The following is a 54,394-nucleotide window of genomic DNA, read 5'->3' as shown; positions in this document are numbered from 1 at the left end:
CTGGCCGAAGCGTCCGATGTGGACACCGCGGTCGCGGCCGCGGGCAAGGCTTTCGAGGCCTGGGGCAACTCCTCGCTGTCGCAGCGGATGAAGGTGATGTTCGCCTTCCGCGAGCTGCTGGTGCGGCACGAAGACGAGCTCGCCCGGATCATCTCCGCCGAGCACGGCAAGGTGATCGAAGACGCCCGCGGCGAGATCGTCCGCGGCCGCGAGGTCGTCGAGTACGCCTGCGGCATCGCCGACGCGCTCAAGGGCAGCTTCTCCGACCAGGTCTCCCGCGATGTCGACGTGCACGACTTCCACCAGCCCCTGGGCGTGGTCGCCGGGATCACGCCGTTCAACTTCCCGATCATGGTGCCGCTGTGGATGCACCCGATCGCCATCGCCACCGGCAACACGTTCGTCCTCAAGCCCAGCGAACGCGACCCGTCGGTCTCGAACTTCGTCGCCCGGCTGTACGCCGAGGCGGGGCTGCCGAGCGGCGTGTTCAACGTGGTGCACGGCGACAAGACGGCGGTCGACGCGATCCTCGACCACCCCGGCATCGCGGCGGTGTCCTTCGTCGGCTCCACTCCCATCGCGAAGTACGTCCACGAACGCGCCACCGCGGCCGGCAAACGCGTCCAGGCGTTGGGAGGCGCGAAGAACCACGCGGTGGTCCTGCCCGACGCCGACCTGGAGTACGCCGCCGACCACCTCACCGCCGCGGCCTTCGGCTCGGCCGGCCAGCGCTGCATGGCCATCTCGGTCGGCGTCGCCGTCGGCCCGGCCGGCGACAGGCTGGTGCAGATCCTCGAACGCAAGGCCCGAGAGGTGAGGGTCGGCCCGGGCACCGACCCGGCCAGCGACATGGGCCCGGTGGTCACCGAAGCCGCCCGCGAGCGAGTGGTCCACTCGGTCACCCGAGGCGCGGAGCAGGGCGCGAAGGTCGTCGTCGACGGCCGCGACCTGAAGGTCGAGGGCCACGAAGAAGGCTTCTTCGTCGGACCGTCCCTGCTGGACGAGGTGACGCCGGAGATGGACGCGTACCGCGAGGAGATCTTCGGCCCGGTCCTGTCCATCGTCCGCACCGAAACCCTCGACGAGGCAATCGCGGTCATCAACGCCAACCCCTACGGCAACGGCACGGCGGTCTTCACCGCCAGCGGCGAAGCGGCCCGCAAGTTCCAGCGCGAGGTCAAGGTGGGCATGATCGGCGTCAACGTCCCCATCCCGGTCCCCATGTCGTACTACTCGTTCGGAGGCTGGAAGGACTCCCTGATCGGCGACACCCCCATCCACGGCCCGGCGGGCGTCCGCTTCTACACCCGCGCAAAGGTGGTCACCACCCGCTGGCCCCACACCGAAGCCGCCTTCAACTTCCCGACATCCAGCTGAGCCCCACGCCCGCGCGCGGGGGTTCGCCCCCTCCGGGGCGGGCCGCGACTGAAGGACAGGCGCCCGCTGGCAGCCGCAGCTGCGGACGCCGCCGTTCGAGCCGCCGGCCAGCCGGTCGGTCGGCCGGCCAGCCGGTCGGTCGGCCAGCCAGCCGGTCGGTCGGTCGGTCGGCCAGCCAGCCGGTCGGCCGGACAGCCAGCCGGTCGGCCGGACAGCCAGCCGGTCGGCCGGACAGCCAGCCGGTCGGCCGGACAGCCAGCCGGTCGGTCGGCCAGCCAGCCGGTCGGTCGGCCAGCCAGCCGGTCGGCCGGACAGCCAGCCGGTCGGCCGGACAGCCGGTCGGTAGGTCAGGCAGCCGAGCGGGCAGGCAGGGCGGGCGAAGTGGTCGGCCGGTCCACCTCCGGACCGCCCTGGCCGGGACAGGGGCACAGCCCGCTCCCGGCGCGCGCTTTCGCCCTCGAACGAAGGCACCCCCCTTCCCGCCCCGAGCCGAGGAACCCACCTCCCCAGCCGAGCCGAGGCAGCCCCCGCTCAGCCGGCCGCGGCCACTGCCATCCCGACCCCGACCCATCGCGGCCCCCACCCCGAGCGGCGCCACCGGCCCAAGCCGCCGAGGCGCGCTCCACCCGCAACCGGAACCCTCTTCTCCGTTTTCCGGTACCGTGGCAGCAGCCCGCCAAAGGAGGCCACCGTGGGGTACCGGACTTCGCTCCCGAAGAACGCCGTTCAGCGCGTCAACTCTTGCGTCGGCTCGCTTCGGACGTCACCGCGCTGGGGGCGGCTGGTCCGCCGCCACCTCACCCAGATCACCTACACCGGCCGGCGGTCGGGTCGCACCGTCAGCACCCCCGTCGGGTACCGGCGGGCCGGCGATGTCGTCACCATCCGCGTGATGATGCCCGATGCGAAGTCGTGGTGGCGCAACTTCACCGGGGACGGCGCTCCGCTCACCCTCGAACTCGACGACACCGAGCGCACCGGGCACGCCGTGGCCCGCCGGGACGCCAAAGGGCGGGTCACCGTGACCGTGCACCTCGCGGGCCGCGAAGCCTAGCCCGGCTGCGCGGCCATCCCGTGCCACAGCAGGTCGGCGAGCTCCGCCGCGTCGTGCTGCCAGTCGCCGTTCGGGTCGAGCCACAGCAGGCCGCCCAGGCCTCGCATCACCAGCACCGGGGTCAGGCCCGGGCGGACCGTTCCGGCCGCCACGTTGGCTTCGAGCATCGCCGCCACCGCGCCGAGCATGTCCTCGAACGCGTCGCCCGGGAGCTCGCCGCGGGCCGCCGTTGCGGTTCGCAGGGCGTCGGCCAGGCCCTTCTTGGTCATCATGTAGTGGGCGACGTGATCGGTCACCCACACCCGGAGCGCTTCGTCCGGGGCGTGCTTGTCCAGCAGCACCGGCACCACTTCCACGATGTGCCGGACCTCCCGCCGGTAGACCGCCAGGATCAGCGCCTCCGGCGTCGGGAAGTGGCGGTAGACCGTGCCGACGCCGACCTCGGCCTGCTTGGCGATCGCGTTGAACGAGACCTCACCCGTTTCGGCCAGCGATGCCGCCGCCGCGATGAGGATGCGTTCGTGGTTGCGCCGCGTGTCCGCGCGGCGGGGGCTGACCGATCCGGTCGTCATCGTCCCTCCCGGAGGTCGTGCCGTCCCGCTGAATCTAGCCGAGTGCTGGAGCAACTCCAGGCTGCCCGTTTCGTTGCCAAGCGGATTGTAATCCGCTAGCCTCGCGACCGAGTGAAGCGGATGACTATCCGCTCCCGCCTTCACCGCCCCACCACACCGTCGGGCAGCATGCCCGGCTCCGCGGAAAGAGACCAGTGGACATCTCACTCGAAGTCAACGGCACCACCGAACACCTGGACGTCGATCCCGGCGTCACGCTCCTGGACGCGCTGCGCGAACGCCTCGCCGTCACCGGCCCGAAGAAGGGCTGCGACCGCGGGCAGTGCGGCGCCTGCACCGTGCACGTCGGCGGCAAGCCCGTGCTGTCGTGCCTCACCCTGGCCGCCACCGTCCGGCAGCCGGTGACGACCGTCGAAGGACTGTCCACAGAGGACGGGATGCACCCGGTGCAGCAGGCGTTCGTCGATCAGGACGCCCTGCAGTGCGGGTTCTGCACCGCCGGGCAGATCATGTCGGCGGTCGCCGCCGTCGAGCAGGACGTCGCCGATGTGCGGGAGTTCATGTCCGGCAACCTCTGCCGGTGCGCGGCCTACCCGAACATCGTCAAGGCGGTCGAGCAGGCGAGGCGGGCCGATGCGTCCCTTTGAGCTGACCGCACCCACCACCGTCGAGGCGGCGGTCGCCACGCCCGGCACGTACCTCGCCGGCGGGACGACCCTGGTCGACCTGATGAAGCTCGACGTCCTGACGCCGGAGCACGTCCTCGACATCAACGACGTGCCGTTGCGCGGCATCGACACCACCGACGGCCTGCGCTTCGGCGCACTGGAGCGGATGGGCACCATCGCCGCGCACCCCGGCGTGTACCCGGCGATCTCGCGCGCCCTGCTGCTGAGCGCGTCCCAGCAGCTGCGGAACATGGCCAGCATCGGCGGCAACCTGCTGCAGCGCACGCGGTGCTCGTACTTCCGCGACGTCGCCATGCCGTGCAACAAGCGCGTCCCCGGCAGCGGCTGCTCCGCGCTCACCGGCGCCAACCGGATGCACGCGATCCTCGGCACGAGCGAGTCGTGCGTGGCCACGCACGCCAGTGACGTCGCCGTGGCCCTGATCGCGCTCGACGCCCGCGTGCGGCTGGCCGACGCGTCCGGCACCCGCGAGGTCGCGCTCGCCGACTTCTACGAGCTGCCCGGCGACACCCCGGCCGTGGAGAACGACCTGCGCCCCGGCGAACTGATCACCGAGGTGGTCGTGCCGCGGCTGGACTGGGCGGCCAACTCCACCTACGTCAAGGTGCGCGACCGGCAGTCCTACGAATTCGCGCTGTGCTCCGCCGCCGTCGCGCTCGACGTCCGGGACGGGATCGTCGCCGACGCCCGGGTCGCGGCCGGCGGGGTCGGGACGGTGCCCTGGCGGCTGCCGTCCGTCGAGGCGGCCCTGCGCGGCGCCCCGGCGACCGAGGCCGCCTTCGCGTCGGCCGCCGCGGTGGCCGCCGACGGCGCGCAACCGTTGTCCGAGAACGGGTTCAAGGTGCCGCTGCTGCAGCGGACCATCGTCCGGGCCCTGCTCGAACTGACCGAGGGGAGCTCCCGATGATCACCCGGCTCGACGCGCCGCTGAAGGTCACCGGCGGCGCCAAGTACGGCGCCGACCACACCTTCCCCGGCATGGTCTACGGCTACGTCGTGCTCAGCACGATCGCCCACGGCGAAATCGAGGCCGTGGACGCCACCGCGGCGAAGAGCGCGCCCGGCGTGCTCGAGGTGTACACCCCGTTCGATCCGCTGCCGCTGAACACCCCGAGCCTGCCGGTGTTCGGCGAGACGTGGGTTCCGTTGCAGGACAAGGAAGTTTCCTACTACGGTCAGCCGATCGGCTTCGTCGTCGCGGAGACGTTCGAGCAGGCCAGGGACGCCGCGTCCCTCGTCGAGGTCGCCTACCGCGAGCGACCCGCCCGCACCTCGCTCACCGAGTTCCTCGACGCGGCCGAAATGGCGCCGCCGACGTTCAACGGCGCTCCCCCGGAAATCGAGGTGCTCGAAGACGGCGTCGACTCCATCGAGGCCGCCCTGGCCGCGAGCCCGGTGGTCGTCGAGGCGACCTACACCACCGCGACGCAGAACCACGCCGCCATGGAGCCGCACTCCGCGGTCGCGGTGTGGGACGACGACGAGCTGACTGTCTACAGCGGCAACCAGGCCTCCGACATGCAGGCGACGGAGCTGGCCGTCGCGCTCGGCGTCCCGCGGGAAGCCGTGCACGCGGTCAACCCGTTCGTCGGCGGCGCGTTCGGCGGCAAGGGACGCACGTCCACGCCGGCGTTCCTCGCCGCGGCGGCGGCCCGCGCCCTGGGCCGCCCGGTGAAGGCCGCGCTCACCCGCGAGCAGGTCTTCACCGCCACCGCCGGCCGGGCCTCGACGATCCAGAAGCTCGCGATCGGCGCCGAGCCGGACGGCACCCTGGTCGCCCTGCGGCACGACTCGTGGTGCCACACCGACACCGCGCGCTCGTTCGTCGAACCGACGTCGCACGGCACCTCGCGCGAGTGGTACGCCACGAGGAACCTGTCGATCACGCAGCGGATGGTGCCGCTGAACGTCCCGCCGACCACGTTCATGCGGGCCCCCGGCGAGGCACCCGGCTCGTTCGCGCTGGAGAGCGCGATCGACGAGCTCGCCGAGAAGCTCGGCATGGACCCGATCGAGCTGCGCGTGCGCAACAACTCGACCGCCCCGCCCGGCCACGACCTGCAGTGGTCGAGCAAGCACCTCGACGAGTGCTTCCGGGTCGGCGCGGACCGCTTCGGCTGGGCGCACCGCCCGGCGGGCTCGCGCACCGACGGCGACTGGCTGGTCGGCACGGGTGTCGCCACCGCGGTGTTCCCCGCGCTGCGGTTCCCGGCCACCGTCGGCATCACGCTGCGGGCGGACGACACCGCCGACGTCGCCACGAGCGGCGCGGACCCGGGCACCGGCCTGCTGACCGTGCTCTCCCTGGTGGGCGCCGAATCGCTGGACATCCCGGCGGACCGGATCACCCCGCGCCTGGGCGACTCGACCCTCCCGCCGGGCGGCATGTCCGGCGGCTCGACGGCCACGGCGAGCGCGGGCACGGCGATCATGCTCGCCGCCGCCAAGGCGATCGACGAGCTGACCGCGCTCGCCGCCGACCCCGGTGCGCCGTTCGAAGGACGCCAGGTCACCTACGCCGACGGCCGCGTCTTCGCCGACGGCGAGTCGATGACGTTCGGTGAGCTGCTGCGCGCCGTGGGCCGCGAAACGCTCGAGGTGACCGGGACGTCGGCACCGGGCGAGGAGATGACCAAGCACTCCTTCGCCTCGTGGGGCGCCCAGTTCTGCGAGGTCCGGGTGCACAAGTGGACGCGCGAGGCGCGCGTGTCCCGGATGCTCGGGGTGTTCGACGCCGGCCGGATCATCAACGACAAGGCGGCCCGCAGCCAGATCATGGGCGGCATGATCTGGGGTGTCTCGGCCGCGCTGCACGAGGGCCTGGAGATCGAGGCGAACGGCCGGCTCGCCAACGGCGACTTCGCGAGCTACCTGCTCCCGGTCAACGCCGACATCCCCGAGGTCGAGGTCCAGTTCGTCGAGTACCCCGACACCCTGCACAACGCGGTGGGCGCGCGGGGCCTCGGCGAAATCGGCACGGTCGGCATGGCGGCGGCGGTGGCCAACGCCGTGTACAACGCCACCGGCATCCGGGTCCGGCACATCCCGATCACCATCGAGGACCTCCTCGAGGGCCTCGAAGGCTGACGCCCGCGGGCAGGGCGTTGCCGGACGCCCTGCCCGCGCGGCAGCAGGAATTCACGGTGTCGCCACGCGCTTGGCCAATACGGGCCCGGCGCCGTTATCCATCCGCGACAACCTCGGGGACGGAACGCCCATGACGGCGGCCCGTCCGCGGTCCTAGGCTGACGGGCACTTCCCCCGACAGTCCACGAAGGGACCCCCCGCATGACCGACCCCGTCGTCCCCACCACGTCCGGCGCGGTCCGCGGTCAGGTCACCCCCGCCGGCGCGGTGCTCTTCCGCGGCATCCCGTACGCCGCCGCGCCCGACGGCGAGCTGCGCTTCGCCGAGCCCGTCCCGGCGCCACCGTGGGAGGGCGTCCGCGACACGCGGAGACCGGGGCCGACGGCGCCGCAGCGCCGTCACGACGTGCCCCGCCTCGACCTGACCCCGCTCACCGGCACCGGCTGGCGCCCGGGGCCGGAGTACCTGACGGTGGACGTCTGGACGCCGCAGCCGGGCCCCGCTTCCCTGCCGGTGCTGGTGTTCGTGCACGGCGGCTCGTTCATCGGCGGCGCCGCGTCCGCCGCGGTCCACGACGGCACGGCGTTCGCCCGCGCCGGTGCCGTGCTGGTGACCGTGCAGTACCGCCTCGGCATCGACGGCTTCCTCCCGCTGGACGGCGGCGCGACCAACCTCGGCCTGCGCGACCAGCTCGCCGCCCTGCACTGGGTGCAGGAGAACATCGCCGCGTTCGGCGGCGACCCGGCCAACGTCACCCTCTTCGGCGCGGCGTCGGGCGCCGTCAGCGTCGCCTGCCTGCTCGGCTCGCCGCTCTCGGCGGGGCTCTTCCACCGTGCGATCGTCCAAAGCGGACACCCGGACATGGTCCGCGACGGCGTCCAAGCCCGGCGGCTGGCCAAGGTGGTCGCCGACGAGCTGAAGGCCGAACCGACCGCGGAGGCGTTCCGCAAGGTGTCGACCGAGCAGCTGCTCGACGCCCAGGACGCGGTCCTCCGCCCGGGCGGCGCCCCCGACCTGCGCGACGCGCTGGGCTACGACCGCGGCTACGGCTTGAGCCCGTTCCTCCCGGTCTTCGGTGACGACGTCCTCCCCCGCCACCCGGCCAAGGCGATCAAGGCGGGCGCGGGCCGCGACGTCGACCTGATCGCGGGCAGCTGCAGCGAGGAGATGCGGCTCTACCTGGTGCCGACGGGCGCGCTGGAAGCGGTCAACGACGACCAGGCGGTGGCCTCCCTGGCGGTGTCGCACCCGGACCCGGTGGGCGTGCTGCACGCGTACGGCCTCGGTTCGGGGAGCCCGGCGGGCGAGGTCCTGGTCGCGGCCCTGACGGACCTGGTCTTCCGGGACGGCGTGCGCGACCTCGCCGAACACCACACCGGCCGGACGTTCCGGTACGAGTTCGAGTGGGGCTCGCCCCTGCTCGATGGCAGTCTGGGCGCGTGCCACGGGCTGGAGCTGCCGTTCGTGTTCGGCGCGCTGGACGCGCTCTCCGGGCCGCGCGGCCTGCTCGGCGAGAACCCGCCGCACGAGCTGGCCACCGAGCTGAACGGCGCCTGGTACCGCTTCGCGACGACCGGTTCGCCCGGCTGGGCGGAGTACACGGGCGAGGACACGATGTTCCACGTGTACTGACTCGCGCGGCGCGGGCCGGGTGACCGGCGATGTCCCGCCGCGCTGGGCACCGGCCCGGTTTCCCTGCGCGACGGGCAGATCACGAACCGGTCGAGGGCTTTGCTCCAGCGGGCTGGCTCCGGGCCGGGACGGTTGACTATTCCCCTTCCCCGCTGCCAGGCTCAGGCCGCCCGGACGGCCGGATGAACGGGGACCACCGATGCCCGAGGCGGGCTCTGCCGCACCGCCACGCGCCTTCGTCCGCACGCTGCTGCGCAGGGGCACTCCCGCGGAACCCGCCGAGCCCGTTGCCGACAGCACCGACCTCACCGCCGTCGGCGAGGCGACGCTCGCCCGCGCGTCGCGCTACTGGGTGGCCATCCCGCTGGCCTACCGGGTCGCCGCGTTCGTCAAGGTGTTCATCGGGTTCACCGCCTCGAACGGCGCGCTCGGGCTGGGGCCGGTGCTGGGCGCGACCGTCTTCGCCGTGGTGGCCAACACCGCCGCGATCGTCTGGGTGCTGCGCTCGGGCGGGCTGCGGGCCCGCCTCACCGGCCGCGCCCTCGGTCTGGACCTTTCCCTCGGCGTGGCCCTCAACCTCGTGGTCGCCGTGGCGGCTCCGGCCGGGATCCAGCCCTTCGCCGTCGACGTGTCCTGGACCTGGCTCGTCGGCTCGGTCGCCATGTGGGCCGGCACGTCCGGGCTGCCCGCGGCCCTGTGGCTGTTCGCGGCGGCGGTCCCGCTCCGGGCCGCGCTGACCCTGGCCGGCGGGCTGCCCCTGGACCACCCGCTCGCCCTCACGCGGTCGATCGGCTGCATGGTGGCGCTGGCCGTGGCGATCGTGCTCGCCGTGGCGATCCTCATCATGCTCGGCGTCGGCACGCGGTTCGCGGTGGACATCGGGCTGCGGCGCGGCCGCGAAGCCGAGCGCCGCCGGACCCGCCGCATCATGCACGACAGCGTCCTGCAGACCCTCGAAGCGCTGGCCATCTCGGCACCGGGCGACGACGCCCACGCCGTCACGCGGCTGGCGGAGCTGCGTTCGGTCGCCAAGGCCGAAGCGGCCGAACTGCGCCGCCGGATCACCGAGCCGGTGCCGAGCGGGCCGACACGCGGGTTCGCCGTCGAGCTCGCCGACGTCGCCACCGAGCTGGCGCGCGACGGCCTGCGCACGCAGCTCGTCGCCGCGGACTTCGCCGACGACCACAAGGTCTCGCAGGACCGGCGCACGGCGTTGTGCGAAGCGGTCCGGGAAGCGTTGCGCAACACCGTGAAGCACTCGGGGACGAAGCAGGTCGTGCTGCGCGTGGAGCAACGCGACGGCGGGATCGCGGTGGTGGCCCGCGACCAGGGCCAGGGCTTCGACGTCCGTGACCGGCCACCGGGCTTCGGCATCAGCCAGTCCATCATGGCCCGGCTGGCCGAGGTCGGCGGGCACGGCACGGTGGACTCGCAGCCGGGCCGCGGCACCCGGGTGACCATGTGGGTGCCGGGCTGAGGGCTCGGTGGTGGAATTTTAGACCTTGACCGCGAGCGGCACGCGCACCGCCACGAAGTCCGGCCGCTGCCGCAGCGCGAACCCCAGGGAGAGGTAGAGGCGGATCGCCGAGGTGTTGCCCGCGGCCGCGTGCATCATCGGGATCTCGCCGCGCTCGCGGATGCCCGCCGCCACGGCGAGCACCAGCCGGGTCGCGAGGCCCTGCCCGCGGTGCGCCGGATCCGTGCAGACCGCGCTGATCTCCGTGTAGCCCGGCGGGTGCAGGCGCTCGCCGGCCATGGCGACGAGCGCGCCGCCGCGGCGGATGCCGAGGTAGGTGCCGAGCTCGACGGTCCGCTTCCGGAACGGCCCCGGCCGCGTCCGCTCGACGAGGTCCAGCATCTCCGGCACGTCCGCGGGGCCGAGCCGCACGGCTTCGGGCTCGGGCGCGGCCGCGACCCCCTCGTCGACCAGCTGCACGCCGGGGATCTCGTCGAGCACCTCCCAGCCGGACGGCGGCCGCTCGGCGGTCGCGGCGAGCACGACGGTCGCCCCCGGCCCGGCGAGCGCGGCGACGTCCCGCCAGTCCTGCTCGCCCGGGTCGTCGGGCAGGGCCAGGAACGGCGCGACGTCCTCCGGGTAGCGCCGGACGCGCCCCTGCCGTTCCGCGAAGTGGGCGTGCGGTCCGGTCAACGACGCCCAGGTCGGGTTGTCCAGCGGAGAAGCCATGCCTCCAGCATGCTGATCCGGGCCGGGTGGCCGCCGCCACTCCCACATCCTGGGTAGGGTGCGCACGTGGGTTCCCAGGTCCCGGTGTGGATTCCGATCGTCGTCGCCCTGCTCGGCCTCGCCGGGGTGATCCTGACCCAGGTCCTCTCGGGACGCCGGGAGGCCCGGCGGATGGCCGAAGAGGCCGCTCGCGAAGAGCGCCGGTGGCAGCGCGAACGCGAGGCCCGGACCCACGAGACCCGCGCCGAGGCTTACGCCCGGCTGATGGGCGCCCTCGAGGCGTTCGACGGCGTGCTGTTCCAGGCCCGCGCGATCCGCGAATCGAGCGGCGACCTCGACGAACACCAGCTCGCCGAGCTGCGGGAGGTGCGCAGCGAGGCCCAGCACGCGCTCGGTCCCGTCGTGCTGCACGCGCCGGAGGCGGTCCGCCGGCTGGTCAGCGACGCCACGCTGCCCCGGATGCGGCTGGCCGCGATGCTGCTCGACCCGGACGACAACTGCACCAGGATGCGGCCCGCCTGGGACGCCGGCCAGCGCGGTTACCGCGTCATGCGCGCCCGGATGCGTGCCGACCTCGGGTTCGACGCGGAGCCGGTGGACGAGCTGTACGGCGTTCAGCCGACCGCGGTCAGCTCCTCGTCGGAAAGCACCTCGGACCCGGCCGAAACGACCAGCCGGCCGCCCGCGACCTGATAGCGGTAGTCGCCGTTGACCGCGACGAAGCCGTCGCCTTCGGCCTGGGCCGGCAACACGATGTGGGTGTCGTCCGAGGCCGCCTGCCCGCGGGCCTGGCCGTCGTAGAAGATCCGGCCGTCGGGGGTCCGGCAGATCGTGACGACGGACTTCCCGGTCTGCGCCACGAGCAGCGCCGTGCCCGCGCCGCCGGGCAGGTAGCGTGCCGCGTCCGCCGGGCACGGTTTGTCCGCCGGTGCCGAGGTGGTGGTCGTGGCCGGCGTGCCGGGCGGGGCGACGCCGTTCACGGTCGTGACGACGGTCTTGGTCGTCGGCAGGGTGGGCGTCGTGTACTCCGGGAACGGCCCCGACGCGAACGGCGAGGGCCGCGAGCGCCCGGTGAACAGCAGGACGCCGCCCACCGCGACACCGGCGACCACCATCAGCGTCAGCAGCACCCACAGCGCCCGCGCGCGGGCCCGGCCCGGTGCCAGGCCGGCGCAGGTGCCACAGCGCCCGGCGGCGGGGTCGTTGACCGCGCCGCACTGCGCACACGTCCAGGGAAAACCCGCCATCGGGCCTCCTTCGGCCGGCGCCACGCCACGCCGGTGTCCCCCATCGTCACCGACGGCGGCACCGGCTGCAACGGCTCGTGGCTAGCCCTGCACGACGTTGACCATCCAGGGAATGCCGAACCGGTCGACGCAGGCGCCGAATTCGTCGCCCCACATCTGCTTTTCGAACGGAACCGTCACGGTGCCGCCCTCGCTGAGCTTGTCCCAGTAGCCACGCAGGTCGTCGGCGTCGTCCCCGCTGAGGCTCACGGAGATGTTCGTGCCCGGGTTGTGTTCCATTCCGGCCGGGGTGTCCGACGCCATGAGCGTGAAGCCGTTTTCCGCTTCCAGCTGGGCGTGCATGACCTTGTCCGCGTCCGCTCCTTCGGGTGAGCCGAATTCCCCGAACGTGTTCAGGGTGAGCGTGCCGCCGAAGACACCCTTGTAGAACTCCATGGCCTGCCGCGCGTCGTCGCGGAAGCTCAGGTACGGGTTGAGACGAGAAGCCACGGCCATCTCCTTCGATCGGACGAGAGCAGCATCCTCGCAGAACGCCCGGCCTGCGCCAATCGGCGGATTTTCAGGGGCGGATCAGACCACGAACCGCCGCTGCGCGAGGCGGTTCCAGCGGCAGCGCACCGTGCAACGCCGCCCGGGCGCGCAGCTCCAGCGCCCGGTCCAGCTGCCGGGCCCCGGGCGCCGCGGTGTGGAACGTGCCGCGGTCGAACAGGTACACCAGCGCCAGCTTCCCTTCGCGCCGCCCGCCCGGCTCGGCGAATTCGACGGTGGCGAACCGCAGGGAGCCGCCGTAGCCCGCCCTGGCCAGCCGGTCCGCGACGTCGACCAGGTCGCCGGTCAGCACGCGCAGGTCGCGGTTGCGCCGCCAGCACCGGACCGTCGAACGGCCGTGGAGGTCCTGCGTCACCAGCGGGTGCACCGGCAGCCGCGCCGACGTCGCGGCGATCAGCTCCGCCTCGGTGCGGGCCAGCGCGTCCCCGTCGACCTTGAAGTCGACCGTGCCGCCGCCGGTGGGCGCCAGGCCGAGCGCGGCCCGCATCCGCGGGGCGGCCGCGGCGAGGGAGTAGAGGGACTGCAGGTGCGGGCGGGAGGTCCAGCACCGGACGAGCTTGCTGTCCAGCAGGGTCACGACGAACGTTCCTATCCTCATCGGAGGCCGCCGGGCCGGGCGCACTGGCAGTGTCCACTGTGGACGTCAGGCGCGGGGACGCGGGGCCGGAGAGGACAGCATGCGCCCGCGCCGCCCGTTCCGGACCGGATCTTCCGCCGTGGCGCGGCGAACGGCACCGGTCCGCCGCCGAACGGTCACTCCGGGCAGGTTCCGCCGATCAGCGGTATTCCTCTCGCCTCACGCGGTGGCGATCACGACCTTGCCGAAGTTCTCCCGGCTCTCGAACCGCCGGAAGGCCGCTTCGGCGTCCTCGAACGAGTGAACGCTGTCGATGACCGGCTCGACGGGCCACACGTCGAGCCACCGGAGCAGGTCTTCGGTGTCCTCGCGGCTGCCGACCCAGACCTTCCGCACGCTCGCCCCGCTGCGGAACAGGTCCATGAAGCCGATCGGCGGCCCGCTCCGGCCGACGAACCCGACGAGCGCTATCTCGGCGCCGTGCGTCCCGGCCGCGACCAGCGACTGCGCGAACGTGCCGGGACCGCCGACCTCGACGATCCGGTCCGCGCCCCGCCCGCCGGTGGCGTCGAGCACCGCCTTGCCCCAGTCCGGCGTCGCGACGTAGTCGATCACCGTGTCCGCGCCGAGCCCGGTCAATTTCGCCGCCTTGCCCGCACTCGACGTCGTCGCGACGACCCGCGCCCCGCGCGCCTTCGCCAGCTGCACGGCGAACAGCGAGACGCCGCCGGAGCCGAGGGTCAGCACGACGTCGCCCGGGCGCACGCCGCCGAGCGACGTCCAGGCCGTGACGGCGGCGCACGGCAACGTCGCACCCTGCTCGAAGGTCAGCGAATCCGGCAGCGCGACGAGCGCGTGCTCCGGGACGGCGCGGTATTCGGCGAGCCAGCCGTCCCGGCCGTTGCCGTAGCCCACCACGGTCTCCGGCATCCGGCCGGCGATCCAGTCCGCGTGGAAGGCGTTGAGCACCCGATCCCCCTCGGCGAAGCGCGTGACCCCCTCGCCGGCCGCCACGACCTCCCCGGCGGCGTCCGACACCGGGATCAGCGCCTCGGTCCCGGTGCCGAAGTGGTCGCCGTTCAGGATGAGCAGGTCCCGGTAGTTCAGCGACACGGCCCGCACCCGGACGAGCACCTCGCCGCGCCGCGGCTCGGGGATCGGCTCTTCGCGCTGCACCAGGCGGCCGGCTCGGGGACGGTAGACACGCACCACGGCTCCTCATGTTAACCAAATGACTAACATCGACCATGGCACAGCGGCTCGCGTCCGGGCAACCGGGATACTCGGGGCATGGCCAGCCGCACCGCGACCCCCTTGGAGCACCCGGCTCTCGAAGACGTCTCCTTCGCCGCAGCCCTGGAAGCCCTGCGCGACCCGCACCGGCTGGCCATGGTCGCCGCGCTCGCCCGGGAACCCGGCCAGTCGTGCGGCGCGATCATGCCACCGGTCAGCAAGCCCGCCGCGTCCCGGCACTTCAAGATCCTCCGCGCCGCCGGCCTGCTCCGGCAGTGGGACAGCGGCACGCAACGGCTGAACACCCTGCGCCGCGAAGAGTTCGACACCCGCTTCCCCGGCCTGCTCGACCTGGCTCTCGCCGAAGCAGCACGCGGCTGATTCTGCGCATTCCTCATCAACCGGACTTTTAGCGTTGCTAATAGTTCTGGGTCAGAGCTACCTTCGGGAGCATGACCGAACTCGCCGACCGGCTGCTGAGCGCCGTCCAGGGGGTCCGCCGGGTGGTGCGCCGCCGGGTACGGGCCGAAGTGCCGGGCAGCCCGCTGCCCGGCGCCCAGGTCGAGCTGCTGCGGGTCGTGGCCGACCAGCCCGGCATCGGGGTCGCCGCCGCCGCCCGTGAGCTGCACCTGGCGAACAACTCCGTCAGCACGCTGGTCAACCAGCTCGCCGACGCGGGCTTTGTGCGCCGCGAAGCCGATCCCGCCGACCGGCGCGCGGTCCGGCTGGAAATCACCGCCGCGGCCGCCGACCGGATGGCGGCCTGGCGCCGCGCCCGCACCGGGCTCGTCGCCGACGCCCTCGCCCGGCTGTCCGAAGAGGACACGGCGGCGATCGAGCAGGCGTTGCCGGCCCTCGAAAAACTCATGGGCATCCTGAAGGAGCAGGCATGACCGAACCCGCGGCGGTGCGCTGCACCGGCCTGAGCCACTCGTTCGGCGCCACCCGCGCGGTGGACGGCGTCGACCTCGAAATCCGCCCGGGCGAGGTGTTCGGCCTGCTCGGCCCGAACGGCGCCGGCAAGACGACCACGCTCCGGATGATCACCACGCTGCTGCCGTCCGCGCCGGACCGCATCACGGTCTTCGGCGTCGACGTCGCGCGCCGCCGGATGGCCGTGCGGCGGCTCATCGGGTACGTCCCGCAGCAGCTGTCCGCCGACGGCGCGCTCACCGGCCGCGAGAACGTCGCACTGTTCGCGAGGCTTTTCGACGTGCCCCGCCGCGCGCGGGCCGAGCAGGTGCGGCTCGCTCTGGAGCTGGTCGGGCTGGCCGGCGACGCCGACCGCACGGCCAAGACGTACTCCGGTGGCATGATCCGCCGCCTGGAACTCGCCCAGGCCCTGGTCAGCTCGCCCCGGCTGCTCGTGCTCGACGAGCCGACGATCGGGCTCGACCCGGTCGCGCGGTCGTCGGTGTGGGACCGCATCGGCTCGATCCGCGAGTCGACCGGCATGACCGTGCTCGTCACCACGCACTACATGGACGAAGCCGAGCAGTACTGCGACCGCGTCGCCTTGATGCACACCGGCCGGATCCGCGCGCTGGGCACCCCGGCCGAGCTGGAGGCCGCCCTCGGCCCGGAGTCCACTTTGGACGACGTGTTCCGGGCGACGACGGGGAACCGGCTCGACCACGAAGAAGGAGGGATCCGCGGTGTCCGTGCCACTCGCCGTACCGCCCGCCGCCTCGGCTGAGGAGGGCCCGCTGCGCCGGCTGCGCGTGCTCGGCGCCCGCGTCGGCGCGATGTGCCTGGTGGAGCTGCAGAAACTGCGCCGCGACCAGACCGAGCTGCTCACCAGGGCGATCCAGCCCGCGCTGTGGCTGCTGATCTTCGGGGAGACCTTCACCCGGCTGCGCGCGATCCCGACCGGCTCGACGCCGTACCTCGACTTCCTGGCGCCGGGCATCCTGGCCCAGTCGGCGCTGTTCATCGCGATCTTCTACGGCATCCAGATCATCTGGGAGCGCGACGCGGGCGTGCTCGCCAAGCTCCTGGTGACCCCGACCCCGCGCGCGGCGCTCGTCGCGGGCAAGGCGTTCGCCGCCGGGGTCCGCGCGCTCGTGCAGGCGCTGATGGTGCTGATCCTGGCCGCGGTCCTCGGCGTCGGCCTGACCGCGAACCCGCTGAAGCTCCTCGCCATGGCCGCCGTCCTCGTGCTCGGTTCGGCGTTCTTCTGCTGCCTGTCCATCGTGATCGCCGGGATCGTGCTGTCGCGGGAACGGCTGATGGGTATCGGCCAGGCGATCACCATGCCGCTGTTCTTCGGCTCGAACGCGCTGTACCCGGTGGACCTGATGCCGTCGTGGCTGAAGGTGCTCAGCCACGTCAACCCGCTGAGCTACCAGGTCGACGCGCTGCGCGGCCTGCTCATCGGTACTCCCGCCCACCTCGGGCTCGACTTCGCCGTGCTGGCGGCGGCGACGGCGGTGGCCGTTTCGGTCGCCTCGGCCCTGCTCGGCAGGTTGGCCCGATGAGGCCCATGTCTCACCGAACGGAAGCTTTATCGCCCGATGCCTAATGTCGAATTCGTGAAACGTCGCACGGGCGTGGTCCCCTTTGTCGGTTTGTGTGCACTCGCCGGAATCCTGGTCGCCGGGACGGTGGCCCCGGCAGCCATCGGCGCCGGTCTGCTGTCCAATCAGGTCAGCGATTCGGTCGACGCCATTTCCGCCCGGCTCGCCGCGTCCGACCTGCCGCTGACCACGACGGTGACCGACCGCGACGGCACCCCCATCGCGACGCTCTACGCGCAGTACCGCCTCCCGGTCACCGCGGCCGGGATCGCGACCACGATGAAGGCCGCGATCATCGCCATCGAGGACCGCCGGTTCTACACCGAAGGCGGTGTCGACCTGCAGAGCATGCTCCGCGCGGCCGTCAACGACAGCACCGGCGGCGCCTTGCAGGGCGCCTCGACGATCACGCAGCAGGACGTCAAGAACTACCTGATCAACGTCGTCGACCGCAACGACCCGGCGGCCCAGCAGGCCGACCGCGAGGACTCGCTCGCCCGCAAGCTGCGCGAGGCGAAAATGGCCGTCCAGCTCAACGACACCATGAGCAAGGACGACATTCTGGCGAATTACCTCAACGTGGTCGAATTCAGCGGAACCGTGTACGGAGTCGGCGCGGCGGCCAAGGCGTATTTCGGGACGACCGCGGACAAACTGACCGTGCCGCAGGCGGCGCTGCTCGCCGGAATGGTGAACAACCCCAGCATCTACAACCCGTACACCCACCCGGACAACGCGCTGCAGCGCCGCAACCTCGTCATCGACGACATGGTCACCAACGGCTCCATCCCGGCGTCGTACGCGGCGACGGCCAAGGCGACCCCGCTCGGGCTGCTGCCGAACGGCCCGGTGACCCCGTCCGGCACGTGCCTGGGCGCGGCGCCGGACGCCGGGTTCTTCTGCGCCTACGCGGAAAGCTACCTGGTGCACGCCGGCTTCACCGCCGACCGGCTGGCCACCGGCGGCTACACGATCAAGACCACCCTCGACCCGCGCGTCTCCCAGGTGACCAAGGACGCCGTCGACGCGAACGTGCCGACCACCCAGGACGGCGTGGCCAACACCTTCGCCGTCGTCCAGCCGGGCCAGGACGGGCACCAGGTGCTCGCCATGGTCGCGAACCGCAACTACGGCACCGATCCGGCGCGGGGCGAGACGTCGACCGACATCGTCGCCGACGCGAGCAACGAGTTCGGCGCGGGCTCGTCGTTCAAGATCTTCACCTCGGCCGCGGCGCTCGTCACCGGCAAGGCGGGTCTCGACACGCCACTGCCCAACCCGGACAGCCAGTGCTTCCCGGTGCCGGACTCGCGTTCGTCCTGCTACACCGTCCACAACGACGGCCACTACGCGGACCCGATCACCCTCGCCGACGGGCTGGCGACGTCGCCGAACGTCGCGTTCGTCGGGCTGGAAAGCCAGGTCGGGATGCCCGCCGTGCTCGACATGGCCGCCAAGCTCGGGCTGCGCACCACGCTCGCGACCAACGACGCCGGCCGCACGCCCGACCCGAAGTCGGCCAACCCGCAGTTCAGCCAGCCGCAGTCGCAGTACTTCCGGAACCTGCTGTCGTTCACCCTCGGCAACAGCCCGGTGAGCCCGCTGGAGATGGCGAACGTGTCGGCGACGCTGATGAGCGGCGGCGTGTGGTGCCCGCCGAACCCGATCCTGTCGGTCACCGACCGGAACGGCAACGCCGTGCCGGTGGCGCAGCAGGCGTGCGAGCGGGTCATCCCCCAGGGCGTCGCGGACACCCTGGAAGCGGGGCTGAGCAAGGACACCACGAGCGGCACGTCCGCCGAGGCGGCCCGCGCGGCCGGCTGGACCCGGCCCGACATCGGCAAGACGGGGACGACGCAGCTGAGCGAATCGGTCGCGTTCGTCGGGGGTGTCGACGGCTACGCGGTGTCGTCCATGGTCTTCGCCGACGGGCCGCACCCGCGGGAGATCTGCCCGGGCACCCCGGTGCACCTCGGCGACTGCGGCCACGGCGCGTTCGGCGGCACGGTCGCCGCGCCGCCGTACTTCCACGCCATGAGCAAGCTGCTGGCCGGGGTGCCCGACCAGCAGATCCCCGCCGCCGACCCGGCGTACCTGCAGGCGCGCAGCTAGCGCGGTTCGAGGAAGACGAGCGGGATCTCCCGCTCGGTCTTCGTCTGGTACTGCGCGTAGTTCTTGAACTCGGCGGTGATCTTCGGCCACAGCCGCGCCCGCTCGTCGGCGTCGGCGATCCGGGCGCGCATCGGCTGCTTCGGGCCGCCCTTCAGCGAGACCTCGACGTCCGGGTGGTCGCGCAGGTTGAGGAACCACGCGGGGTGCGTGTCGTCGCCGCCGCGCGACGCCACGACGACCCACGTGTCGCCGTCCTGGTGCGGTGAGGTCAGCAGGACCGTCCGCGGCTGCCCGCTCTTGCGGCCGACGGTGGTGAGTTCCAGAACGGGCATGGCGACCTGCCAGCCCACCCGTCCACCGCTGAGCTTGATCAGGCCGCGGTGGACGGCGTTCATCGTCTTGAGGGCGAAGTCGCTCGGCATGATCCCAATCTAGTCCCGGGACTTCCGGTGTCGCGGTACGGCCCGGATGTCCGGTTTGCCGGTTGCCGGTCGCGCGGGATCGGCGAAACCGCCCCGTCAGACGCCGACGGTGTGCGAGGCTGCCCGGCGAACGAAGAACCGGAAGAGAGAAGACCGATGCTGATCTGGGGCTGGCGTACGCGCATCTACGTGCTGGCGATGACGACGTTCTTGTGCGGCCGGTGCGGGAACCCGGCTTCGCACGCGGTGCGCAAGGCGGTCACGAAGTTCACGCTGTTCTTCATCCCGCTGTTCCCGATCAGCGTCAAGTACACGGCGCAGTGCACGTTCTGCGGGATCGAGAACCGCATCTCGAAGGAGGACGCGCTCCGGCTGCAGGCGCAGGAGGAGCAGGGGCAGGCTCGGCAGCAGGCCGCGCCGGGGTACCCGCCGCACCCTTCGCAGGGTGGTGCTCCGCAGGGGCCGGCGCTGCCGCAGCAGGGGTTTCCGCCGCACCCTTCGCAGCCGCAGGGGTTCCCGCAGCCGGGTTCGACGCAGCAGGGGCAGTTTCCGCAGCAGGGCCACTGAGCGCAGGCCATCGCCGGTGGTTCGGCTCGGTTGGGCCCGGCTTGGCTCCGGTCGGCCCGCTTGCGCTCGGCTCGGCTCGGCTCGGCTCGGGCCACCCAAGCCGACCCGGCCAGGGTCAGCCGCCAGCCCTCCCGGGGCCGCGCGGCCCGGCCAACCGCCCGGCCCGGCTTCGCCGGCTCCGTCGGCGCAGCCCGGCCTGACCCGGCTCACCGGGCCCGGCTCGCTCGGCTACGCCAGCTCCGGCGCACGGGCCTCTCGGCTCGGGCCGAGCCGGGCTCAGCCGCCGGCCGTCCCCGGGCCGCCCGGCCCGGGAAGGAACTTCCCGCGGCCGCAAGGGCTCAAGCCGCTGCCCCAAACAAGGCTTCTCTGTTGAGTTGTCAAACATCCGCCGGTCGCCGGGGTCAGGCGGCCGATCTTTGCTCGGGGTTCAGCAGGGCCTGACCCGCCGGGGTCAGGACCGCCGGGACCAGCTCGCCCGGGCGGCCTGGGCGGGCCGCGCGGACCAGACCCTGGTGGGCCAGTGCGTGGGCCGCGAACTGGTCGCCGCACGAGAGGCCGTCGATGAACAGGTCCGGCTCGCTGCTGCAGGTCACCCGGCCGCGGCCCGCGCCGACTGCTCGGAGCATCGCGCGCATCCGGTGGTTGACCGCGGGGTGCGCTGCCGGTGAGCCGGTCTTCTCGTTCCCGTTCATGTCGGTCCCTCCCGCTCGTGGTTCGGCCTCTGCCCCTGCGTCGAATCGATGAGCGGGATTTCGACAGCGGGTCCGGCCGGAGCGTCCCCCTCATCGTCACCGCAGGCGATCCAGCACGGGTCGAGGCCTCGTCAACGGGCGTTCGGAGGCCGGGCGCGGACGGATGGGCTCAGAACGGCGGGTCGCCCACCGCCACCGGTTCCGGGGCCCAGGAACTCCCTTCGCCACCCGTCGCGCGGCTCACCTTGGTCACCTTCGCCGTCGCGTACCGCAGTGACGGCCCGATCTCCTCGACCTCCAGCTCCACCACCGTGCGCTTCTCACCCTCCTTCGTGTCGTACGACCGCTGTCTCAGCCGGCCGCGGACGACCACTCTGGTGCCGCGCCCGAGCGACTCGGCGACGTTTTCCGCGTACTCCCGCCACAAACTGCAGCGCAGGAACAGCGCGTCGCCATCGCGCCAGGCGCCCGACTCGCGGTCGAACACGCGTGGGGTGCTCGCGACCGTGAAGTTCGCGACCGCCGAGCCGGCCGGGGTGAAGCGCAGATCGGGGTCGCTCGTGAGGTTGCCGACCACCGTGACCGTCGTTTCGCCTGCCATCGGTCTCTCCTCGTCCTCCGGGTGCGGGGTGCACCGCTCTCGCCGACGAGGAGAACACGGGGGTCCGACAATTCCGGGCCGGGCGACGAGATGCCGACACCCGGCCGGGCTGGTTTCCTGCCGCCATGCCGACGGCGTTTCAGAAGGAGCTCGTCACGCTCGCCCACCGGCTGGCGGACCTGGGCGACCTGGTCGCGAGCGCGCTCGACGAGGCCACGCGCTCGGTGCTGGAAAGTGACCACACGCTGGGCGGACGTGCGCTCGAGCAAGCGGCGGCGGTGGCCGCGCTCGGGGCCGCGTGCGAGGACCAGGCGTGCGCGCTGCTGGCCCTGCACGCGCCGCGGGAGGCGGAGGTGAAGGCGGTTGTCGCGGCCGTGCACACCGCCGCGGATCTCACTCGGATGGGTGGTCTTGCGCGGGAGGTCGCCGAGGCGCGGGGACCGGTGCCGCCGGAGGTGCGGCCCGCGGTGGAGCGGCTGGGCGGGCACGCGGCGGGCGCCGCGCGAAGCCTGCGGGAAGTGCTGGTCGGCGGGGACGGCGCGGCGCTCGGTGAGGCGGTGGCGCTCGCGCGGGCGGCCGAGCGGGAGGTCCGCGAGTGGGCCGCCGGAGACAAGTGGTCGCGCGCGGTCGGTCTCGCGTTGCTCGCCGCGGTCTACGGCCGGTTCGCCGCGACGGCGGTCCGGGCGGGGCACCGGGCGGCCGGGTTCGTGCCGGTCGGGGCATAGCGGCTCGACCGGGGCGGAACGCCTCCACGCCACCGCCCACCAGCCCGCGCGACTACCGTGGCCGGCATGAGCAACACCGAGGCTGCCCCCGCCGAACTCGCCTGTGGTGACCGGCCCGCGGCCACTGATCCCGACCGGCCCGCCGTCGAGGTCCTCGCTCCGCGCGAAGTCCCGCTCGGCGGCCCGCGCGCGATGCGGGTGCGGCGGACCCTCCCCCAGCGGTCGCGATCGCTGATCGGTGCCTGGTGCTTCGCCGACCACTACGGCCCGGACGAGGTCGCCGGGGCCGGGGCGATGGACGTCGCTCCGCACCCGCACACCGGGCTGCAGACCGTCAGCTGGCTGTTCTCCGGCGAGATCGAACACCGCGACAGCCTCGGCACGCACGCGATGGTCCGGCCCGGCGAGCTGAACCTGATGACCGGCGGGCACGGCATCTGCCACTCCGAGGTCTCGACCGCGGCCGCCAAAACGCTGCACGGCGTCCAGCTGTGGGTCGCGCTGCCCGAACGGCACCGGCACACGGCGCGGGCGTTCGACCACTACGTCCCTTCGGTGAACCGCATCGAAGGCGCGGAGATCCGCGTGTTCCTCGGTTCGCTGGCCGGCCGGACGTCCCCGATCCCGACGTTCACCCCGCTGCTGGGTGCCGAGGTCGTGCTGGGCCCGGACGCCCACATGTCCCTCGGCGTGGCTCCCGGTTTCGAGCACGGCGTCCTCGTCGACACCGGCGACGTCGTCGTGGCCGGCACCTCCGTCCGGGCGGCGGAGCTGGGTTACGTCGGCACCGGGGTGCGCTCCCTGACCCTGAGCAACCGCGGCGCGGACCCGGCGCGGTTCCTGCTGCTGGGCGGTACCCCGTTCGGCGAAGAAATCCTGATGTGGTGGAACTTCGTCGGCCGCACCCACGAGGAGATCGCCGCGTTCCGCGAAGCGTGGCAAGCCGGATCGGACCAGTTCGGCAGCGTGACGGGCTACGCGGGCGAGCGCCTGCCGGCCCCCGCGCTGCCCGCGGTCCGCATCAAGCCCCGCCGCAACCCCGGCTCAGGCCAGGAACCCGCCCACGGCTGAGACGAACGCGGCCGCGTCGTCCAGCCACGGGTAGTGCACCGCTCCGGGCAGCACGACGGCCCGGCCGTCCGGGAACAGCGCGGCGAAGCGGTCCGCCACGGCGGGACCGGCGATCCAGTCCAGCTCGCCGGCCAGCACCAGCACCGGGGCGGTGACGGCGCCGAGCGCGGCACGGGTCGTCTCGGGTTCGAAGGCGCCGTCGGAGTTGTAGATCCGCGCGGCCGTGCCGTTGCGCTGGACGGCTTCGCCGGCCTGGTGCCGCCGGGCCGCCTCGTCCCAGCGGGCGTAGTACAGCGGGGCGAACGCGGCCCAGTCGGCGCTCGTCGCCGTCTTCGCGGCGATCGACTCGTAGGCGGCGGCCGCGGCGGCGAACCAGGGCGCGCCGGCCCGCCGGGCCATGATGCGACGCCGTTCGCCGGGCGGCACGTCGAAGCCGACGGCCCGCGGGCTCGGCGCGATCAGCGCGAGCCGGCTCAGCCGCCGCGGGTACCGGGCCGCGTACCGGACGGCCAGGCTCGCCCCGGCCGAATGGCCGAGCAGGGCGAAGCGGTCGAGGCCGAGGTGTTCGCGCAGGGCCTCGACGTCCTCGATCTGACGGTCGCACCGGTAGCTGGCGGGATCGGCGGGCTCCTCGGAGCCGCCGGTGCCCCGCAGGTCGAGCACGGCGATGCGGCACCGGGCGGTCAGGCCGCCGAGCTCCCCGAGGTAGCCGCCGGCCCGCATCGGGCCGCCGGGCAGGCACACCACCGGCGGCCCGGCCCCGGAACCGGAGAGGTGGACGGCGAGCGCAGTCCCGTCCGGCGCGGAGAAGATCGGCACGCCCCGACCTTGGCACCGCCGGGCCGGTGGAACAAGTTCCACCGGCTGACACGCCGAGGACGCCGGACGGCCCTCCGCTGCACGGTGGCGGCCGGTCCGAGGGATCCGATGTGGACCTGTCCACTCACGAAGGCAAGGTCGTGACCAGCCGCTCCAAGACGGCGAACACGCGGCCGACGTCGGCCTCGGTCGTCCGCCAGTTGCTGAAGGCGGCCCGCAGCGCCGGACGGCCGTCGTACACCGTCGGCGTCAGGAAGGTGGTCCCGTCCTCGGCGATCGCGCGCACGAGCGTGTCGATCCGGTCCTGGGTGACGTCGCCGGCCGGGCTGAAGCAGACGACGTTGAGCCGCATCGGTGCCAGGAGGTGCCAGTGCGGCGAGCCGTCGAGGCGCGCGCCCAGGTCGCGGGCCAGCGCCACGCAGCGCTCGACGATCTCGCGGTGGCCGGCGCGGCCGTACGCCACGAGCGAGAACCAGGCCGGGAGCGCGCGCAGCCGCCGGGAGTTCTCCGGCGTGAGGTGCAGGAAGTCCGGCGTCTCGCCGATCTCGCCGAGGTAGGCAGCGTGGTTGCCGAACACGCGCAGCTGCAGGTCGCGGCGGCGGGTGAACTGGACGGCGGAGTCGTAGGGGACGTTGAGCCACTTGTGCAGGTCGACGACCACCGAATCGGCCTGGTCGAGGCCGGCGGTGAGGGCCGCGTGCTCCGGGGCCAGCGCGGCGAACCCGCCGAACGCGGCGTCGACGTGCAGCCAGAAGCCGTACCGCCGCTTGAGCTCGGCGATCGCCCGCAGGTCGTCGAAGTCGACGGTGTTGACCGTCCCCGCGTTCGCGACGACGACGGCCGGGCCGTCGAGCGCCTCGAGCGCTTCGGCGAGCTTCGCGACGTCGACGGCTTCGCGGCCCGGGAGCACCGGCACCCTCCGGAGCGAAGACCGGCCCATCCCGAGGAACGACAACGCCTTCAAGACGCTCGAATGCGGCGAACCCGACAGCACGGTGACCGGACCGAGCGCGGCGGCACCGTCGGCGGAGACGGTCACCCCGGCCCGTTCGCCGAGCCACTCGCGGGCGATGGCCAGCCCGGTCACGGTGGACATCGTGGCGCCGGTGACGAACGCGCCGGAGAACTCCGGGCCCAGCCCGAACAGCTCGGCCAGCCAGCCGACCGTCTCGCGTTCCAGGTCCTGCGCCGAGGAATCCATTCCGCTGGCGGGATTCTGGTCGTAGGCGGCGGTGAGCCAGTCGCCGGCCAGCGCGGCCGGGGTCGCGCCGCCGGTCACGAAGCCGAGGTAGCGCGGTCCCGCGCCGGCGGCGAAACCCGGTTCCCAGCGCCGCGTGAACTCGTCCAGGGCACCACGCGCCCCGACGCCCTCGCGCGGCAGGGGCGCCGGGGCCACCGCCGCGGGCGGGACGGCGGCCGCCCGCTCGTCCAGGCCGGCGAGCGCCTCGGCCGCGAGTTTGCTTGCGGTGTCGAGGAGATCGGGCAGGGAGTTCAGGTCTTCGGCGAGCCTCGGGTCCATTCCACCGACGCTAAGCGCGGTGAAGCCCGGCTGTCGCGGGCCAATCCTCCGAAACTGGCCCGCTCCCGCGTGCGCGGACGGGCAGCACGCGTGCTTGCGGGGGCATCACGCGTGTTCGGAGGGGCATCACGTGCGCCGGAGGCGGCGGACGCGGGTCTCGGCCGGGTCGAACGCCACCCGGCGCAGCGGTCCGGTCAGCAGCAGCACCACCGCCATCGACGACATCGCCGCCAGCACCAGCGCCGCCACGAACTGGGCCGCGCCCGAGGTCGCCGTCGCCAGGACCGCGTAGCCGGCCAGTACCAGGGCCGACGGGGCCGCAAGGCCCGTCAGCACCGGGAGCAGCGGCACCCGGTCACCGTCGGGGCGGCGGGCGGACACCACCGCCGCCCCGGCGCAGGTGACCGCCGCGACCAGCAGGCAGCCGCCGACGGTGTCGCTCAACCGGTGCCAGCCCAGTGCCACCGTCGCCGCCGCGACCCACGCGACACCGAACCCGCCCGTCACCAGTGCGGGGCGCCGGAACCTGCGGGGCAGGACGATCGCCAGCGCCACGACCACGGCCATCGCGGCGCTGACGTGCCCGCTCGGGAAGCTGTTGTGGCTCGCCACGCCGAAGCGGTCGCCGGTGCCCGGGCGCTCCAGGACGTACAGCTTGAGCAGCTGCGCCACCACCAGCGGCGCGGCCGGCAGCACCAACGCCGGCACGCCGAGGGCCGCCCGGCGGCGCGCCACCGCGATCACCACGATGAGCACGGCCACGCCGCCCAGCACGACCACCAGGTCGGTTTCCCGCAGCGGGGCCGCCCAGTCCACCGCGGTCCCCGCGGACTGGGCGCTGCGCACGACGCCGTTCTCGACGCCGCGGCCGGCTTCCGTGCGGACGAAGAGCAGGTACGCCACGACGAACGCGAGGGCGAACCCGGCCGCGCCGGCGAGGAGGACGGCCGTGCGGGACGTGGCCCGGGTCACGAGCGCGGGGCCGGCCGGGCGGGCCGCGGACGGTGCGTCGGTGAGGATCACTGCCATGCCCCCGAGTCTGGAAGCCGCTTTTCGGGATCCCGTCAGCGCGATGTCATGGTTTCGCTACAAGATCCCTCCGGGTCGCCACGACGTGCGCTTTTCCGAATAATGGCGCCGTGGCCGAGGTACTGGTGGTAGAGGACGACGCGGCGGTGCGGGAGGGCCTGCAGCTGGCCCTGCGCCGGCAGGGACACGTGGTGCGCACCGCGGAATCGGGCGAGCTCGGCATCGAGGCGCTCGTGCACCACCGGCCCGACATCGTCGTGCTCGACCTGATGCTGCCCGGCATGGACGGCTTCGAGACCTGCCGCCGGATGCGGGCGTCCGGGCCGGTGCCGATCATCATGCTCACCGCGCGCAGCGACGACTTCGACGTCGTGGCCGGGCTCGAAGCGGGCGCGGACGACTACGTCGCCAAGCCGGTCGAGCCGCGGGTGCTGGACGCGCGGATCCGGGCGGTCCTGCGCCGGTCGGCCGCCGACCACCCGGCCGGACCGGCGGCGGCCGAGGAGCGGCACGGCGATCTCGTCATCGACCGGTCCGCGCTCGAGGTGACCAAGCACGGCGCGCCGGTTTCGCTGACCCCGACCGAGCTCAAACTGCTGCTGGAGCTCTCGCGCACGCCCGGGCAGGTGTACAGCCGCCAGCAGATCCTGTCCGCCGTGTGGGACCACGACTACCTCGGGGACTCCCGGCTCGTCGACGCCTGCGTGCAGCGGCTGCGCGCGAAGATCGAGGACGTGCCGGCGCAGCCGGAGTACGTGCAGACGGTCCGGGGGTTCGGCTACCGGTTCGGCCGGTCGTGACGGCACCGCGGATCCGGTCCTGGCTCGCCGGGCTGCGGCCCCGGCTGGTGGCCGCCTTCGCCGTGATCATGATCCTCGGCGCCACCACCGCGGCGGGCGTGAGCTACGTCTTCGCGCGCCGGGCCATCCTGGAAGGCGTCCAGGACCAGACCATGGTGAAGCTGCGGGACCAGATCGTCGCGTACCTGCCGACCATCTCGCTGCCGCCGACCCAGGCCACGCTCGACGGGCTCGCGACGGCGCTCAAGTCCAGCAACGCGCTCGTCGTCTACCACGAGCTGCACGCCACGTCGGGCCTTTCGATCGACGACGTACCCGGCGACCTGCGCCGCGCCGTGGCCACGACCACCACCATCCAGTTCCAGCGCGTGGACGTCCAGGGCTTCCCGCTGTTCTTCGTGGGCGTCCCGGTGCAGACCGGCCGCGGCCGGCGGAGCGGCATCGAGGTCTACTCGATGACGCGGCTGACCGGCCAGCAGGAGGCGATCGACGAGCTGGCCCGCAACGCCTTCCTGTTCTCCGCGCTCGTCCTGCCGTTCGCGGTCGGCGTCGCGCTGCTGGCGGCGCGGCAGGTGCTGCGGCCGGTCCGCGCGCTGAACACCGCGGCGAGCCAGCTCGGCCGCGGACGGCTGGACGTGCGGCTGCGCGCGAAGGGTTCCGACGAGCTCGCGCAGCTGGTCATCACGTTCAACCACACCGCCGCGGAGCTGGAGCGCACGGTCGGCACGCTGCGGGCGATGGAGGCCGACGCGCGGCGGTTCGTCGCCGACGTCTCCCACGAGCTGCGGACCCCGCTAGCGGCGATGAACGCCGTCACCGACGTCCTCGACGAGGACGCCGAGCAGCTGCCGCCGGACACCGCGGTGGCGGCGCGGCTGGTGTCGGCGGAGACCCGGCGGCTGACCCGGCTGGTGCAGGACCTGATCGAGATCTCCCGGTTCGACGCCGGGCGGGCGGAGCTGCGCCGGGAGGGGCTGGACGTCGCCGCGGCGATCACCGAGACGTTCGCCGCCCGGGGCTGGGAGCGCGGGACCGACCTGGCCGCCGACCTGCCGCCGGGGATCAGGGCGGGGCTCGACCGGCGGCGGCTCGACATCGTCGTGGCGAACCTGGTCGGCAACGCGCTGCGGCACGGCGCGCCGCCGGTCGAGGTGGTGCTGCGGCAGGAGGACGGTGACGTCGTGCTCACCGTCACCGACCACGGGCCGGGAATCCCCGCCGACGTGCTGCCGCGGGTCTTCGACCGCTTCACCAAGGCCGACACCGCCCGTGCCCGGTCCGAGGGCAGCGGCCTCGGGCTGTCGATCGCGCGGGAGAACGCGCGGCTGCACGGCGGCGACATCGTCGCGGCCAACACCGGCACCGGCGCCCGGTTCGAGCTGCGGCTGCCCCGGGAGGCGCCGTGAAGAAGCTCGTCGTCCTCGCGGTGCTGCTGCTGGTGAGCGCGTGCGGGATCCAGCCGACACCGGTCGTCTCGGCCGGCCCGGCGCCGACCCTGCGGGACCCGGCGAGCGAGGGCCGCGGCACCGACCTGATCCTCTACTTCGTCCTCGCCGACCGGGTGACCCCGGTGGCGCGGCCGGGCACCGGGGTGGTGGGCGTGGAATCCGCGCTGACCATGCTGCTGGAAGGACCGTCCGCCGACGAGCTGGCCGGCGGGTACACGACGGCGCTGCCCCGCCGCTCCGGCGCGATCACCTCGACCCCCGGCCCGCCGGCGACGATCACCGTCCCGTTCCCGCTGCGCCCGGTCACCGGCGCCGGGATCAACCAGCTGGTCTGCACCGCGTTCGCGGCGCTGGCCGCGCAGGGCGGGTACACCACCGACGGCACCGTCGCCATCGCCGGCCCGGACGTCCTGCTGCCGTACCAGACCTGCCAGGCCTGAGCCGAAGCCGACCTGACGGCAAGCCTGCCGGACTTCAAGTTCCCTTGAAGTCCGGCGCGCGGCTGTGGTTGGGTGTCGGCCATGGTGAACGCCGCGGCCCGGCCGCTGCCCGACCTGACGGTCGGCGAACTTTCCCGGCGCAGCGGGGTTCCCGCGTCGGCCTTGCGCTTCTACGAGGACGAAGGGCTCATCCGCAGCCGCCGCACCGCGGGCAACCAGCGGCGCTACCGGCGGGACACGCTGCGGCGGGTGACGTTCATCCGGATGTCCCAGCGGGTCGGGATGCCGCTGTCGAAGATCCGCGAGGTGCTCGGCCTGCTGTCCGACGACCGCACCCCCACCCGCACCGACTGGGCGCGGATCTCCCGCTGCTGGCAGGACGACCTGAACGCGCGGATCCGGCAGCTGGAACAGCTGCGCGACCAGCTGGACGACTGCGTCGGCTGCGGCTGCATGTCACTGGCCAAGTGCCGGCTCGCCAACCCCGGCGACCGGCTCGGCGCCGACGGCCCGGGGCCGCAGCGCCTCGCCGACCACCGCGGCGAGTCCTACGAAGACTGACGCTCCAGCAGGCCGCGGACGTACATCGCCTGCCCGGCGTGCTGGGTGTCGTCGTCGAGGACGCTGATCAGGCGCACGCCCAGTGAAACCGGCGGGTCCCAGGCCTCGTCGACGATCCGGTCGAGGTCCTGCTCCCCGAGCCCCTCGACGAACCGGACGGTCTGCTCGTGGACGGCGTCGTAGTAGCCGGTGAGCAGGTCCGGTTCGTCGACGCGGACCGCCTCGACGTCGGCCGGGCGGTGGCCGTAGCCGGTGTCGCCCGCCGGGAACGGGAGGCCGAACCGGGAGAGCCAGTCCTGGCCGGTCCACACCTGCTCCGTCCCGGCGACGTCGGCGACGTGGTCGTCCTGGACGCGGGTGAGGTGCCAGACCAGCCAGGCGATCGAGTTGGCCTCGTCGTCCGGCCGGGTCCCGAGCTGCTTCGCGGTCAGCCCGCCGACCGCCGCGTGCACCGTGCCCTGGACCCGGCTGAACCCCTCGACGAGCAGATCGGCCACGTTCATCCGGCTGCCTCCCGTTTGCCGACACTTTTCCCGGCCGGACTACCCGATCATGCCCGCCGGCAAACGGCGGCCGCTACCGCGGCAGCAGCTGGTCGAAGAACGAGCGGTAGCGGCGCAGCGCGATCCGCAGCTCCTCGGTGGCCGGTTCACCCTGCTGCCACTGGGCTTCCAGCTCGCTCTTGTGCTCGGCGAAGGTGGTGGCCAGCGCGCTGATCACGGCGGCGACGAGCTCGTCGGCCTGCTGGACCGCCTGCTTCGGGTCGTCGACGAAGCCGGTCTGGACGTTCTGCCAGCGGTCGCGGAACCCGGTGACCTTCTCCTCGTCGATCAGCTCCGGCGTCTCGACGTCGCCGCCCGAGGAGGCGGGGGTCTCCACGCGGCCACCGGATTCGGCGGGCGCTTCCACGTCGCCGCCCGATTCCGCGGGAGCCGTGGTGTCGTCGGTGTCGTGGTACCCGGTGTCCCGGCGCTCGGTGTCCTGGTGTGCGGTGTCCTGGTGTGCGGTGTCCTGGTGCCCGGCCGAGGCCAGGTCGGCGGTGCTCAGGTTCTGGTCGTCGGCCGTGCCCGGCTCGCGGAAGTCGGCCCGGTCCTGGCCGGGGACTTCGGTGGTGCCGTCACCGGTGTAGGCCTCGCGGTCGTCCTCACGCCCGGTCAGGTCCCGGTCGTCCTCGGCGTCGTGCCGCGTCAGGTGCTCGGTCATGGTCAACGTCCTCCGTTCGACTCGGTCCGCGGGGTCGCGGACGCCTGGCGCTCGGTCTCGTGACGGTCGGCGCGGTCGTGGTCGTGCCCGTTCCGGCGGCCGTGGTGGTCGTGGTCGTCGTGGTGGTGCCGGTCGTCCTGGTGCCGGTCGTCGTCGGCGCCGTCGGTCAGCAGGTCCTCGAACACGGTGCGGTAGCGCACCATCGCGTCGCGCAGGTCCTCAGTGGACGCTCCGTCGCGCTTCTGCTGCGTGGTGTGCGCGGCCCGGTAGTGCTCGAGGGTCTTGGCGTGCCGCACGGAAAGGTCGGCCACCTGCTGTTCGTAGCCCTCGGTCGGGTACCCGCGTTCGGCCATCAGCGCGTTCAGCAGCTGCTCGGCTTCACCGACCGCGTCGGCCGGCTGGTCGACGAACTTTTCCTGCACCCGGGCCCATTCCCGGGCGTAGCGCTCGCGCGCCGACGCCGAAAGCGGCCGGATGTCGAGCTCCTTGTGCCGGCGCTCCCGCTCGGCGAGTTCGCGTTGCGCGGCACGGGGACTGTCCTTCTCCGCGACCGTGCGGTCGTACTCCGGACCGAACCGCTGCTGCAGCCGTTTTCGTTGCATTTCCTGTGTCACCAGCCAAATCACGGCGCCGAGCACCGCGACGGCCACGACGACGATCAAGACGATCAGCCAAGTGGGCATCGCTCAAACTCCTTCAAGGATGTCAAGCCCCCGCTGCGACCGGTGTTCCCGGATTACCGGCGCGGAAAACGGGCAGAGGCCGCCCTACCCTGCGGATTCGGCCGTCCGGCGGCGTCGGTACGGCCGGATGCCCTGACCCGTCGCGGGGAGGGTGACGTCGGTGACAGAGTGCGACTAGCAGCGTTATCAGTATCGTAGTATCGTCGGTAACAGAGCGAGTGGAACGAACCGGAAGAAGGAACCGATGAACACCCCTGCCGAACCCCGTGTCGCGATCGTCACCGGCGGCTCACGCGGCATCGGCCGCCAGGTCGCCGAGCGCCTCGCCGCCGACGGCATGGCCGTCGTCGTCAACTACGCCGGCAACGAAAAGGAAGCCACGGCCGCGGTCGACACCATCACCGCGCGTGGTGGCCGGGCGATCGCGGTCCGCGCCGACGTGGCCGACCCGGCCGCGGTCGCGGAGCTGTTCGACACCGCGGAGCGCACGTACGGCGGTGTGGACGTCGTCGCCCACCTGGCCGGCGTGATGAACCCGCCGACCCCGATCGCCGAGATCGACTTCGACGTCCTCGACCGCGTGCACCGCACCAACATCCGCGGCACGTTCGCGGTGGCCCAGCAGGCCGCGCGGCGGGTGCGCGACGGCGGCGCGGTGATCACCACCTCGACGTCGGTGCTCGGGCTGAACCTGCCCGGCTACGGCGTCTACAACGCCACGAAGGGCGCGGTCGAGGCGATCACCATGATCCTGGCCCGCGAGCTGCGCGGCCGCGACATCACCGTGAACACCGTCGCGCCCGGCCCGACCGCGACCGCGCTGTTCCTCGACGGCAAGGACGACGAAACGATCGCCCGGATGGCCAAGCAGCCGCCGCTCGAGCGGCTCGGCGAGCCGGAGGACATCGCCGAGGTCGTCTCGTTCCTGGCCGGCCCGGCGCGCTGGGTCAACGGCCAGGTGCTGCGCGCCAACGGCGGCATCGTCTAGCGGGTGAACCGGCTGGTGATCACGTGGTCCTTCGCCGGCCCGCGCACCACCCACTCCTGCCGCCACCGCCCGGCACCGGTCACGCGGTACTCGCCGCGGTAGAAGTCGGCGCGGCAGGGGTGGTCCGCCGTCCAGCGGCCTTCGCGCAGGTCGAGGTCGTGGAAGAAGCCGCCGTGGTCGAAGTGGACCGCCGCGCGCCCGGGTCCGTCGAGGCGGTAGTGCAGGGTCCGGGTGACCGGCCCGGTGTAGCCGCCGAGCCGCAGCTCGCCCTCCTCGTGGTAGACGAGGACGCCGTCGGCCTCGGTGAAGGTGGCGGTGCCGGTCACCTCGCCCGCCGGGTCGCCGTCCGCGGTGCGGATTTCCCGGTCCAGCCGCCAGCCGCCGCCGAAATACGCGACGAGATCGGGAACGGGCCAGTAGCGCACCCGCCCCATTCTGCCACCCGCGGCGGGGCGGGCCGGAACTGTCGGACCCCCGCTCTATAGTCGGGCGGGTGGCAGAGACCGACCTCGCACCCGCGTCCGACGCCCTGGAGACCCTCCGGCGCGTGTTCGGCTACGACAGCTTCCGCGGCGACCAGGCGGCGATCGTCGAGCACGTGATCGCCGGCGGCGACGCGCTCGTCCTGATGCCCACCGGCGGCGGGAAGTCGTTGTGCTACCAGATTCCCGCGCTCGTGCGGCCCGGCGTCGGCGTGGTCGTCTCGCCGCTGATCGCCCTGATGCAGGACCAGGTGGACGCCTTGCGCAATGCCGGTGTCCGCGCCGGTTTCCTCAACTCCACCCAGGACTACGCGGCGCGGCAGGAGGTGGAGTCGGCGTTCCTGAACGGCGAGCTCGACCTGCTGTACCTGGCGCCGGAACGGCTTTCGGTCGAATCCACCGTGCGGCTGCTCGACCGCGGCAAGATCTCGCTGTTCGCGATCGACGAAGCGCACTGCGTCGCCCAGTGGGGCCACGACTTCCGGCCCGACTACCTCCAGCTCTCCGCGCTGCACGAGCGGTGGCCGGAGGTGCCGCGGATCGCGCTGACGGCGACCGCGACCGAGGCCACGCACCGAGAGATCTCCGCGCGGCTGCAGCTCGAGGAGGCCAAGCACTTCGTCGCGAGCTTCGACCGGCCGAACATCCAGTACCGGATCGTCGGCAAGAACTCGCCGCAGCGGCAGCTGCTCGAACTGCTGCAGACCGAGCACAAAGGGGACGCCGGGATCGTCTACTGCCTGTCCCGGAACTCGGTGGAGAAGACCGCGGAGTTCCTGGTGCAGAACGGGATCCCGGCGGTGCCCTACCACGCGGGGCTCGACGCGCGCACCCGCGCGAAGCACCAGTCGCGGTTCCTGCGGGAGGACGGGCTGATCGTCGTCGCGACGATCGCGTTCGGGATGGGCATCGACAAACCGGACGTCCGGTTCGTCGCGCACCTCGACCTGCCGAAGTCGGTCGAGGGCTACTACCAGGAAACCGGGCGGGCGGGCCGCGACGGCCTGCCGTCGACGGCTTGGCTCGCGTACGGGCTGCAGGACGTCGTCCAGCAGCGGAAGATGATCGACACGTCCGAAGGGGACGATGCCCACCGGCGGCGGCTCGGCGCGCACCTGAACGCGATGCTGGCGCTGTGCGAGACGGTCGAGTGCCGCCGCGTGCAGATCCTGAACTACTTCGGGCAGGCGGCCGGTCCGTGCGGCAACTGCGACACGTGCCTGAACCCGCCGGAGAAGTGGGACGGCACGATCCCGGCGCAGAAGCTGCTGTCGACGGTCGTGCGGCTGCGCAACGAACGGCGCCAGAAGTTCGGCGCCGGTCAGATCATCGACATCCTGCTCGGCAAGTCCACCCCCAAGGTCACGCAGTTCCAGCACGACACGCTCAAGACGTTCGGCATCGGCACCGAGCTGCGCGAGCCGGAGTGGCGGGCGGTCGTGCGGCAGCTGCTCGCGCAGGGCCTGCTCGCCGTCGAGGGCGACTACGGCTCGCTCGTGCTCACCGAAGCCAGCGCGGAGGTGCTGGGCGGCGATCGCCAGGTGCTGCTGCGCCGCGAACCCGAGCGGCCGGCCGCCGCGGCGAAGGTCCGCAGCACCCGGAAGGCCGCCGCGGCGGTGGAGATGCCCGCGGAGGCCGCGCCGCTGTTCGAACGCCTGCGGGCCTGGCGGGCCGGCGTCGCGAAGGAACAGGGCGTGCCCGCCTACGTCGTCTTCCACGACGCGACCCTGCGCCAGATCGCCACGCAACGGCCGGCGTCGCTGGCGGATCTGGGCACGGTCAGCGGCGTGGGCGAGAACAAGCTCGCCAAGTACGGCGAGGGGCTCCTGGAGGTGCTGACCGCGGAGTGACCTACCGGCCGGTGGCGGGTCCCGGGTGGCCCGGCTCCCCCGTCACCGAGTTGACCTTGCGGACCGCGCCGGCGATCTGCTGGTGGTACTTGCCCTTGGTCTTGTCGTCGACGAACTTCGCCGCCTTGCCGACGGCCTGGTTCACCTTCTCGGGGTTCTTCCTGGCGTAGGCGCGGGCCGCACCGGCGGCGCCGGCCAGCACGGTCAGCTTCTTCAAGAAAGCCACGGTGGTCCTCCCTCATCGGTTCCGGTCGTCCTGACAACGCGGACGAACCACTCGGAGGTTCCCCGTGTGACGAGACCCAAACCGGCCGCCCCCGAAATTGGCGCGCGGGACGCCGCCGGGCGGCTCTAGGCTCGCGATCATGCGCGACCTGGCCGCCCTGCCGAAGGCCCACCTGCACGTCCACCTGGAGAGCACGATCCGCCCGGCCACGCTGCGTGAGCTCGGCGAAGCGAACGGCGTCGACGTCCCGGGCGAACCCCCGGTGTTCGACGGCTTCCGCGCCTTCGCCGACTACAACGCGCTCATCCGGTCGTGTCTCCGGCGTCCCGAAGACTTCGAGCGCATCGCGCGCGAGTACTGCGAGGACGAAGCCGCCCAGGGCACGCGCTACGCCGAAGTCACCTTCACCGCGGCTTCGCACGGGGAACGCCTGGGAGACCTCGAAATGCCGCTGGCGTCCGTCCTCAAAGGACTTTCAGCGAGCACGGAGCTGGAGTGGCGGCTGCTGCTCGACCACTCGCGGCGCCGGTCGGTCGAGCGGGCCGAGCGCACCCTCGACCTCGCGCTGAAGTACGACGACGTCTTCGCGATCGGCATGGCAGGCGAGGAGAACCACTCGCTGCGTCCGTTCGCGACGCTCTTCGAGAAGGCCCGCGCGGCCGGGATCCACCTGCTGCACCACACCGGCGAAGACGCCGGGCCCGACAGCATCCGCGAAGCCCTCGAAGTGGGCCGCACGGAACGGCTCGGGCACGGCATCCGCGTCCTGGACGACCCCTCGCTGGTCGCCGAGGTGCGTGAGCGGGGTCTCGCCCTGGAGGTGTGCCCGTCGTCGAACGTGACGCTGGGGCTGGTGCCGTCGCTGCCCGAGCACCCGCTCCCCCGCCTGCTCGACGCGGGCCTGACGGTCACGCTCAACACCGACGTCCCGTCGGTCACCGGGGCCGCGCTGGCCGAGGAGTACGCCCGGGTGCAGGAAGCCTTCGGCTACGACGACGCGGCGATGGCGGACTTCGCCCGCGCGAGCGTCACGGCGTCCTTCGCACCCGAAGCGACCAAAAAGGCCATCCTGCGCGACATCGACGCCTGGCTCACACCGGCAGCAGGCGGGTGACCAGCATCCCGAGCTGGTGCACCGTGCGGCACTCGTGCATTTCGACGACGTCGGCGTACTCGAGCGCCGCCGAGTCCCCCGTGGACCACAGCGACCGGCGCTCGGGGTTGAGCCAGTGGACGTGCCGGGCGCGGGCCTTGATCGCGCGGACGGCGTCGAGATTGGGGTCGCCGCCGTTGGTGCGGGCGTCGCCGAGGATCAGCACCGACGTCCGCGGGCCGACCGCCTCCGGCCAGTTCTCGGTGAACTGGCGCAGGGAGCCGCCGTAGTCGCTGTGGCCGTCCCAGCGCACCAGCGCGGCTTCGGACAGCATGCGCGCGCCCAGGTGCTCGGGGTCGGCGGCGCCGGTGGTGACCAGGTGGGTGACCTCGTCGGCGCTGTCGACGAAGGCGAACACGCGGATCTTGCTGAACTGGTCGCGCAGCGCCTGCACCAGCAGCATGGTGAAGTTCGCGAACCCGGCCACCGACCCGGAAAGATCGCACAGCAGCACGATTTCCGGCCGCCCGGGCCGCCGGTGGCGGTAGGCCGGGCGCAGCGGGACACCGCCGGTCGAAAGCGATCGCCGCAGCGTACGGCGCAGGTCGATCTGGCCGCGCGTCCGGCGGCGGCGCCGCGCGGACAGGCGCGTCGCCAGCTTGCGGGACAACGGCTGGATGGTGCGGCGCAGTTCGGCGAGCTGAGCGCGGCTGGCGATGAGGAAGTCGACGCGGTCGGCCGCGGGCGCGATGGCGTGCTTGGCGACGCGTTCGCGGCCCCGGACCTCGGCCACGCGGCGACGCGCCTCCGTGCGGACCTGCCCGCGGAACCCCTCGACGCGGCGGCGGATCTCGTCGCGGTCGAGCCGGTCGGTGAACTCGCCGCGGGCGCCGCCGCCGCGGACCGCGGCCAGCACCCGCGCGATCAGCGTCTGCGGCTGGAGCCGCTCCAGGGTCTGGTGGGCGGAGAAGCCGCCGCCGGGTCCGGACGCCGAGCCGTACTGGCCCAGCATGTCGACCGCAAGCCCGGCCAGCTGCGACAACGCCTGCTGGTCGCCGTCGGCGAGCGCGGCCGCCAGCTCTTCCCGCAGTTCCTCCAGCGTTGTCGGCTGGTCTTCGCGGGCCCGTTCGGGCGCGCCGATCCCCGCCGGGAAGTAGAGGTCGAACGCGGCGTCGAAGACCGCGCGCTGCCCGCCGCGGCGGACCAGTGCCGCGGCCAGGCCCTCGCGGACCAGCGCCCGGTCGTCGAGGCCGAGCACCTCCAGCGCGGCGGCGGCGTCGACCGTCTCGCTCGGCCCCGCCGGGATGCCCTGGGCGCGCAGGGCCTTGACGAACGCCGCGAGCCGCTCCGGCACGCCGCCGGTCACGACGCGTCCAGGACCTGTTCGAGCTTCAGGCCCGCGCCCGCCTTGGCGATGTCGTCCTGGTGCTTGAGCACGACCCCGAGGCTCTCCCGCACGACCAGCTCGTCCAGGGTGGCCGCCCCGAGCGCGAGCAGGGTGCGCGCCCAGTCGATGGTCTCCGCGACCGACGGCAGCTTGCGCAGGTCCATCGCGCGCAGCGCGGCGATCACCCGGACGACGGAATCGGCGAGGGCGGCGTCGATCCCGGGCACCTTGAGCCGGACGATGTCGCGTTCGAGGTCGGAGTCCGGGAAGTCGATGTGCAGGAACAGGCACCGGCGGCGCAGCGCCTCGGACAGCTCGCGCGTCGCGTTGGACGTCAGCACGGCGAACGGCGCGCGGGTGGCGGTGATCGTGCCGAGCTCGGGCACGGTGACCTGGAAGTCGCCGAGCACCTCCAGCAGCAGGCCCTCGACTTCCATGTCGGCCTTGTCGGTCTCGTCGATCAGCAGCACGGTCGGCTCGTCCGAGGAGATCGCGGTGAGCAGCGGGCGGCGGAGCAGGAACTCCTCGCCGAAGATGTCGGTGCGCGCCTGCTCCCACGTCTCGTCGCGGCCGGCGGTGATCCGCAGCAGCTGCTTCGCGTGGTTCCACTCGTAGAGCGCGCGGGCCTCGTCGATGCCCTCGTAGCACTGCAGGCGGACCAGCCGCGAGCCGCTGACCTGGGCGACGGCCTTGGCGAGCTCGGTCTTGCCGACCCCGGCCGGGCCTTCGACCAGCAGCGGCTTGCCGAGCCGGTCGGCCAGGAACACGGTGGTCGCCACCGCCGTCGACGCCAGGTAGCCGGCCTCGGCCAGTTTCGCCGACACGTCGTCGACGGAGGTGAAGAATCCGGTGCCCACCCTGACCTCCTAAGCGGTCGCTCACCCGGAGCGTACCCGAAGATCGGGTTAGCATCGGCCGCGTGACCTACGTTGCCGCTTCCGGCCGATACGACTCCGTCCCCTACCGGCGCTGCGGGCGCTCGGGGCTCAAGCTGCCCGCGATCTCGCTCGGGCTGTGGCACAACTTCGGCCACGACCGGCCCCTGGAGACCCAGCGCGCCATCACCCGCCGCGCCTTCGACCTGGGCATCACCCACTTCGACCTGGCCAACAACTACGGTCCGCCGTACGGCTCGGCGGAGGAGAACTTCGGGCGGCTGCTGGCCACCGACTTCAAGCCCTACCGCGACGAGCTGGTGATCTCCACCAAGGCCGGCTACGACATGTGGCCCGGCCCGTACGGCGAGTGGGGCTCCCGCAAGTACCTGCTGTCCTCCCTCGACCAGTCGCTCGGGCGGCTGGGCCTGGACTACGTCGACATCTTCTATTCGCACCGCTTCGACCCCGAGACGCCCCTGGAGGAGACGGTCGGGGCGCTGGACGCCGCCGTCCGCGCCGGGAAGGCGCTGTACGTCGGGATCTCGTCCTACAGCTCGGAGCGCACCGCCGAGGCCGCGCGGCTGCTGCGGGAGCTCGGCACGCCGCTGCTGATCCACCAGCCGTCGTACTCGATGCTCAACCGCTGGATCGAGGAGGACGGCCTGCTCGACACCCTCGAGGAGGCGGGCGCCGGCTGCATCGCGTTCTCGCCGCTCGCGCAGGGTCTGCTGACGGACCGGTACCTGAAGGGCGTCCCGTCGGACTCGCGGGCGGCACAGGGCAAGTCGCTCGACCCGGACACCCTCGACGAGAACCGGCTGGGCCGGGTCCGCGCGCTGAACGACATCGCCGGCCGCCGCGGGCAGACGCTGGCCCAGCTGGCGCTGGCCTGGGCGTTGCGCGACCACCGGGTGACGTCGGTGCTGATCGGGGCGAGCAGCGTCGGGCAGCTGGAGGACAACGTGGGCGCGCTGGGCAACCTCGAGTTCTCCTCCGAGGAGCTGACCGAGATCGACGGCCACGCGACCGACGCGGACATCAACCTCTGGAAGCGTTCGTCCGACTCCTGAGCCGGCTGGGCGCCCGTGACACCACGGAGGTGACGTCCACACCTGTAGACACATTTGACCAGATTTCTTATTTGGTCATACGATGACAGCGTGCCTCCTGCCGAAGACCGCGCCGAGCGGGCCGAGCGCATCCTCGACGCCGCCGCCGGCCTGCTCCTGCGCGCCGGCTACCGGCGCACGACCATCGAAGACGTCGCCGAGCGGGCCGGCGTCGGCAAGGGCACCGTCTACCTGCACTGGAAGAACCGCGAAGAGCTGTTCCTCGCCGTGCTGCTGCGCGAATCCGTCCGGGCGCTCGAAGACCTCGTGGCGGCGATCGCGGCGGACCCGCTCGCGGTGCGGCTTTCGCGGCTGACCGAACTCCAGTACGCCAACGTGCTGGGCCGTCCGCTGCTGCGGGCCGGTTACGCCGACGACGCCGAGACGCTCGGCAAGCTGCTCCCGAAGCTGCACGGCAAGCTGGACCCGCGGCACGCGGAAGCCTTCGTCGAATACCTCGAACTGCTGGCCGCGAACGACCTGCTGCGCACCGACCGGCCGGTCCGCGAACTCGTCGTCGCCTTCCAGGCCGTCCTGCACGGCTTCCTCGGCCGCACTCCCCCGCCCGAACCCGCCCTGATCGCCGACGTCGTCGCGCACGCCTTCGAACCGCTCGCCGTGTCGACGAGGCAGCTGCGCGCGGTGGCGCCGCGGGCGCTGACGCTGTTCTCCGAAGCCGTCGCCCTCGACCGGAAACAACTCGAACGCGCCTACTGATCGACGGAAGGTCCCCATGCGCACCGGAATCCTGATCGACGAACTCGGCGTCGGCTTCGACGCCATGACGGCTCAAGCCCGCGAAGCGGCGAAGCTCGGGTACGGCACGCTCTGGGTGGCCCAGCGCGGCGGCTGGGACGCGCTCACGGCGCTGCCCGCGCTCGCCGCGGCCGCACCCGGCCTCGGGCTGGGCACGTGCGTCGTCCCGACGTACTCGCGGCACCCGATCACCATGGCCGCGCAGGCGCTGACGGTCCAGGCGGCGGCCGGCGTGCCCGTCCACCTCGGCCTCGGGTTGAGCCACCGGTTCATCGTCGAAGGCGAGTTCGGGTACTCCTACGACCGCCCGGTCCGCCACCTGCGCGAGTACCTCCAGGCGCTGCACCCCTTGCTGCGCGGGGAAAAGGCGGACGTCCACGGCGAGTCGCTGACCGCCGCGGCCGGGTTGAACACCCCTGGCGCGCAGCGGCCCGCGGTGCTGCTCGGCTCGGTGAGCCCGCGGACGACGCGGCTGGCGGGCGAGCTGGCCGACGGCGTGATCACGTCGTTCGCCGGCCCGCGGGCGATCGGCGAGTTCGTGGTGCCGACGCTCGGGACCCCGTCCCGCGTGGTCGCCGGCCAGCTGGTCTGCGTCACGTCCGAAGTGGACGAACGCCGCGCGTGGGTGGAGGAGACCTACGGCGGAGCGGCGAACATCCCGGCGTACCGGGCGATCCTCGACCGCGAAGGCCACGAGCGAGTCTCGGACACCGCACTCGTCGGCGACGAGGAAACCGTGCGGCGCCAGGTGAAATCCCTCGAAGACGCGGGCGCGACGGAGCTGCTGCTGATGCCGTTCGGCACGGCGGAGGACCAGGCCCGTACCCGCGAGCTGCTGGCCCCGTGCGCCGCCGGACGGCAATCAGTCGCGGACGCCTGAGCCCACCCGGCCGCGGGGCGCCCCCCGTTTTCCACACTACCGGTGAGCACCGACAATTCCGCCGCCTCGGGTTGCCGCGGACACGATCGGAGTACGCCTCACCGGGGCAGCTGCTCGACGGCACGAGCCGGCTCGGCGCCGAGCTCGTCGAGCTGGCGTTGGACGCCGGCCTCGGAATCGGCTCGGCCTTGCTCCCGGTACAGCCGCAGCGCCTCCCGCCACACCTCACCGGCCGCCGCCACCTGGCCGAGCGCGCGGTGCGCGCGGCCCAGGTTGTCGAGGACATCGGCGATCGCGTAGACGTACCTCAGGTCGTGGAACAGATCGAGGGCTTGGCGGTAGCGGGTGACCGCGTCGGCGTGGAGACCGTCGCGATGGTCCAGGTTTGCGAGCAGCGTCAGCGAAATCGCTTCGCCGTACGGGTCGTCGTTCTGCCGCCACAGCGCGAGCGCGGCCTGGCAGTGGCTTCGGGCCGTCCCGGTCTCGCCCAGGCCCGCGGTTTGACAGGCCAGCGAGTTGAGCGCTTCGGCTTCGAAGAGGGGTTCACCGAGCTCGCGGAAGATGGCCAGGGCCTTGCGGTCGTGCTCGCCCGCCCGCTCGTCGTCCCCGCGGTTGGCCCACGCGTAGGCGAGCGTCCGGTGGGTCAGGCCCTGCTGCTTGCGCGCGTGGTGCGTTTCGGCGAGACCGAGCGCGTGGTCCAGGCAGGAGATGGCGTCCCGGTGGTGCTCCAGCGCGGAATGGGCGCGGCCGAGGAACCGGTGGGCGCGGATGCGAACGGTGACGTCCGCGAGGTGGGCCGTGGCTTCGGCCGCGGCCTGCCACACGGCCAGCCGATCGTGCCGGAGGCCCAACCGGTAGTGGAACGTGTCCAGGCACCAGGCCAGCTGCCAGACGGTGTCGTGACAGCGGCGGACACCGGCGGCGCGTTGAGCGGCCAGCAGGCAGGCGTGCTCGGTCTCGAACCAGGCCATCGCCGTCGCGGTGTCGGGCCACTGGGGGACGTCGGCGCCGTCGTCGGGCGGCTCGATCCGGGGGTGGTCGCGGTGGGCGTCCAAGAAGATGTCCGCGGTGTGCGCGGTGTAGGTGTAGAAGGCGAGGACCCGCCGCAGCGCCGCCTCCGTCGTTTCCGCGGGCATTTCGTCCGCCACGCTGGTCGCGTAGCCGCGGACGAGGTCGTGCATGCCGTACCGGCCGCCGGGAACGCGGTCGACGAGGGAGGCGTCCGCGAGGGCGCGCAGCAGCAACTGCGCCTCTCGCTTCGGCAGGCCGGTGAGGTGCGTGGCGGCGAGCAGGCCGATATCGGGCCCCGGCATGACACCCAGCAGCGCGAAGACCCGGCGCTGCCGATCGTCGAGCCGGCGCAGGGACCAGGACAGCACGGCGGGCAGGCTCGCGGTCGGCTCCGCCGAGTCCAACGCGGCCAGGCCGAGGTCACGCAGTTCGGCGGCCGTTTCGCGCAGGGGCAGCCGGGGCGTGGCCGCCACCCGGGCCGCGACCAGACCCAGCGCCAGGGGGAACCCGCCGCACAGGCCGACCAGCTCCGCGATCGCCTGCTCGTCGGCGGCGCGGCCGGGAGCGAGGGCCGCCGCGAGCACGGTGCGCGCTTCCGCGCCGGTGAAGACGTCCAGGTGCACGGGCCGGGCACCGTGCCGGGCGACGAGCCCGTGGAGGCGGTCGCGGCCGGCCACCAGCACCCGGCAGTGCTGCCCTCCGGGCAGGAGCGGGACGACCTGGTCGGCTTCGGCGGCGTTGTCCAGCACCACAAGCATCCGCTTGTCCGCGACCAGGCTCCGGTAGAGGCCGGCCCGCCGGTTCAGGTCCGCGGGCCGGCGGTCGTGGTCGACGCCGAGGGCGTCGAGGAACTCGCCCAGCACGTCGAACGGCCGAGCCGGTGACTCGGTGGGGCTGTAGCCGCGCAGGTCGGCGAACAGCTGCCCGTCCGGGAACCGGTCCAGACTGCGGTGCGCCCAGGTCAGCGCCAGCCAGCTCTTGCCGATCCCCCCGGCGCCGCTGATCGCGGAAATCATCGGCGTTCGGCCCGTCGGGTGCGCGGGCGGCGAGGTGCCGGCGGGCGAGGCCGGCCCGCGGTGGTCGAGTTCGGCCAGCTGGCCGGCGCGGCCGACGAACCCGGCCGGCGCCGGCGGCAGCTGCCGCGGCACCGGACGCGCCGCGGCGACCGGATGGTGGTGGAGACCGCCGTTGATCGTGTGCACCTGCAGCACGGTGCCGGACACGGCGGGCGCGACGACGGAATTCGTCACCGCGGCCGGCTGCGCGTTGTCGCCGCTTTGCTCGCTCTGCTGCCGGACTGACATTTCGACCCCGCCATCGTTCGGAGGGCTCAGACGCTACGAGCACCGCCGGGCGGGCGCTAACGCGGTGCCGGCAGGTGGGTCGCCTCCGGGAAGAGGTTCAGCGCCCGCAGGGCCGCGCCCAGCTCGGCGATGTCGGCCGGGTTCGTCAGCGAGCGGCCCAGTTCCTCCGTGATCCGCTTGAGGCGGTGGCGGATCGTGTTGGGGTGGCAGAACATCCGCTCCGACGTCAGCTTCGTCGAACCCTGGCAGTCGAACCACGCGCGCAGCGTCAGCAGGAGCACGTTGCGGTCGTCGCCCGGGAGGTCCAGGACCGGCTGGAGCACGTGGTGGGCCAGCTGCACCGACGCCTCCGGCGCGCTCGCCACCAGCCCGGCCAGCGGGGACTCGGTGAACTGCACCAGCCCCGGCGTCCCCGGCGTCATGCTCGACAGCGCCACCCGCGCCAGGTGCAGGGCACGGGCGGTGTTGCCGAGGCCGGTGAACACCGGGCTCATCCCGACCCGGCCCACCGGGTGCTCGCGGACCAGGTCGACGATCGCCGCGGCCGCGGCCGGATCGCGCAGGGAGACCACGCCGACCTGCAGGTCCGGGGTGAGCCGCCACGCCGACGCGTGCTGCCGCGCGCGCAGCCGGGCTTCGACCTGCGGCAGCGGTTCCTGGCCCAGCCGCGGGGTTTCCGCGGCCACCACGACGAACGTGCCGTCCAGGGACAGGTCGAGCACGCGCGCGATGTCCCACAGCGTGCCCTCGGTCGCGGTGCCGCCCGCGAACAGCGCCTCCACCAGCGCCGAACGCCGGTTCTGGTGCGCCACCATGACTTCCGCCGTCGTGTCGCGGTAGGCCGTCGTCAGGGCCTCGGCGAGGTCGTCGATCAGCGCCCAGATCGCCGTCGTCGCGGCGACCAGCCCGGCGAGGTCCTGCGTGCCGGCGGTCAGCTCGACGAACCGGTGCCAGACCTCGGTGAGCCCGATCCGGTAGGCCCGCAGCAGCTCCGGCAGCGGCGCACCCTGCAGGGCCCGGGCCCGGCCGGTCGCGCGGGCCTGCGACAGGTCGGGGACGTCCGAACCACGCAAGGTCAGCATCACGTGCTCGAGGTTGGCCCGGACCGAGTTCCGCAGCTCGGCGTGGGTGACGAACCGGGCGTCCGCGTACACCGGCATCTCGGCGCGGATCTGCCGCACGGTGCTCTCGACCAGTTCCGGCAGCTTCCGCTCGACCTCGGCGGCGAGGACGGCGACGCGCGGCGCGCGCCCGTCGGACAGAAGCGCCTGGTAGTGCATGGTGGCCTCCGGTCCCCGGCCTCCTCGTCGAGGTCCGAGACCGACATCTAACCCGAACGGGACCACCACGTTCGGGTGAACTTGCTACAAGAACCGCGGATGCGGAGGTTCTTTTGTGGAACCTCCGCATCCGCGTCAGGCCATCTTGGCGGCCGCGCTCTTGATCGCCTCCCGGATCCGGAAGTAGGTGCCGCAGCGGCAGACGTTCTGGATGGCGTCGATGTCGGCGTCCGTCGGGTTCTTCGTCTTCTTCAGCAGTGCGACCGCCGCCATGATCTGGCCGGGCTGGCAGTAGCCGCACTGGGCGACGTCCTGCTCGAGCCAGGCCTCCTGGACCGGGTGCAGCTCGTCGCCGTCGGCCAGCCCCTCGATCGTGGTGACCTCGCGCCCGGCGCACTCCGACACCGGCGTGACGCACGGGTTGAACGCCTCGCCGTCGAGGTGGCTGGTGCAGGCCTTGCAGACGTTGATGCCGCAGCCGTACTTCGGCCCGCGGACCTTCAGCTTGTCGCGCAACGCCCACAGCATCGGCAGGTCGGCGGGCGCGTCGACGGTGACGGTCTGCCCGTTCACCACGAAGGTGTAGTTCGGCACGGTGACTCTCCTCAGCGCGGGAACGGGTCGAAGTCGACCGGGAAGGTGATCGGGAAGCTGCGGGGCTTGATCCCGGTCGCCCGGGCGTAGGCGTTGGCGATCGCGCCGACCGGGGCCGGCAGGCCGAGTTCACCCGCGCCGCCGATGTCCGCGCCGGCGGCCGGCATGACGTGCACGGTGACGTCCGTCGGCGAGTTCTTCTGCCGCGCGTAGTGGAACTGCGAGTAGCTGCCTTCCAGCGGCAGGCCCTTGTCGATGTGCAGGCCCGCGGTGAGCGTCGTCGAGATCGCGTCGGTCAGGCCGCCGAGCATCTGCGCCTGGATGCCGCGCGGGTTCACCGGCTTGCCGACGTCCACCGCGATGGTCGCCTTCGTGACGCGCGGGTGCTTCGGGTCGCGCGCGTCCAGCTCGACCAGGCACGCGGTGTAGGACTTGTACTCGCCGTGCACGGCAATGCCCTGCGCGAACCCGGCCGGCATCTTCTTGCCCCATTCGCCGAGCTCGGCGACCTTGTCGAGCACCGCGCGCTGCCTCGGTTCCTTGATGAACTCGCGGCGGAAGGCCATCGGGTCCTTGCCCAGCTTCGCGGCGATCTCGTCGACCATGATCTCTTCGGCGCCGCGGGTGTTCGCCGAGTAGACCGACCGCCACGCCGAGGTGTGGAACTTCACCGGCACCTCGTTCAGCAGCTGCGTCGTGACGCCGAAGTTGTACGGCGACTTCACGGTCAGCAGGAACACCGTCTGCGCGAAGCTCAGGTTGCCACCGACGGGCAGCTTCGCCGCGAACGCGGTGAGGATCTCGCCGAGCCCGTGGCTCCAGTCGGTTTCGACGCTCGCCACGCGGTGCTCGAACGTCAGCACCTGCCCGAGCGCGAAGGTCGCGCGGATCCGGTGGTAGCTCGCCGCGCGCGCCCGGCCGTGGCGCATGTCGTCGATCCGGCTCCACATCAGCCGGACCGGCTTCTTCATCGCCTTCGAGATGCGCGCGGCTTCCAGCGCCGCGTCGAAGAACAGCCGGCGGCCGAAGGACCCGCCGCCCTGCTGGACGTGCACGGTGACCTTGTTCTCCGGCAGGCCCAGCTCCTGCGCGATGGTCTGCTTGGCCACGATCGGCGACTTCAGCCCGGCCCAGATGGTCGCGCTGTCCTCGCGGACGTCGGCGACCGCGGAGTTCGACTCCATCGGCGCGTGGCTGGCGAAGGCGAAGTCGAATTCGCCGTCGACGTACTGGGTCAGCAGCGGCGGCACCACGAACGGCAGCGCGGCGGCCCGCAGCTTCTTCTTGATGCTTTCGTCGTCCTCGCCGTCGACCGTGCCCGGGCCCCAGGTGACGTCGAGGGCGTTCTTGCCGTCGAGGGCCTGGCCGAACGTCTCGGCCATCACCGCGACCCCGGTCGGCACCACGGCGATGTCGATGATCCCCGGCATGGCGCGGACGGCGGCCTCGTTGTTGACCTTGCGCACGGTGCCGTTGATGGTCGGCGGCCGGCGCACCATCACCGGGTTCGCGCCGGGGACGTCGAGGTCGAGCGTGTAGACCTGCTTGCCGGTGACCATCGCGCGGGCGTCCTTGCGCGAGGTCGGCGTCCCGACGAGCGTGTGCGCCGACTCGGCTTTCGGCGCGATCGCCCCGGTGGTCAGGTCCGTGCGCGACGCCGGCCCGGCGAGGGTGCCGTAGGAGGCGCTGCGGCCGTCGGGCGCCCACACCGCACCGTCGCGTGTGGACAGTCGCGAGGCGCCGGTCCCCCACTGCGCCGCGGCCGCGGCGACCATCCGGGCGCGTGCGGTCGCCGCGGTGGCGCGGACCGGGTCGTAGAGCGAGCGCATCGTGTTGGACCCGCCGGTCAGCTGGTTGAACAGCAGCTCGGTGCGGGCGTCGGAGAGCACGACGTCGACGCGGTCGAGCGGGAGGTCCAGCTCTTCGGCGACGAGCATCGCGGTCGCGGTCGTGATGCCCTGGCCGACCTCGGCGCGCGGCAGCTGCAGCCGCGCCCGGCCGTCGGCCGTCATCTCGAGCACCAGCATCCCGGCGGTCGGCGCGCACGACAGCGTCAGGACGTCCCCGAGGTCGAGGATTTCGGCCGGCTGCGGCAGGGTCGGGACGACGGCTTCGGCGCGGGCCGGGGCGACGGCGTCGGCGGTGAGCTTCGTGGCGACGGTCAGCGTGGGCGCGGCGACCAGGTAGGTCAGGAAACGCCGGCGCCCGACCTGCCCTGGCTCGGGCTGTTCGGTGGTGGGACTGGCCATCGGGAATCCCTTGCTGGGAGGTGGCGGGGTGCGCGCCACGCTAAGGACCCCTTGACACGACGTCAACGCGGCGTAGCCGGGTTCCCCCATCTCTGTGACGAGATGACAGCGGAAGCCGCCGAATGTGTGCCCCGCCACAGCGCCGGACGGCCCAGCGGGCTGGTTCAGCCGGCCCCGCGGGCACGCCGGGCCTCGATCAGGTCCTCCCGGGCGCGGGCGACGCGGGAGCGGACGGTGCCAACGGGGCAGCCGCAGACGTCGGCCGCCTCGGCGTAGGACAGCCCGAGCACCTGGGTCAGCACGAGCACCTCGCGCCGGTCCGGGTCCAGCCCGTCGAGCAGCAGGCGCAGTTCGACGAGTTCCTCGAAGCCGGCAGCGGGATCGCGGGTGCGCTCGGCGGCGGCTTCCCAGTCGGTGTCGGCGATCTTCGGCCGGGCGCCGGCGGCCCGGATCTGGTCGATGACGACCCGGCGCGCGATCGAGAGCAGCCAAGTCCGCGACGACGAGCGTCCGGCGAAGCGGCGAAGGCTGCCGAAGGCGCGAAGGTAGGTCTCCTGGGTCAGGTCGTCGGCGGCCGCGACGTCGGTGAGGTGGGCGAGGAAGCGCCAGACGTCGGCCTGGGTGGCGCGGACCCACGCCTCCAGCGCCCGGCGGTCGCCGCGGCCGGCGGACAAGGCCAGGGCCGTGACGCGGTCGTCGTCCTCACGGTGGGTCATGATCCGGAAACATACAGCGGCGCGAAGCGCCTCCGTTGAGGGTGGTGGCGGGGAGGAAGGCGGAGTAGCAGTGACCGGGAACTTTGCGGATCCGCCGTCCGACTAATGGACCATGAGGTGTGAGGACTGCCGTGAAGCTCTATCGGCGCGACTGGACGGCGAAGCCGAGCCGGTTTCACCCGACGAGCACCTGGCGTCCTGCGCGGCCTGCCGGGAGTGGCTCGCGGGCGCGGAACGCCTGCGGCGCGCGATGCTGCTGCGCCCGGCGCCGCCGGTGCCGGACCTGACCGCGGCGATCCTCGAGCGCACGCCGGCCCCCTCGGGCGAGCGCTGGGGACGGCGGATCGCACTGGCGGTGGTGGCGATCGCCCAGCTCGGACTGGCCTTCGCCGAGCTGCTCGACACGGCCCACGGCGGCATCCACCTCGGCCACGAGTCCGGCGCGTGGAACCTCGCGGTGGGCATCGGCCTGCTGACGGCGGCCCTCCTCCCCCGGACGGCGGGCGGCCAGCTGCCACTGCTGACGGGGTTCGTCGGCGTGCTGCTGGTGCTGTCGGCGGGCGACCTGGCCGCGGGCCAGGTGACGCTGTCCCGGCTGTCGACGCACCTGCTCGTGGTCCTCGGGCTGGCACTGCTGTACGCGGTGCACCGGGATCACCGCAACCAGGGCGCCCCGCTCCCGGCGGCCACCGCCGACGACGGCGCGGCGACGACGGGATCCACTGTGGACACCCCGGCGACCGGGCGGCCGCGTCCCCGCCCGTTCCGGCGGCAGGCCCACGGCCGGCACGCGGCCTGACGGGTCAGGCGAACTTGGTCTTCGGGCGTTCCTGCAGCACGCCGTCCACGTAGACGTCCACCTTCTCGTCGAGGAACGCCACCAGCCCCGCGGCCCGGGTGCTCTCGGGCAGCGGCGTCGGGTAGCTCCAGGCGAGGTCCTCGTGCCCGGCCACGTCGAAGTGCTCGGCGGCGCCCTTGTACGGGCAGTGCGTCACGACGTCGATCTTCGCCAGCAGGTCCATCCGGACGTCCACGCGGGGCAGGTAGTACCGGGTCGGCAGGCCGGTCTCGAACAGCAGGTGCGGGCGGACCGAATCGGCCACCGTGACGCCGTCGACCTCGATGCGCACGTGCCGCGAGCTCGGGAGGATGTCGACGCGGACCCCCGGGTCACGCGGGTGGGTGAAGATCTGCTCGTCTTCTTCGAACCAGTCGAACGCGCCGAACTCGAACCGGACGTGGCCCCGGAGCTCCTCGATGGGCGAATCCGGGTACTCCAGCGCGCCGTCCACCGCCTCGGCCGCGGCACCCTTTATCGTCGACAGAACAGCTTCTCCGCGGCTCGGCGAGTGCGCCGTCCGGCCGGAGGGGGTGAGAACGCCGCTCACGACGTCCGCGCGCGGGATGTAGTACGTGGGGTAGTACGGAACTTCCCACACCAGGAGGGGGTGCACCGTGTCCGCGACGACCTGCCCGCCGAGGAACACCCGCACCCGCTTCGCGCCCTGTGCCACGCGGACCCGGCCGCGTCCCGGAGTGCTCATGCTCCGCTCAACGGGCCGCGGAGTTCGGGTATTCCGGCACCGCCCGGGGCGGGACGGCTAGCGTGGCAGGCAGCACGAGGACGACAGGAGGCGGGCACGGGTGGCCGGCGTAGAAATCCCCACGGTCGGTACCCCCGCCGGGATGCGCAAGATCAACCAGCGGGCGGTGCTCGACCTGCTGCGCCGCGGCGGGCCGGCGACCCGGCCGCAGGTCGCGAAGGACACCGGGCTGTCGAAGCCGACGGTCAGCCAGGCGCTGCTGGCCTTGGAAGCCGCCGGGCTGGCGCGCCCGACCGGGCAGACGTCCACCGGCACCGGGCGTTCGGCCGTGCTCTACGAGGCCGACCCGACCGCGGGGTACGTGCTCGGCGTCGACATCGGCCGCGAGCACCTGCGGGTCGCGGTGTCGGACCTCGGCCGCACGCTGGTGGCCCGCCGCGACGAGCGCAACACGGCCCGGTCCGGGGCGGCGCTGGTGACGGCGGTCGGGAAGATCGCGGCCGCGGCGGTCGCGGAGGCCGGGCTTTCGGCGGGCGACATCGTTGTCCGCGTGGTCGGCTCCCCCGGCGTCGCCGATCCGGAGAAGCGGTGCTTCCGGCACGCGCCGAACCTGCCGGGCTGGGGCCGCGCGGGCCTGATCGACGACCTCGAAGCGGCGCTGGGCCCGGACCTGATGGTGGAGAACGACGCGAACCTGACCGCCGTCGGCGAGTGGGAGAGCGGCGCCGCGCGCGGGGCGTCGGTGTTCGGCTGCATCACGATCGGCACCGGCGTCGGCATGGGCCTGATGGTCGACGGCCGGGTGTTCCGCGGCGCGACCGGCGCGGCGGGCGAGATCGGCTACCTCCCGTACGGCCGCACGCGCGCGGCCGACGAGCCCACCACCCCGCCGGCCCGCGGCCACCTCGAAGAGGCGACGGCGGCCCAGTCGGTCGTCCAGGGCGCCCGGGAACTCGGCCTCGGCACGGCGAAATCGGCCCGCGAGGTGTTCCGGATGGCCCGCGAAGGCGACGAGCTGGCCCAGCAGGCACTGGCGGCGGAGGCCGACCGGTTGGCGTACACGGTGGCCTCGGTGGCGGCGGTGATCGACCCGGAACTGATCGTCCTGGGCGGCGGCATGGGCACGGCGGCGGACCTGCTGCTGGAGCCGATCGACCGGGCGTTGCGCGCGTTCACGCCGTTGGTCCCGAAGGTGGTGCAGGGCGAACTGGGCGAAGAAGCGGTGCTGACCGGGGCGATCAGCGTGGGGCTGAGCGCGGCGGAAGGGCTGGTGTTCGACCGCCGCGTCGGCGCCGCCTGAGTCGCCACCTCCCCGAAGAAGTAACAATAGGCTGACTATATTTCGACAGGGAGTCGTTTGCGTCCATGAGTTAGTACTGAATATAGTACTAACTCATGGACGATGAGGAAACCGTGCAGGCGGTTCGCCGGAGCGTGCTCCGGCTCGCGCGGCGCCTGCGCGGTAGCCGTTCCGCGGGAGCGTTGAGCCCCGCCAAGGTGGGCGTGCTGGGTTACCTCTCCCGGCACGGTGCCAGCAGCCCCGGCGAGATCGCCGCCGCCGACGCGCAGCGGCCGCAGGCGCTGACGAAGGTGTTCACCGAACTGGAAGCCGAAGGGCTGATCAGCCGGTCCCCCAACGAAGACGACGGACGCAGCGTCGTCCTCGACCTCACCGAGCCGGGGGCGGCCGCCCTGGAAGCCGACATGCGCGAGCGCGACGCCTGGCTGGCCGCCGCGTTCGGCGCGCTCGGCGAAACCGAGCGTGGGGTGCTCCGGCTGGCCGCTCCCCTGCTCGAGCGCCTCGCCGACCAGCCGGCCGCGAAGGAGAAGCCATGACCGACACCTTCCCGCTGCCCCGCGCATGCCCGTACACGCCGCCGCCCCGGCTGGCCGAGCTGCAACGCGACGCCCCGATCACCCGCGTCCGGATCTGGGACGGCAGCACGCCGTGGCTGCTCACCCGGTACGCGGACGTCCGCGCGGTGCTCGCCGATCGCCGGTTCAGCGTCGACCCCACCCGGCCCGGCTACCCCGCGCGCGGCCCGGCGAGCCGGGGACGGCGGAGCGGCCGCGGCTCGTTCATCTCCATGGACGGCCCCGAGCACACCCGGCTCCGGCGGATGCTCATCGGCGAATTCACCGTGCGCCGCGTCGAGGCGCTGCGGCCGGCGATCGAGCGCACCGCCGCCGCCCTGCTGGACGAGCTGGCCGCCGGGCCCCGGCCCGCCGACCTGGTCAGCCGGTTCGCGCTGCCGTTGCCGTCCATCGTCATCAGCGAACTGCTCGGCGTGCCCTACGAAGACCACGCCTTCTTCGAAGACCGCGCCCGCGCGATGCTGGACGACTCGGCCGGCGGCGAGGCCAACCGGGCCGCCACCGCGGAGCTCGCCCGCTACCTCGGCACCCTGCTGCACCGGCGAAGCACGCACCCCACCGACGACCTGCTGGGCCGGCTGAGCGCCGAGCAGATCGCCACCGGTGCGCTCTCGCGGGCCGACGCCGTGGCCACGGCGATCCTGCTGCTGGTCGCCGGCCACGAAACCACCGCCAACCAGCTCGCCCTCGCCACCGCGTTCCTGCTCGACAACCCCGAGCACGCGGAGGTCTTCCGGAGCGGCGCCCCGGCGACCGCGGTCGACGAACTGCTGCGGCTGCTCACGATCACCCACCTCGGCCGCCGCCGCGTCGCCACCGCCGACGTGGAACTCGGCGGCGTCACCATCCGCGCCGGCGAAGGTGTCATCGCCGCCGCCGACATCGCCAACCGCGACTCGTGCGAGTTCGCCGATCCGGACCGGGTGGACCTCGCCCGCAGTCCCAACCACCACCTCGCCTTCGGACACGGCGAGCACCTGTGCCTCGGCCACCACCTCGCCCGCCTCGAACTCCGCGTCGCGCTGACCGCGCTGCTGCGGCGCCTGCCCGCGCTCCGGCTCGCCGTCCCCACGAGCGAATTGCCGTTCCGGCACGCGCACCCGATCTACGGCATCGACCGGCTCCCGATCACCTGGGACTGAGCCCGGTGCGGCCCGCCAGGCCTCGCCCCCGGCCGACGGTCAGCTGCGTGCACCAGACGATCCGGTACGCCGCGCGCACGAGCACTTCCGCCGGCTCCGGCGGCACCCGGCCGAGGTGCAGCGGCGGCGACGCGATCCGCGCCCGGCGGGTCCGGCCGCCGCGCCGATTACCTCCGGCGTAATCGACACCGCCGCCCGGACGGCCGACCATCGGCGGCATGAGCGAATCCGCGAAGAACCGCATGATCGTCGTCGAATGCCTGGAGAACCTGTTCGTGCACAAGGACTTCGACGCCGCCAAGGCCGCGCTGCACCCCGATTTCGTCACCCACAGCCCCGGGCTGCCCTCCGGCCGCGAGGCGTTCACCGACGCGGTGAAGAACTCGCCACTGGCCGGCGCGACCGCGGAGATCAAGCACGTCGTCGCCGAGGACGACCTCGTCGTCGCGCACCTGCACGTGGCCGGGACGGCCGTCGTCGACATCCTGCGCGTCGAGGACGGCCTGCTCGTCGAGCACTGGGACGTCAAGCAGCCGCTCAGCGCGTGATGACGCAGGTCCCCGACGCCGTGGCCAGCAGCTTCCCCTCGGCGTCGCGGATCTCCCCCTCGGCGAACGCGATCCGCGAGCCCTCCTTCACCACGCGGCCCGTGGCGCGGATTTCGCCGCGGCCCGCGTGGATCGCGCGCAGGTAGCTCACCTTCAGCTCCACCGACGCATAACCCACGCCGGCCGGGAGCGTCGTGTGGACCGCGCAGCCGACCACCGAGTCCAGCATCGTCGCCGCCACGCCGCCGTGGACCATGCCGATCGGGTTGTACAGCGACTCGTCCGGCTCGGCCACCGCGACCACCTCGCCCGGTTCGATGCTTTCCCAGCGCAGGCCGAAGTGCGCCGAGATCGGTGCCGGCGGGACGCGGCCCTCGGCGATCGCCCGCATGTACTCCAGGCCGGACATCGTCGCGCCCAGCCGAGCCGACTCCAGCGGGTCCTGCCACGTGATGGTCTTCGAACGGACCTGGGCTTCGACGTCGGTCATCCGGGCTCCTCGACTATGACAACTGTCTTAAGACTCACCCGCGAGACGGCGAGCGTCAAGCGCGACGTGACCCAGACCACCGGTGGTCCGCCCGCGCCACGGGTGGAATCATCCGGGGGTGAGCACCGACCGCAAGCCGATCGACCCGGAACGCATCGCGGCGGCGGTCGAAGGACTGGGCGACCGCGCCGTCATCGACGAATGGGCCCGGCGCTTCGCCGTGGTCGCCGACCCCTCCCGGCTCACGCTGCTGGTCTGCATCCACTACGCCCGCGAGATCAGCGTCACCGACCTCGCCGCGGCCGCCGGCATGACCGACACCGCGGTGTCGCAGGCCCTGCGGCTGCTGCGGGCGCACGGCCTGGTCACCCCGCAACGCACCGGCCGCGTGGTCCGGTACCGCCTGGCGGACGCGACCGTGCACGAACTCATCCACCGGGTGCGTCCCCACCCCGAACAACCCACTGGAACAACCGGGGCTCCGCCCCGGGCCGGGGGGGGCGCCCCCCGGCCCCCCCCCCCCCCCCCCCCCACCACCCCGGCGGCCCCCCCCGCCGCGGGGGGGGCCCGCGGGGCGCCCCC

At 72.9% G+C, this 54,394-nt stretch carries 58 protein-coding genes and 1 pseudogene (1 of these 59 cut by a window edge); 32 read left to right on the top strand and 27 right to left on the bottom strand.

All coding sequences use genetic code 11. The annotated features are described in order from the left end of the window. Together ACWEGE_RS42635 and ACWEGE_RS42630 are read left to right on the top strand one after the other, a co-directional pair. A protein-coding gene (locus ACWEGE_RS42635; RefSeq protein ID WP_449666200.1) for a CoA-acylating methylmalonate-semialdehyde dehydrogenase crosses the window boundary here: on the top strand, positions 1 to 1,377 show its 3' portion. It extends 108 nt beyond the left edge of the window; only the last 1,377 of its 1,485 coding nucleotides appear in the window; its start codon lies beyond the left edge, outside the window; it ends in the stop codon at positions 1,375 to 1,377. 691 nt (positions 1,378 to 2,068) lie between these two features. After that, positions 2,069 to 2,431: a hypothetical protein gene (locus ACWEGE_RS42630; RefSeq protein WP_449666199.1), complete on the top strand. Its 363-nt coding sequence runs from the start codon at positions 2,069 to 2,071 to the stop codon at positions 2,429 to 2,431. Here the strand turns inward: ACWEGE_RS42630 and ACWEGE_RS42625 are convergent. Then, a complete protein-coding gene (locus tag ACWEGE_RS42625) occupies positions 2,428 to 3,003 on the bottom strand; it encodes a TetR/AcrR family transcriptional regulator (protein WP_449666198.1) in 576 nt (191 codons plus the stop codon). The two genes, ACWEGE_RS42630 and ACWEGE_RS42625, sit on opposite strands and share 4 nt — an antisense overlap. 194 nt (positions 3,004 to 3,197) lie before the next feature. Between ACWEGE_RS42625 and ACWEGE_RS42620 the strand changes: the two genes are divergently transcribed. The 5 genes from ACWEGE_RS42620 (at position 3,198) to ACWEGE_RS42600 (ending at position 9,888) form a co-directional block, all read left to right on the top strand. After that, positions 3,198 to 3,650 carry a (2Fe-2S)-binding protein gene (locus tag ACWEGE_RS42620; protein WP_449666197.1) on the top strand — a complete coding sequence of 151 codons (453 nt, stop codon included), beginning with the start codon at positions 3,198 to 3,200 and terminating at the stop codon, positions 3,648 to 3,650. Continuing rightward, positions 3,637 to 4,599, top strand: a complete 963-nt coding sequence (locus tag ACWEGE_RS42615) for an FAD binding domain-containing protein (RefSeq protein WP_449666196.1) — start codon at positions 3,637 to 3,639, stop codon at positions 4,597 to 4,599. Before ACWEGE_RS42620 ends, ACWEGE_RS42615 begins: the two co-directional genes overlap by 14 nt. Next, entirely contained in the window at positions 4,596 to 6,779 is a 2,184-nt protein-coding gene (locus ACWEGE_RS42610) for a xanthine dehydrogenase family protein molybdopterin-binding subunit (protein WP_449666195.1), read from the top strand. The genes ACWEGE_RS42615 and ACWEGE_RS42610 overlap by 4 nt, the downstream gene beginning before the upstream one ends. Positions 6,780 to 6,980: 201 nt before the next feature. After that, entirely contained in the window at positions 6,981 to 8,411 is a 1,431-nt protein-coding gene (locus ACWEGE_RS42605; RefSeq protein WP_449666194.1) for a carboxylesterase/lipase family protein, read from the top strand. Positions 8,412 to 8,610: 199 nt separating this feature from the next. Next, positions 8,611 to 9,888 carry a sensor histidine kinase gene (locus tag ACWEGE_RS42600; protein ID WP_449666193.1) on the top strand — a complete coding sequence of 426 codons (1,278 nt, stop codon included), beginning with the start codon at positions 8,611 to 8,613 and terminating at the stop codon, positions 9,886 to 9,888. A gap of 18 nt (positions 9,889 to 9,906) precedes the next feature. Here ACWEGE_RS42600 and ACWEGE_RS42595 read toward each other — a convergent pair whose 3' ends face one another. Continuing rightward, positions 9,907 to 10,596 (bottom strand): GNAT family N-acetyltransferase, encoded by a 690-nt coding sequence (locus tag ACWEGE_RS42595; RefSeq protein WP_449666192.1) that lies wholly within the window; start codon positions 10,594 to 10,596, stop codon positions 9,907 to 9,909. A gap of 66 nt (positions 10,597 to 10,662) precedes the next feature. On the opposite strand from ACWEGE_RS42595, the gene ACWEGE_RS42590 reads away from it, so the two are divergent. Beyond that, a complete protein-coding gene (locus ACWEGE_RS42590; RefSeq protein WP_449666191.1) occupies positions 10,663 to 11,289 on the top strand; it encodes a hypothetical protein in 627 nt (208 codons plus the stop codon). Here the strand turns inward: ACWEGE_RS42590 and ACWEGE_RS42585 are convergent. From ACWEGE_RS42585 to ACWEGE_RS42570, 4 genes are all read right to left on the bottom strand, one after another. Then, a complete protein-coding gene (locus tag ACWEGE_RS42585) occupies positions 11,211 to 11,843 on the bottom strand; it encodes a hypothetical protein (RefSeq protein WP_449666190.1) in 633 nt (210 codons plus the stop codon). The genes ACWEGE_RS42590 and ACWEGE_RS42585 overlap by 79 nt on opposite strands. Before the next feature lie 81 nt (positions 11,844 to 11,924). Beyond that, positions 11,925 to 12,332: a VOC family protein gene (locus ACWEGE_RS42580; RefSeq protein ID WP_449666189.1), complete on the bottom strand. Its 408-nt coding sequence runs from the start codon at positions 12,330 to 12,332 to the stop codon at positions 11,925 to 11,927. A gap of 70 nt (positions 12,333 to 12,402) precedes the next feature. After that, the gene (gene pspAB, locus ACWEGE_RS42575; protein WP_449666188.1) at positions 12,403 to 12,969 is read right to left on the bottom strand and encodes a PspA-associated protein PspAB; all 567 of its coding nucleotides are present in this window, start codon (positions 12,967 to 12,969) and stop codon (positions 12,403 to 12,405) included. A 219-nt stretch (positions 12,970 to 13,188) separates the two neighbouring features. Then, positions 13,189 to 14,178 (bottom strand): zinc-dependent alcohol dehydrogenase family protein, encoded by a 990-nt coding sequence (locus ACWEGE_RS42570; protein WP_449666187.1) that lies wholly within the window; start codon positions 14,176 to 14,178, stop codon positions 13,189 to 13,191. Between the two features lie 81 nt (positions 14,179 to 14,259). Here ACWEGE_RS42570 and ACWEGE_RS42565 point away from each other — a divergent pair, with 81 nt between their 5' ends. From ACWEGE_RS42565 to ACWEGE_RS42545, 5 genes are all read left to right on the top strand, one after another. Next, on the top strand, positions 14,260 to 14,583 hold the full coding sequence (locus ACWEGE_RS42565) for an ArsR/SmtB family transcription factor (RefSeq protein WP_449666186.1): 324 nt from the start codon (positions 14,260 to 14,262) through the stop codon (positions 14,581 to 14,583). Between the two features lie 71 nt (positions 14,584 to 14,654). After that, positions 14,655 to 15,095: a MarR family winged helix-turn-helix transcriptional regulator gene (locus tag ACWEGE_RS42560; protein ID WP_449666185.1), complete on the top strand. Its 441-nt coding sequence runs from the start codon at positions 14,655 to 14,657 to the stop codon at positions 15,093 to 15,095. Then, entirely contained in the window at positions 15,092 to 15,898 is an 807-nt protein-coding gene (locus tag ACWEGE_RS42555) for an ABC transporter ATP-binding protein (RefSeq protein ID WP_449666184.1), read from the top strand. The genes ACWEGE_RS42560 and ACWEGE_RS42555 overlap by 4 nt, the downstream gene beginning before the upstream one ends. Further along, positions 15,858 to 16,679: an ABC transporter permease gene (locus ACWEGE_RS42550; RefSeq protein ID WP_449666183.1), complete on the top strand. Its 822-nt coding sequence runs from the start codon at positions 15,858 to 15,860 to the stop codon at positions 16,677 to 16,679. Before ACWEGE_RS42555 ends, ACWEGE_RS42550 begins: the two co-directional genes overlap by 41 nt. A 36-nt stretch (positions 16,680 to 16,715) precedes the next feature. Then, positions 16,716 to 18,830, top strand: coding sequence for a transglycosylase domain-containing protein (locus ACWEGE_RS42545; RefSeq protein WP_449666182.1), 2,115 nt, complete (start codon positions 16,716 to 16,718; stop codon positions 18,828 to 18,830). Here the strand turns inward: ACWEGE_RS42545 and ACWEGE_RS42540 are convergent. Then, positions 18,827 to 19,252, bottom strand: coding sequence for a nitroreductase/quinone reductase family protein (locus ACWEGE_RS42540; RefSeq protein ID WP_449666181.1), 426 nt, complete (start codon positions 19,250 to 19,252; stop codon positions 18,827 to 18,829). The two genes, ACWEGE_RS42545 and ACWEGE_RS42540, sit on opposite strands and share 4 nt — an antisense overlap. A 156-nt stretch (positions 19,253 to 19,408) precedes the next feature. Here ACWEGE_RS42540 and ACWEGE_RS42535 point away from each other — a divergent pair, with 156 nt between their 5' ends. After that, complete coding sequence (locus ACWEGE_RS42535) at positions 19,409 to 19,819, top strand: zinc-ribbon domain-containing protein (protein WP_449666180.1); 411 nt, start codon at positions 19,409 to 19,411, stop codon at positions 19,817 to 19,819. Between the two features lie 401 nt (positions 19,820 to 20,220). Here the strand turns inward: ACWEGE_RS42535 and ACWEGE_RS42530 are convergent, their stop codons facing one another. Next, positions 20,221 to 20,511, bottom strand: a complete 291-nt coding sequence (locus ACWEGE_RS42530) for a hypothetical protein (protein WP_449666179.1) — start codon at positions 20,509 to 20,511, stop codon at positions 20,221 to 20,223. 169 nt (positions 20,512 to 20,680) lie between these two features. Beyond that, the gene (locus tag ACWEGE_RS42525) at positions 20,681 to 21,112 is read right to left on the bottom strand and encodes a single-stranded DNA-binding protein (RefSeq protein ID WP_449666178.1); all 432 of its coding nucleotides are present in this window, start codon (positions 21,110 to 21,112) and stop codon (positions 20,681 to 20,683) included. A gap of 125 nt (positions 21,113 to 21,237) precedes the next feature. On the opposite strand from ACWEGE_RS42525, the gene ACWEGE_RS42520 reads away from it, so the two are divergent. Both ACWEGE_RS42520 and ACWEGE_RS42515 read left to right on the top strand, forming a co-directional pair. Beyond that, a complete protein-coding gene (locus ACWEGE_RS42520; RefSeq protein ID WP_449666177.1) occupies positions 21,238 to 21,837 on the top strand; it encodes a PhoU domain-containing protein in 600 nt (199 codons plus the stop codon). A gap of 66 nt (positions 21,838 to 21,903) precedes the next feature. Continuing rightward, the gene (locus ACWEGE_RS42515; protein ID WP_449666176.1) at positions 21,904 to 22,908 is read left to right on the top strand and encodes a pirin family protein; all 1,005 of its coding nucleotides are present in this window, start codon (positions 21,904 to 21,906) and stop codon (positions 22,906 to 22,908) included. Here ACWEGE_RS42515 and ACWEGE_RS42510 read toward each other — a convergent pair. The 3 genes from ACWEGE_RS42510 to ACWEGE_RS42500 form a co-directional block, all read right to left on the bottom strand. Further along, positions 22,882 to 23,727 carry an alpha/beta fold hydrolase gene (locus tag ACWEGE_RS42510; protein WP_449666175.1) on the bottom strand — a complete coding sequence of 282 codons (846 nt, stop codon included), beginning with the start codon at positions 23,725 to 23,727 and terminating at the stop codon, positions 22,882 to 22,884. The genes ACWEGE_RS42515 and ACWEGE_RS42510 overlap by 27 nt on opposite strands. 124 nt (positions 23,728 to 23,851) lie before the next feature. Continuing rightward, positions 23,852 to 25,246 carry a pyridoxal phosphate-dependent decarboxylase family protein gene (locus ACWEGE_RS42505; RefSeq protein ID WP_449666174.1) on the bottom strand — a complete coding sequence of 465 codons (1,395 nt, stop codon included), beginning with the start codon at positions 25,244 to 25,246 and terminating at the stop codon, positions 23,852 to 23,854. 126 nt (positions 25,247 to 25,372) lie between these two features. Beyond that, a complete protein-coding gene (locus tag ACWEGE_RS42500) occupies positions 25,373 to 26,269 on the bottom strand; it encodes a phosphatase PAP2 family protein (protein ID WP_449666216.1) in 897 nt (298 codons plus the stop codon). Positions 26,270 to 26,385: 116 nt separating this feature from the next. On the opposite strand from ACWEGE_RS42500, the gene ACWEGE_RS42495 reads away from it, so the two are divergent. The 4 genes from ACWEGE_RS42495 (at position 26,386) to soxR (ending at position 29,524) form a co-directional block, all read left to right on the top strand. After that, positions 26,386 to 27,075: a response regulator gene (locus ACWEGE_RS42495; protein WP_449666173.1), complete on the top strand. Its 690-nt coding sequence runs from the start codon at positions 26,386 to 26,388 to the stop codon at positions 27,073 to 27,075. Next, positions 27,072 to 28,481: an ATP-binding protein gene (locus ACWEGE_RS42490; protein ID WP_449666172.1), complete on the top strand. Its 1,410-nt coding sequence runs from the start codon at positions 27,072 to 27,074 to the stop codon at positions 28,479 to 28,481. The genes ACWEGE_RS42495 and ACWEGE_RS42490 overlap by 4 nt, the downstream gene beginning before the upstream one ends. Further along, positions 28,478 to 28,963: a hypothetical protein gene (locus ACWEGE_RS42485; RefSeq protein ID WP_449666171.1), complete on the top strand. Its 486-nt coding sequence runs from the start codon at positions 28,478 to 28,480 to the stop codon at positions 28,961 to 28,963. The genes ACWEGE_RS42490 and ACWEGE_RS42485 overlap by 4 nt, the downstream gene beginning before the upstream one ends. A gap of 81 nt (positions 28,964 to 29,044) precedes the next feature. Continuing rightward, complete coding sequence (soxR, locus tag ACWEGE_RS42480) at positions 29,045 to 29,524, top strand: redox-sensitive transcriptional activator SoxR (RefSeq protein WP_449666170.1); 480 nt, start codon at positions 29,045 to 29,047, stop codon at positions 29,522 to 29,524. Here soxR and ACWEGE_RS42475 read toward each other — a convergent pair. From ACWEGE_RS42475 to ACWEGE_RS42465, 3 genes are all read right to left on the bottom strand, one after another. Further along, positions 29,512 to 30,027 (bottom strand): mycothiol transferase, encoded by a 516-nt coding sequence (locus ACWEGE_RS42475; protein ID WP_449666169.1) that lies wholly within the window; start codon positions 30,025 to 30,027, stop codon positions 29,512 to 29,514. The genes soxR and ACWEGE_RS42475 overlap by 13 nt on opposite strands. A gap of 73 nt (positions 30,028 to 30,100) precedes the next feature. Next, on the bottom strand, positions 30,101 to 30,727 hold the full coding sequence (locus tag ACWEGE_RS42470; RefSeq protein ID WP_449666168.1) for a hypothetical protein: 627 nt from the start codon (positions 30,725 to 30,727) through the stop codon (positions 30,101 to 30,103). 2 nt (positions 30,728 to 30,729) lie between these two features. Next, entirely contained in the window at positions 30,730 to 31,410 is a 681-nt protein-coding gene (locus tag ACWEGE_RS42465; protein WP_449666167.1) for a hypothetical protein, read from the bottom strand. A gap of 244 nt (positions 31,411 to 31,654) precedes the next feature. Here ACWEGE_RS42465 and ACWEGE_RS42460 point away from each other — a divergent pair, with 244 nt between their 5' ends. Then, positions 31,655 to 32,398, top strand: a complete 744-nt coding sequence (locus tag ACWEGE_RS42460; protein WP_449666166.1) for an SDR family oxidoreductase — start codon at positions 31,655 to 31,657, stop codon at positions 32,396 to 32,398. On the opposite strand, the gene ACWEGE_RS42455 is transcribed toward ACWEGE_RS42460, so the two are convergent. Then, a complete protein-coding gene (locus ACWEGE_RS42455) occupies positions 32,395 to 32,832 on the bottom strand; it encodes a DUF6314 family protein (protein WP_449666165.1) in 438 nt (145 codons plus the stop codon). The genes ACWEGE_RS42460 and ACWEGE_RS42455 overlap by 4 nt on opposite strands. Positions 32,833 to 32,891: 59 nt before the next feature. On the opposite strand from ACWEGE_RS42455, the gene recQ reads away from it, so the two are divergent. Further along, the gene (recQ, locus tag ACWEGE_RS42450; RefSeq protein WP_449666164.1) at positions 32,892 to 34,730 is read left to right on the top strand and encodes a DNA helicase RecQ; all 1,839 of its coding nucleotides are present in this window, start codon (positions 32,892 to 32,894) and stop codon (positions 34,728 to 34,730) included. Position 34,731: 1 nt separating this feature from the next. On the opposite strand, the gene ACWEGE_RS42445 is transcribed toward recQ, so the two are convergent. Next, a complete protein-coding gene (locus ACWEGE_RS42445; RefSeq protein ID WP_449666163.1) occupies positions 34,732 to 34,956 on the bottom strand; it encodes an antitoxin in 225 nt (74 codons plus the stop codon). Positions 34,957 to 35,095: 139 nt separating this feature from the next. On the opposite strand from ACWEGE_RS42445, the gene add reads away from it, so the two are divergent. Next, on the top strand, positions 35,096 to 36,070 hold the full coding sequence (gene add / locus ACWEGE_RS42440) for an adenosine deaminase (RefSeq protein WP_449666162.1): 975 nt from the start codon (positions 35,096 to 35,098) through the stop codon (positions 36,068 to 36,070). Here the strand turns inward: add and ACWEGE_RS42435 are convergent. Beyond that, positions 36,048 to 37,415 carry a vWA domain-containing protein gene (locus ACWEGE_RS42435; protein ID WP_449666161.1) on the bottom strand — a complete coding sequence of 456 codons (1,368 nt, stop codon included), beginning with the start codon at positions 37,413 to 37,415 and terminating at the stop codon, positions 36,048 to 36,050. The genes add and ACWEGE_RS42435 overlap by 23 nt on opposite strands. After that, entirely contained in the window at positions 37,412 to 38,293 is an 882-nt protein-coding gene (locus ACWEGE_RS42430) for an AAA family ATPase (protein ID WP_449666160.1), read from the bottom strand. The genes ACWEGE_RS42435 and ACWEGE_RS42430 overlap by 4 nt, the downstream gene beginning before the upstream one ends. Before the next feature lie 62 nt (positions 38,294 to 38,355). Between ACWEGE_RS42430 and mgrA the strand changes: the two genes are divergently transcribed. From mgrA to ACWEGE_RS42415, 3 genes are all read left to right on the top strand, one after another. Next, complete coding sequence (mgrA, locus tag ACWEGE_RS42425) at positions 38,356 to 39,384, top strand: L-glyceraldehyde 3-phosphate reductase (RefSeq protein WP_449666159.1); 1,029 nt, start codon at positions 38,356 to 38,358, stop codon at positions 39,382 to 39,384. 90 nt (positions 39,385 to 39,474) lie between these two features. After that, complete coding sequence (locus ACWEGE_RS42420) at positions 39,475 to 40,140, top strand: TetR/AcrR family transcriptional regulator (protein ID WP_449666158.1); 666 nt, start codon at positions 39,475 to 39,477, stop codon at positions 40,138 to 40,140. Between the two features lie 16 nt (positions 40,141 to 40,156). Next, positions 40,157 to 41,059, top strand: coding sequence for a TIGR03564 family F420-dependent LLM class oxidoreductase (locus tag ACWEGE_RS42415; RefSeq protein ID WP_449666157.1), 903 nt, complete (start codon positions 40,157 to 40,159; stop codon positions 41,057 to 41,059). Between the two features lie 98 nt (positions 41,060 to 41,157). Here ACWEGE_RS42415 and ACWEGE_RS42410 read toward each other — a convergent pair whose 3' ends face one another. The 5 genes from ACWEGE_RS42410 to sigC all read right to left on the bottom strand — a co-directional run bounded on the left by ACWEGE_RS42410 (position 41,158) and on the right by sigC (position 48,213). After that, positions 41,158 to 43,374: an ATP-binding protein gene (locus ACWEGE_RS42410; RefSeq protein WP_449666156.1), complete on the bottom strand. Its 2,217-nt coding sequence runs from the start codon at positions 43,372 to 43,374 to the stop codon at positions 41,158 to 41,160. A gap of 56 nt (positions 43,375 to 43,430) precedes the next feature. After that, positions 43,431 to 44,654 carry a PucR family transcriptional regulator gene (locus ACWEGE_RS42405; RefSeq protein ID WP_449666155.1) on the bottom strand — a complete coding sequence of 408 codons (1,224 nt, stop codon included), beginning with the start codon at positions 44,652 to 44,654 and terminating at the stop codon, positions 43,431 to 43,433. 135 nt (positions 44,655 to 44,789) lie between these two features. Then, positions 44,790 to 45,248: a (2Fe-2S)-binding protein gene (locus ACWEGE_RS42400; RefSeq protein WP_449666154.1), complete on the bottom strand. Its 459-nt coding sequence runs from the start codon at positions 45,246 to 45,248 to the stop codon at positions 44,790 to 44,792. 11 nt (positions 45,249 to 45,259) lie between these two features. Continuing rightward, positions 45,260 to 47,497: a molybdopterin cofactor-binding domain-containing protein gene (locus ACWEGE_RS42395; RefSeq protein WP_449666153.1), complete on the bottom strand. Its 2,238-nt coding sequence runs from the start codon at positions 47,495 to 47,497 to the stop codon at positions 45,260 to 45,262. Between the two features lie 164 nt (positions 47,498 to 47,661). Then, on the bottom strand, positions 47,662 to 48,213 hold the full coding sequence (gene sigC, locus ACWEGE_RS42390; RefSeq protein ID WP_449666152.1) for an RNA polymerase sigma factor SigC: 552 nt from the start codon (positions 48,211 to 48,213) through the stop codon (positions 47,662 to 47,664). 112 nt (positions 48,214 to 48,325) lie between these two features. Here sigC and ACWEGE_RS42385 point away from each other — a divergent pair, with 112 nt between their 5' ends. Continuing rightward, positions 48,326 to 49,012 (top strand): zf-HC2 domain-containing protein, encoded by a 687-nt coding sequence (locus ACWEGE_RS42385; protein ID WP_449666151.1) that lies wholly within the window; start codon positions 48,326 to 48,328, stop codon positions 49,010 to 49,012. Positions 49,013 to 49,016: 4 nt separating this feature from the next. Here ACWEGE_RS42385 and ACWEGE_RS42380 read toward each other — a convergent pair whose 3' ends face one another. Continuing rightward, positions 49,017 to 49,757 (bottom strand): DUF427 domain-containing protein, encoded by a 741-nt coding sequence (locus tag ACWEGE_RS42380; RefSeq protein ID WP_449666150.1) that lies wholly within the window; start codon positions 49,755 to 49,757, stop codon positions 49,017 to 49,019. Between the two features lie 100 nt (positions 49,758 to 49,857). Between ACWEGE_RS42380 and ACWEGE_RS42375 the strand changes: the two genes are divergently transcribed. From ACWEGE_RS42375 to ACWEGE_RS42365, 3 genes are all read left to right on the top strand, one after another. Next, positions 49,858 to 51,057, top strand: coding sequence for an ROK family protein (locus tag ACWEGE_RS42375; protein ID WP_449666149.1), 1,200 nt, complete (start codon positions 49,858 to 49,860; stop codon positions 51,055 to 51,057). Between the two features lie 95 nt (positions 51,058 to 51,152). Beyond that, on the top strand, positions 51,153 to 51,593 hold the full coding sequence (locus ACWEGE_RS42370) for a MarR family winged helix-turn-helix transcriptional regulator (protein ID WP_449666148.1): 441 nt from the start codon (positions 51,153 to 51,155) through the stop codon (positions 51,591 to 51,593). Beyond that, positions 51,590 to 52,774 carry a cytochrome P450 gene (locus tag ACWEGE_RS42365; protein WP_449666147.1) on the top strand — a complete coding sequence of 395 codons (1,185 nt, stop codon included), beginning with the start codon at positions 51,590 to 51,592 and terminating at the stop codon, positions 52,772 to 52,774. The genes ACWEGE_RS42370 and ACWEGE_RS42365 overlap by 4 nt, the downstream gene beginning before the upstream one ends. On the opposite strand, the gene ACWEGE_RS42360 is transcribed toward ACWEGE_RS42365, so the two are convergent. Beyond that, positions 52,761 to 52,994 (bottom strand): hypothetical protein, encoded by a 234-nt coding sequence (locus tag ACWEGE_RS42360; RefSeq protein WP_449666146.1) that lies wholly within the window; start codon positions 52,992 to 52,994, stop codon positions 52,761 to 52,763. The genes ACWEGE_RS42365 and ACWEGE_RS42360 overlap by 14 nt on opposite strands. Between ACWEGE_RS42360 and ACWEGE_RS42355 the strand changes: the two genes are divergently transcribed. Next, positions 52,993 to 53,322: a nuclear transport factor 2 family protein gene (locus ACWEGE_RS42355; RefSeq protein ID WP_449666145.1), complete on the top strand. Its 330-nt coding sequence runs from the start codon at positions 52,993 to 52,995 to the stop codon at positions 53,320 to 53,322. The two genes, ACWEGE_RS42360 and ACWEGE_RS42355, sit on opposite strands and share 2 nt — an antisense overlap. Here the strand turns inward: ACWEGE_RS42355 and ACWEGE_RS42350 are convergent. Next, positions 53,312 to 53,812: a PaaI family thioesterase gene (locus ACWEGE_RS42350; RefSeq protein ID WP_449666144.1), complete on the bottom strand. Its 501-nt coding sequence runs from the start codon at positions 53,810 to 53,812 to the stop codon at positions 53,312 to 53,314. The two genes, ACWEGE_RS42355 and ACWEGE_RS42350, sit on opposite strands and share 11 nt — an antisense overlap. Before the next feature lie 118 nt (positions 53,813 to 53,930). On the opposite strand from ACWEGE_RS42350, the pseudogene ACWEGE_RS42345 reads away from it, so the two are divergent. Then, a pseudogene (locus ACWEGE_RS42345) lies at positions 53,931 to 54,263 on the top strand (ArsR/SmtB family transcription factor); the annotation flags it as partial. Positions 54,264 to 54,394: the final 131 nt, after the last annotated feature.

It is taken from the genome of Amycolatopsis sp. NPDC004747 (genome assembly GCF_053601335.1).
Note: the sequence above shows the minus strand (reverse complement) of the source record. Positions and strands in the feature narration are given on the sequence as shown.

Coding starts and splice junctions, on each gene's coding strand:
- ACWEGE_RS42625 (WP_449666198.1), bottom strand. CDS start 3,003: ATGACGACCGGATCGGTCAGCCCCCGCCGCGCGGACACGCGGCGCAAC.
- ACWEGE_RS42615 (WP_449666196.1), top strand. CDS start 3,637: ATGCGTCCCTTTGAGCTGACCGCACCCACCACCGTCGAGGCGGCGGTC.
- ACWEGE_RS42610 (WP_449666195.1), top strand. CDS start 4,596: ATGATCACCCGGCTCGACGCGCCGCTGAAGGTCACCGGCGGCGCCAAG.
- ACWEGE_RS42605 (WP_449666194.1), top strand. CDS start 6,981: ATGACCGACCCCGTCGTCCCCACCACGTCCGGCGCGGTCCGCGGTCAG.
- ACWEGE_RS42600 (WP_449666193.1), top strand. CDS start 8,611: ATGCCCGAGGCGGGCTCTGCCGCACCGCCACGCGCCTTCGTCCGCACG.
- ACWEGE_RS42595 (WP_449666192.1), bottom strand. CDS start 10,596: ATGGCTTCTCCGCTGGACAACCCGACCTGGGCGTCGTTGACCGGACCG.
- ACWEGE_RS42585 (WP_449666190.1), bottom strand. CDS start 11,843: ATGGCGGGTTTTCCCTGGACGTGTGCGCAGTGCGGCGCGGTCAACGAC.
- ACWEGE_RS42565 (WP_449666186.1), top strand. CDS start 14,260: ATGGCCAGCCGCACCGCGACCCCCTTGGAGCACCCGGCTCTCGAAGAC.
- ACWEGE_RS42560 (WP_449666185.1), top strand. CDS start 14,655: ATGACCGAACTCGCCGACCGGCTGCTGAGCGCCGTCCAGGGGGTCCGC.
- ACWEGE_RS42555 (WP_449666184.1), top strand. CDS start 15,092: ATGACCGAACCCGCGGCGGTGCGCTGCACCGGCCTGAGCCACTCGTTC.
- ACWEGE_RS42545 (WP_449666182.1), top strand. CDS start 16,716: ATGCCTAATGTCGAATTCGTGAAACGTCGCACGGGCGTGGTCCCCTTT.
- ACWEGE_RS42540 (WP_449666181.1), bottom strand. CDS start 19,252: ATGCCGAGCGACTTCGCCCTCAAGACGATGAACGCCGTCCACCGCGGC.
- ACWEGE_RS42535 (WP_449666180.1), top strand. CDS start 19,409: ATGCTGATCTGGGGCTGGCGTACGCGCATCTACGTGCTGGCGATGACG.
- ACWEGE_RS42530 (WP_449666179.1), bottom strand. CDS start 20,511: ATGAACGGGAACGAGAAGACCGGCTCACCGGCAGCGCACCCCGCGGTC.
- ACWEGE_RS42525 (WP_449666178.1), bottom strand. CDS start 21,112: ATGGCAGGCGAAACGACGGTCACGGTGGTCGGCAACCTCACGAGCGAC.
- ACWEGE_RS42520 (WP_449666177.1), top strand. CDS start 21,238: ATGCCGACGGCGTTTCAGAAGGAGCTCGTCACGCTCGCCCACCGGCTG.
- ACWEGE_RS42515 (WP_449666176.1), top strand. CDS start 21,904: ATGAGCAACACCGAGGCTGCCCCCGCCGAACTCGCCTGTGGTGACCGG.
- ACWEGE_RS42505 (WP_449666174.1), bottom strand. CDS start 25,246: ATGGACCCGAGGCTCGCCGAAGACCTGAACTCCCTGCCCGATCTCCTC.
- soxR (WP_449666170.1), top strand. CDS start 29,045: ATGGTGAACGCCGCGGCCCGGCCGCTGCCCGACCTGACGGTCGGCGAA.
- ACWEGE_RS42475 (WP_449666169.1), bottom strand. CDS start 30,027: ATGAACGTGGCCGATCTGCTCGTCGAGGGGTTCAGCCGGGTCCAGGGC.
- ACWEGE_RS42470 (WP_449666168.1), bottom strand. CDS start 30,727: ATGACCGAGCACCTGACGCGGCACGACGCCGAGGACGACCGGGACCTG.
- ACWEGE_RS42465 (WP_449666167.1), bottom strand. CDS start 31,410: ATGCCCACTTGGCTGATCGTCTTGATCGTCGTCGTGGCCGTCGCGGTG.
- ACWEGE_RS42460 (WP_449666166.1), top strand. CDS start 31,655: ATGAACACCCCTGCCGAACCCCGTGTCGCGATCGTCACCGGCGGCTCA.
- ACWEGE_RS42455 (WP_449666165.1), bottom strand. CDS start 32,832: ATGGGGCGGGTGCGCTACTGGCCCGTTCCCGATCTCGTCGCGTATTTC.
- add (WP_449666162.1), top strand. CDS start 35,096: ATGCGCGACCTGGCCGCCCTGCCGAAGGCCCACCTGCACGTCCACCTG.
- ACWEGE_RS42415 (WP_449666157.1), top strand. CDS start 40,157: ATGCGCACCGGAATCCTGATCGACGAACTCGGCGTCGGCTTCGACGCC.
- ACWEGE_RS42410 (WP_449666156.1), bottom strand. CDS start 43,374: ATGTCAGTCCGGCAGCAGAGCGAGCAAAGCGGCGACAACGCGCAGCCG.
- ACWEGE_RS42405 (WP_449666155.1), bottom strand. CDS start 44,654: ATGCACTACCAGGCGCTTCTGTCCGACGGGCGCGCGCCGCGCGTCGCC.
- ACWEGE_RS42395 (WP_449666153.1), bottom strand. CDS start 47,497: ATGGCCAGTCCCACCACCGAACAGCCCGAGCCAGGGCAGGTCGGGCGC.
- sigC (WP_449666152.1), bottom strand. CDS start 48,213: ATGACCCACCGTGAGGACGACGACCGCGTCACGGCCCTGGCCTTGTCC.
- ACWEGE_RS42385 (WP_449666151.1), top strand. CDS start 48,326: ATGAGGTGTGAGGACTGCCGTGAAGCTCTATCGGCGCGACTGGACGGC.
- ACWEGE_RS42380 (WP_449666150.1), bottom strand. CDS start 49,757: ATGAGCACTCCGGGACGCGGCCGGGTCCGCGTGGCACAGGGCGCGAAG.
- ACWEGE_RS42370 (WP_449666148.1), top strand. CDS start 51,153: ATGGACGATGAGGAAACCGTGCAGGCGGTTCGCCGGAGCGTGCTCCGG.
- ACWEGE_RS42365 (WP_449666147.1), top strand. CDS start 51,590: ATGACCGACACCTTCCCGCTGCCCCGCGCATGCCCGTACACGCCGCCG.
- ACWEGE_RS42355 (WP_449666145.1), top strand. CDS start 52,993: ATGAGCGAATCCGCGAAGAACCGCATGATCGTCGTCGAATGCCTGGAG.
- ACWEGE_RS42360 (WP_449666146.1), bottom strand. CDS start 52,994: ATGCCGCCGATGGTCGGCCGTCCGGGCGGCGGTGTCGATTACGCCGGA.
- ACWEGE_RS42350 (WP_449666144.1), bottom strand. CDS start 53,812: ATGACCGACGTCGAAGCCCAGGTCCGTTCGAAGACCATCACGTGGCAG.